The organism is Oerskovia merdavium (genome assembly GCF_014836755.1).
In the GTDB taxonomy this organism is placed as follows: Bacteria; Actinomycetota; Actinomycetes; order Actinomycetales; family Cellulomonadaceae; genus Oerskovia; species Oerskovia merdavium.
Window position 1 is genome coordinate 91,953 of sequence record NZ_JACSQF010000012.1, and the last position, 57,671, is coordinate 149,623.

Sequence of the window (57,671 nt, forward strand, 5' to 3'; positions counted from 1 at the left end):
AGCTTCGTGCGCAGCTCTTCGGTGAGTTCACCCGGATGCCGGTCATAGACGCTCAGCGCGGAGCCGTCATCGAGGAGCAGAACAGGGCCACAGCCGGGCAGGCCCGCGTTCTCGCTGCACTTGCGCGAAACAAGCGCGTACTTGTCTACGGCGGAGCGGGTACCGGAAAATCGTTGGTGCTTGTCGAGGCAGCAAAGCAGGAGGCGGAGCAAGGGAGTTCGGTTCTTGTGACCTTCCGGTCACCGGCGCTCGCGCAGTACTTCGCGCCACATCTCATCGATCGCGCCGTTGACGTCATCCCATTTGGCGATCTCGACGGGATCGGCCGCTACGACGTCGTGCTCGTGGACGAAGCACAGGACATGATGACCGCCGACGCGATGGACCGGCTTGACGCCGTTATCGCCGGTGGCCGAGCGTCGGGACGCTGGCGGATGTTCCTTGACCCCAACAACCAGGCTCACGTCGACGGGGTATACGACGACGAAGTCGCGGACTTGATCACGGACGAGGCGATCACCGTCGACCTGTCGCTCAACGTACGCAACACACGTGCGATCGTCCATGTTGTACAGGAGTACCTCGGTGCCGATGTCGGCGACCCTGGTGTTGTCCACGGTGAGCGAGTGCAATGGCACGTCACCATGGATTCGGTCTCCGTCACCGATGGGCTGAAAGTAGCCGCAGAGCTTGTGGCCGACGGTGTGCGATGCACTGACATCTGGGTGATCGACCCGCGTTCCGTCGAGGCTCCTACTACCTTCAGCAGCGCCGTCGTGACGAGCCCGCGATTCGCGAAGGGGCTCGAGGCAGAGCATGTCATCGTGTGCGGTTTGCCTGAGGCACTCGACGCCGCAGGGACCGCGGCCTTCTACGTCGCGGTAACGCGGGCACGGGTTTCGCTACACGTCGTGCTCTCCAAGAACGACAAGCGCGAACTCCAGCAGTTCGTGCGGCAACGGATGACGAACAAATGACCCTGACCCACGCCCAGCAACTGGTGCTCGACCATCTGAAGTCGGCCTACGTCGGCCCGGACCGCGGGGAGCACGAAGTAGTCCTTAATCCGCCGAACAGGCAGTACGCCGTCGGAATGCTCTTCCCGCTCGACGCCTCACCGGCGCCCGACGACGGCACTGGCGAACCGGAGAGCGACGAGGCCGATGTCGACGGCATGACTGCGTTCATCGGCGAAGTCGAGGAGACGGGTGCTGCCGTACCGATCGCGGAGGACTGGCGACCATCGTCCGCGGCGATCTCGTTCATCACGGACGGAGACGCGGTCATCTGCAACGTCGGGGGGGCGACATACACCGTCGTCGAAGGCGATGGTCCGCCGAGCTGGCGCCGTTCGCCTTTCGCCATCGATGAGCTCGAGCTCACTCCCGAACGTCGCGTCCACGAGCAGACCATCGGCGGCGTCCCGTTCGAGATCGGATCACGCTGGCGCAAGTTCGGTGATGCGCAGCTCGTCACCGTTCACCTGCGTGTGCTCACTACCGCAACCGGCGACGACCGGCTCGATGCGACAAACATGCTGTACCAGGTCTCACTGACCATTTCGCCGACCAAGACCGGGACGATCCGTGAGTACGACACCCGTCGAGCGTTCGACGTCGACGAGGAATCGGCGGAGATCCGCCTGCGCTTCAGGAACCGCAAGGTATATGCCGTCGGACACGGAATGGCAGCGGATTGGACGACTTTGGACGGGAGGTGCACGCAGGTGCGTCTCGAACCGGTCCCGCACTTCGTCGTCCCCGACGTCGAGACGACCGGCTTCAAGGAGGGGACTGCTGAGGCCGACGCGCTGCGTCTTGACCACCTGGCGACACTGGACGCGTACCCCGATGACGTGCTCGCCTCCCTCAGAGCTTTCGTGAGGGCGTTCGGGGCGTGGGTCGCGGAGCAAGTACCCCGGACCGCCACCTTCGAGACGGATCGGGTGGTGGCGCAGCGCATCGTCGAGCGTTCGGAGGTAGCGCTGAAACGCATGGACCATTCGGTTGAGCTGCTTGGCGCAGAGGAGGGTGGCGAGCTGCGGACCGCCTTCTCTCTCGCGATGGCAGCGATGCGACTCCAGATGCGGCAAGCATCGATCAACCGAGGTGGCGAGACCGCGGAACCGAAGTGGCGCCCCTTCCAGCTCGGTTTCCTCCTGGTTTCGCTCGCTTCCACGGTTGACGAATCCCACCAAGAACGAGGACTCGTTGACCTGATCTGGTTCCCGACGGGCGGTGGTAAGACTGAGGCTTACCTCGGCCTCGCTGCCATCGAGATCTTTCGACGTCGACTGACCGACGGACCCACTGGCGGCGGAACGGCGGTCCTGACGCGATACACCCTACGCCTGCTGACCTCCCAGCAGTTCCAGCGTGCCGCGTCGCTGATTTGCGCGATGGAGCTACTGCGCCGAACAGACGGGATCGGTGACCCACGCGCCAGGGATATGGCGCCGTTCTCGATCGGGCTGTGGGTCGGCAACGAGGTGACGCCTGGCACCCGGCGCGATGCCAAGGCTGCGCTCGAACGCCTGCACAAGGCTGCCCGCCCGGATGAAGCGAACCAGTTCCAGATCGAAAGCTGCCCGTGGTGTGCGACGCCGCTCCTACCCGGCATCCGCTCGTCTCTGCTGAGCAAGTACGGCGTCCGGATGGTCGGGCGGGACGTCGTCATCCATTGCGTCAACCTTTCGTGCGATTTTACCCACGAAATTCCCGTGTGTGTCGTCGACGAGGTGCTTTATGAGACTCCGCCTACGGTCCTGCTCGCGACCGTCGACAAATTCGCGCGCCTACAGTTTCGCCCTGAGGCCGGCCGTCTCCTTGGGCTCAACACACCATTCCGCCAGCCGTCGATGATCATCCAGGACGAGCTGCACCTACTTTCAGGGCCCCTTGGGACCACCGTCGCCGTGTTCGACGCCGTTATTCAGATGCTGCTGGCCGCAAATGGGTCGACGCCGAAGATCATCGCGTCCACTGCGACGATCCGTGCGTCGGACGAGCAGGTGCAGGGGCTGTATGGACGACCAGTTGCTCTCTATCCGCCGTCAGGTCTCGACGGCGACAAGACCTTTTTCTCTCGCCCCGTCACAACCGGCGAGGGGCGCCTCTATCTGGGCCTCATGCCACAGGCGTTGTCTCAGATGTCCGCGACGGTGTCCGCGTCGGCACCGCTGATCGAGATTCCGCAGATCCTCCGGAAGCACTCGGACAGCGGGACGAACCTCGATGCCTACTGGACCATGGTCATGTACCACAACAGCCTCCGTGAGTTGGGGCGCACAGGCACCCTCGTGGTAGATGACGTGAATGCGCGCCTCGAACCTCGTGCCGATCGACTCGGCCACGAGCTCCGCACAGTCCGTGCCGGGCGCGTACTGGAGCTGACGAGCAGGCGTGGTCCGGAGGAACTACCTAACGATCTACGCGAGTTGCGCAGAAGTGCCGACGAGTCGGACCAGGCCGTCGATGTCGTGCTCTCGTCAAACATGCTCTCGGTCGGGATCGACATCCCTCGCCTCGCATTGATGCTCATGGTGGGCCAGCCCAAGACCACATCGGAGTACATCCAGGCGACCAGTCGCGTCGGACGAGGCGCGGTGCGCGGCGTCGTGACCACGTTGTTCCGTTCCAACCGAGCGCGCGACCGATCCCACTTCGAGACGTTCCGCGGATACCACGAGGCCCTGTACCGAAGCGTCGAACCGACGAGTGTTACGCCGTGGTCGCTCGCATCCCGCGAGCGATCCCTCGCTGGTGCCCTCGTGGTGCTGGTGCGACACCTTGGAACGGGGCTGGCCGCCAACAACTCCGCCAAGGACCTCGACCTCAACAACCCGATGCAGCGATCCTCGATTGACACACTCGTTGACCGGTTCCTCGAGCTCGTCGACCGGGCTGACGACATCGAAACAACGGATACCCGAGAACGCATCGGAGCCCTGCTCAATCAGTGGGACCGCCGCGCGCGAGACCTCCGAGCTGCTGGCGTGGAGCTGCTGTACGACCGTGTCAAGGCTGACGACATGGCATTGTTCAAGCGGTTCGGGCAGTCCGGGGAAGGCTGGCTTGTCGCCGACTCCATGCGATCGGTCGAACCCAACGTCGTCGTAGATGTCCGCGAACCATTCGAGGAGGGGTCCAGTGCAGCGGATCAAGCATGACTTGCGACTATCGGAGACTGTCTCGCCGTTTGGTGTCGGCGCGGTCGTCGATATCCGTGGCGAGTCGCTGATTGCACCAGACACCTCGTGGTGGGACAAGCGCTACGCGCCAGAGATCCACTGCGAACGGCTCGTCGAACGACTTGGCGCCAGTACGCTCCGTGAAGCACCGACACACTCCGGACGTGCAGGTAAGGAGACTGCGGGCCTGACCTATTGGCGCTTCCCCACGTGGCGGTTCTGCGAGCGCTGCTCGAGACTCTCCCAGCGGACCAGCAAAGACCGGGGTAAATGGACTAACAATTGCGAGTGCGGAGGGATGCTCATCCCAATGCGCTATGTCGCCGTGTGTGAGAAGGGAAGCCATCTCCAGGACATCCCCTGGTTCATGTGGGCACACCGCGGACACGACGCGGGCGTTACTGAGTCAGTACGACTATGTCGGGCGTACAAGGAATTACGCTTCGTACGCTCGGCGAAGCATGGCGAGGGCCTAAAGTCCCTGCGTGTCGAGTGCGGCGGATGCAAGCGGTCCCGCCCGATGTCTGATCTGGTCGCCAAGGAAGCCTTCGGCCGTGACGGAATCCGGTGCAAGGGCTTCCAGCCATGGCAGGAACCCCTCTTGACGAACGTCTGCGAGCATCCGTTGATCGCCGTCCAGCGCGGCGCGACCGGCAACTACATCGCCGAGCGGATCTCTGCGCTCGACATCCCAGAGGAGAAGCCGCAGTCTGTAGCCCTCGCGGACGCGATCCGCGCCCATGGCGACTTCAGCCGTGTCGTGGCCGACAACGGCGGGCCAAAGACGGAGATCATCGCGGGCTGGATTGCCGACGAGCTGGGCGTCACGGTCGAAGAGGTGCTCAGTCTCGCCTTGGCCGAGGGGGAACAGCGCAACGATGTCCTCGCGGATCTCAAAGACGGTGAGTGGGCGGCATTCCTTAAGAAGCTCGCCAAGCCAGGCCGCGACCGAAGCCAAGGCGACTTCATCGTCGATGCCTGGTCCACCGCCGAGGAACCCACTGTCCCGGACGCGCTCTCGGCGCGGCTGACAACTGTCGGAAAAGTTCGACGGGTGCGCGAGGTGCGAGCTCTCAAGGGGTTCCGCAGGTACTCCGCCGACGCGGACATGATTCACGCTGACCTGTCGACAGAAGGACGACGCAAGCCTACGCTCCCCGCCATTGAGATGTACGGGGAGGGGATCTTCCTCCAGTTCGGCGAAAAGTTCCTCGCCGATTGGGAGAACCTTGTCGCGGTCCGGGCGCGCGCTGGAATCCTGGTTGACCGCCGGTCAAAGACAGCGTGGGCCCAGCGGCTTGATGTCCCAGAAGCCCGGTTTGTTGCACTGCACACGCTCGCCCACCTGCTGATCCGGCGTCTGGCGTACGCATCTGGATACTCGTCGGCGTCACTCCAGGAGCGGATCTACGCCCACACAGACCGCACGGACCGTATGGCGGGGGTCCTCATCTACACGGCCGCTGGCGACGCACAGGGCACCCTCGGGGGACTCGTTCGACTCGGAGCCCCCGAGAAGCTAGTTCCACTGCTTCTCGCCGCGCTCGACGACGCCGACGTCTGTTCGAACGATCCCGTCTGCATCGAGAGCGACCGGCAGGGCGCCTCGAGCTTGAACCTCTCCGCATGCCACGGGTGCACACTGGTCAGCGAGACATCGTGTGAGAGCGCCAACAGGCTTCTCGACCGTCAGCTGGTGCTCGGTGGACGCGACGTCCCTGGGCTCATGGAGGGCGTGCTCGAGGAGATCCGAGGTCGGAGCACTTTGTCAAACGGACGATGGGATGATTGAGCAGATTCGGTCGGCTACCGCCTCTGGATGCTGGTGTCCCGGCGTCGCGCCAACCAACAGCATCGAGAGCGCCCAAGACCCGCCATCTCGTTCCATGTTCGCCGGAGCAAGACGACCCACCAGTCCGCGCTAGCTGTACCCGGCCGTGAGGTTGGTGCCAGTTCCGGTTGTCGAAGGGAGGACCTCCGGGCTTAGTGGAGATGTCGAAGTCTTCACAACCCGGAGGTCCTCGTGTCCCACGCTAATGCCCGTCTGACCGTTCGCGGCAGGATGTTGATCGTCGAGCGCCGCAGGGATGGTTGGAAGCAGGCCCACATTGCTGCGGCGATGGGCGTCTCACGCAAGACAGTGCGGCACTGGCTGCACCGATTCGCTACCGAGGGCGAGACCGGCTTGGCTGACCGGTCCTCGCGCCCGCACCACAGTCCGACCAGGACGAGCGCCGAGACAGAGGCCAGGGTCGTGGCCCTGCGCCGGGAGCAGCGGCGTGGGCGGGACCAGATCGCGGCCGAGCTCGGCGTGCCGCCCCGCACGGTCTCTCGGGTCCTGGCGCGCCACCACATGCCGCACCTGGCCGTGCTGGACCCGATGACGGGCGATCGCCTGCGGGCCTCCAAAGCGACCACCGTGCGCTACGAACGTGACCGGCCGGGCGAACTGGTGCACATGGACGTCAAGAAGCTCGGGCGCATCCCGGACGGCGGCGGGTGGCGAGCCCACGGCCGCGGTGCCGAGAACGACAACCGAGACCGCAAGCACGGGACCGGGTATGACTACGTCCACTCACTCGTGGACGACCACTCCAGGCTGGCGTACTCCGAGATCCTCCCCGACGAGAAGGGCACCACCTGCGCAGAATTCCTGACCCGCGCGATCGGCTACTTCGCCACCCGCGGCATCACCCGGATCGAACGCCTCATGACGGACAACGCCTGGGCCTACCGCTGGTCGCTGCGGGATCTGTGCGCCGCCCACGATATCCAGCAGAAGTTCATCAAGCCGCATTGCCCCTGGCAGAACGGGAAGGTCGAAAGACTCAACCGCACCCTGGCCACCGAATGGGCCTACCGACAAGTCTTCACCTCGAACGACGAACGGACCGCAGCCCTGGCACCCTGGCTCGAGTACTACAACACCCGACGTCGCCATCAAGCCCTCGGCGGGCAACCCCCGATCAGCCAGCTGTAACCAACGTCCTGGCCGGGTACACCTAGCGCGCAGGTCACTGCCGCGCTCGGGGCAGCCGTACTAGAAGCACCCCTCGCGGAACACGACGACCTTCGGCCTCGTGAACGCGATCTCGATGCTCGGCGCGCTCGTCCCGGAACGCATCGAAGGCCTCGAGCGCCCAACAGGCGTCGAGTCATGATCGCCGGCCTTGTATCGCGGCCACCGAACTCACACGACGATTCGCCAAGAGGATGGATGCCCCAGGGGCGGGCCCAACGAGAGCCACGACCCCTACGGGGCCAGTCACCGAAGAGACCCGTCGCGCTGCGTCGAGAACAGAGCGGCGTTCGGTGATCTGCGATGTCGTCGCAGGTCAGAGATAGGCCGGCGCACGTTAGGATGGACGGATGACATCCGAGCGGCCCCTTCGCGCGCCCATCACGGTCCTAGACCTGTTCGCTGGCTGCGGGGGACTAACCGAGGGCTTCCACCAGTACCGGCATGCGGAGACAGAGGGGCCGGTGTTCCGAAGCGTCGGCGCCGTAGAGTGGTCGCCCGCCGCCGCGGCCTCGTTCGCGGCGAATTTCGGCCCCTCCTCGAACCGGCAGGGTACGCATGAATCGCCAGAGATCATCTGTCGTGACATCGTCGGATGGGAACCGATGTGGGTTCCTGGTGAGGTCGACGTTGTGGTCGGCGGGCCTCCATGCCAAGGATTCTCCGGACTGAACCGCGAGAAGGTGCGGGCAGACCGAAACACCTTGTGGCAGGAGTTCCTCCGAGTCGTCATTGCTCTTCAGCCCAAGGTCTTCGTCATCGAGAACGTCGACAGGTTCCTTCGTTCTGTGGAGTTCACGGATCTGAAGGTCAGGATCGGGGGTTTGGATCTAACGAACTATCGACTCGTAGACCCAGGCTCGAAGCCCGATGATACCGAGTGGGAGCATGATCGCCGCTACCTCCTGAACGCTGCCGACTACGGGGCGCCGCAGGCCCGGCGGCGCGCAATTGTAGTCGGCGTCCGAACGGATGTCGATCTGCGCATTGACCTAATGCGATACCCACAGCCCACGCACTCGAGGGAAGCGCTTCAACATGAGGCTGCGCTCGACGGCCTCCAGCTTTCATTCTGTCGCGAACGAGCCTGGGAGTCCGTAGATGCCCTGTTCGCAGAGACCGCACATATGGAAATCGCAACGGACCTTCCCGGGGTGCCGCGAGGTCCCGTCGAGGGGATAGACGGCATATTCCCTGGCCCTTTCCTTACGACGGACCTCCACGTCGGGCGCAACCCGGAGGCCATCTCAATATCGCGGTACCGGGCGATCCCACGAAGTGGGAACCGGAAGGACCTCCGGGGTCGGTACGCCTGTCGTTTCGATGGCGGAGGCGAAGTGATCATTCAGAAGGTCGGTAGCCGACGAGACGGCGAAGGTCGGCTCAGCGTCCTGGGTGCGCACGTTGTCGTTGACGCCGGGACTGCAACAACGAGACGGATCGCGGTCCTGTCGGTAGAGGCGCCCGAGACCCCGACCGAGCCACGCAGCCGCCGCAGTAAGTCTGAGTTCTTTCGGGCCGTTGTCAGCGACGGGAAGACCGAGCGCCATGCAGAGCTTGAGTACTTATCGACAGAGGCCTGGGATGCGCACGACGCTGGCGCTGGCGACGTCATGGGCCGAATGAGGATCGGCGAGCCGTCTGTGACGATCCGCACCGAGTTTTTCAAGCCCGAGAAGGGCCGCTACCTTCACCCAACTGAAGATCGCCCGATTACGCATTACGAGGCCGCGCGACTTCAGGGATTCCCTGATAGTTTTCAGTGGTGCGGGTCAAAGATCGAAATCGCCAAGCAGATCGGCAACGCCGTTCCTGTCGCACTTGGACGAGTTATTGCCGGTTCGATCTACTCCTATCTTAGACAGGAGGCCTGATCGCATCGCAACCGGTCAGTTGGCTTCCGGTTTTCCGACGAGCACAGGACTCCGCATCTTAGGTAGCGGTTTCAGTGCACCCATATCAAGAGCGTTTACGGTAATTGAACCCTACGGCTCATGCGCGACGTGGCGCACTATGGCCTCCTCGCTCGGTCTCCGTGGCACCTTGCTGGCGGCAGATCGTGCCAACCTGCAACGGCGTGTCGACCGTGCACCCCGGCCAGGTACACGCTCGATTGTGACGGTCCACCGATTCAGAGGCCAGATCTCTATGGCCCAACGTCCGGCAGGAGTCGACGATCTGCCAAGCTGTGCCGCATGGAGAGCAACTCAGCCCGGCGGGCATGGCTACTCATGGCCGCAGGCGACAACCGCGGACATGGCGGCAACGCTGGATATGACGACCAGTACGACGCCTACTACTCGTGGGACAGCAAGGTTCCGAATCATCGGAACCTTCGCACCGGTGACCCCATCGCTCTCTGGGACAAGGAGCGGCTCCTCGGGGTCTCCGTGATCGAGGAGATCGAGACACGACGCGGCCCGAAGGTCTTGAATCGTTGCCCAGCGTGCCACAAGACTCGCATCCATGAGCGCACGACGGTCGAGCCACGATGGCGATGCTCGAAGTGCTTTCACGAGTTCCCCACTCCTGACGTGACAGTCGTAGAGGTGGACCAGTACGTAGCGCGATACGACGCCGCCTGGACGTCGCTCCACGGTCTCCTGCGGAAGGACGAGATCAGGTCGGTCCAAATGAACGCCATTGACATCAACGCGATGCGCCCACTGGACTGGGCTGCCTTCAGTGAAGTACTCACCGTCAAGGACGCGGCTCGGGCAGTCGAACGTGTAGCTGCACGGATCGAGTTGTCGTGGCTGCCGCCATCTGGTCCACGGGTTGACATGCCTCAGGGCTTCAGCCACACGCTCGTCCGAGTGCGTAGAGGTCAGCAACAGTTCAGAGAGAAGACGCTCGCTGCCCAGGGGAGCGTGTGCGCGTTCACCGGTGCCGCACCTCAGCGTGTCCTAGAGGCTGGACACCTCTACAGTTACGCACAGATAGGAACGCACTTTGAGCATGGTGGCCTGATGCTGCGGCGAGACGTTCACCGCCTTTTCGACGACGGACTGATAGCAGTGGACCCCTCACGCCTTCGAATCGACGTCGGGTCGGAGCTCACCCAGTTCCCGCAGTACGCCAGGCTGCACGACGAACACCTGAACGTGGCACTGAGAGACGAGCAGGTGGACTGGTTGGGCAAGCACTGGGAGGAACACCGGGCCCCCATGGCTCCGGCGCCGATCGAACGTCACCGTTCTCTCACAGCGCCATCGGTCGAGACCCCATGACCCCCGGCCACCTCTTCGTCCTCAACGGCCGCCTCGAGGCTCTCGGCGCGGACGCCGTCGTCATCTCGACGGACTCGCGCTTCAGCATCGGCGATCACTGGCGTCCGGCCGCGGGCCTGGGCGCCCGCGAGGACTGGGCCAGCCTCCGTCCGGACGGCTGGCAGCGCGGCTCCGCGCTCCCGGCGAGCCGCCAGCCTCGGCCCGACCGCCAGGTCTGGTTCCTCGACGCGATCGGCGCGACGCCCGACGAGGTCGGGCGCGCTGCTGCGCGTGCCATCGAGCAGATCGCACGGACGGGCACAGAGCGCCTGCACGCCACCGCCCACGCGGCAGGCCGGGACCTGCCCCTGGTCGCGATCCCGGTCCTCGGCACAGCGGGCGGCGGTCACGACCTCGAACGAGGCCTGGTCATCGACTCCCTCCTCGCCCACCTCACAGCAGCCGCCGGCGAGCACGGGGTCGACGTCGCGCTCGTCGCGTCGAGCCGGTCCGACTACTCGGCGCTCCAGCACCGCCGCAGGGTCGCAGGGCGGCGTGCGCCCCTGACCGAGAAGCTTGAGGCCAGCGCGCGCAAGCTCGGCGACCGCGCAGCCCGCGGCGACCTCGCCCTCTTCTTCGGCGCCGGCGTGAGCATCGCCGCAGGCCTGCCCTCGTGGGGTGCGCTCCTGGAGAAGCTCGTGGAGGCGATGGGTCTCGACATCACGCCCGAGGACCTCAAGGGTCTCGGTTCGCTCGAGCAGGCCGAGCTCCTGCAGGTCACGTTGGCCAAACGGTCGGGTCGGCACGACGAGGCTGCGCGTCGCGACAGCCAGGAGCAGCTGGGCCGCCAGGTCGCGTCGATCCTCGCCAGGGACGACCTCCGCCCGAGCCTTGCCCACTGCCTGCTCGCGGGCATGCGTATCCCCGAGGCGGTGACCACGAACTACGATCACCTCTACGAGGAGGCGGTCGCGGCGTCGTCGGGCCTTCCTGCCGACCAGCACGACCGCGCGATCTCGACGCTCCCCTGGGACCCCACCGACGCCGCGCGCCCGTGGGTCCTCAAGATGCACGGGGACGTCGACCGCCCGGCGACGATCGTGCTCTCCCGCAGCTCGTTCGTCCGCTACGACACCCGCTGGAAGCCCGTCGGCTCGCTCGTGCAGTCGCTCATGATGACCAAGCACCTCCTCGTCGTGGGCGCCTCGATGACGGACGACAACCTGCTCCGCTTCGCCTACGAGGTCGCCGGGCTCCGTGAGGAGCTCGTCGCGGCGGGTGCGCCCGGCGGGCCGGGGAGCGAGATCGGGACGGTCGTCCACCTGGCCGACGACGTGGCCTTCAGCCGGCTCTGGGAGGGTCGTTTCGACGTCGTCGTCGCGTCCCCTCCCCTGCCCGACGACGGCGCTCCCGCCCACGCGACCACCTCACGTGGGGAGAAGGAGGCCGAGGCTGCGCGTCGGCGTCGGGCCGCGCGGGGCCTGACCGTCTTCCTGGACACCGTGGCGATGCACTCCGAGCGGGACGCCCCGCACCTGCTCGACGACCGCTATCTCCCAGCGGACCCCGACGAGGCCGGGCTCGTGCGGCGGCTTCGCGAGGACGCGCACGCCGTGCGGCAGCGTGCGGACGTCGGTGGCGACCGGAGCGCAGGATGGCGCGAGCTCGCGGAGGCGCTGGAGCGGTTCGGGACCGCGACCTAGTACTGGTCCTGCCAACGACCCGACAGATGCGCCGAAGGTCGGGAGCTGGGTCTATGTTGTCGGTCGGGTCCGGTCGCCGGAGCCCTTCAGCACCACAGGAGGTTCGCACCGTGTCCGCAGGTAGTGAGATTGCGCCGCTCGTCCTGACCGAGGTGATTCCCGGCATCGCCGTCGTCACCGGAGACGTGCCTCAGGGACTCGAGCTCATCGACATCGGGCTGATCCCGACAGCGGACCTCGACCGGATCTCGACGGCGGTGGGGGGGGGGGGGGGGGGGGGGGGGGGGGGGGCCCCCCCCCCACGCTCGGTGGGAACCTGGCGAATGCCGTGGCGAGCGTGCAGGGCCTCTTCAGGCTCGGCGAACCCTCCGCCGCACTGCTCCGGGGCGGGGCACAGCTCGTGGCGAAGGACGGCGCGAACCTCGGCACGATCATGCAGGGTGGAAAGTTCGTCGCCCAGGCGCGATTCGTCCCCGTAGCGGTGAACGCGGCCGGGATCGCGGCCGCGGTCGGGCCAGCGGTCGCCATGATCGCGATCCAGATGCAGCTCGGTGAGATCACCCGACTCGTTCGCACGAACATCGCGCTGACGACCCACGTGCTCCAGACGATCCGCACCGAGCAGTGGGCAACGCTCACCGGGCTCGCCAAGGAGATCGAAGGCACGGTCGCACGCGTGCGCGAGATCGGCGGGGTTCCGGCCTCCGCGTGGCAGAAGATCTCGGGCAAGGGAGCTGATCTGGAGACGCAGCTCGACCTGTACCGCCGGAACGTCGCGGGGCACGTCCGTCAGCTCGATGGGCTCACCGCGCACGGACCTCGCCGTGAGTTCCTCGAGGCGAACGCCGAGGCGATCGTCTTCGACGCGTTCGCTCTGCTCACGTCGCTCAAGGCGTGGACCGGCTATCAGTCCGTCCACGCCGGTTGGTCGCGGGCTGCAGGCGTCGACGACGTCCATGAGGCCAAGCAGTTCGACCTCATCGTCGCGGAGGCCCGAGCGGGGTTCGAGGAGTCGCTGACCGAGGCAACGCGTCTCGTCGATGCGCTCACCCGCGAGCTGCACATCATCGCGGAGCTCCCGGGAAGGGCATCCATGCCGCTCACCCGGTCACGCCGCAGCGCCCGGAGCTCCCAGCTCACCTGCGCCCAGATCCTTGACGCGCTGGCACCGCTCACCGAGGTGCTCCACCCCGAGGGCCTCGAGAGCACACCTCCGCACGTCCTCTGCGTCCCGCCCGGGTACGACGACGAGCGGGTGCTGCGCATCCTGCCCTGGTTGCTCGACGACGGCGAGGAGCTGCGCGCTGTCGCCGCCCCGTTCCAGGTGGATGCCGACGACGCCCTCGCCACGCTGGGCCGCAAGGCGCTCCCGCTCGACCGCGTGACCCCAGACATGGTCGTCGCCGTCACGGACCGTCGTGTCCTGGCTGCCAAGAGCAGCGCCCTGCTCAAGCGGGGCGAGATCCGTGACTCCATCCCTCTCGAGGACGTGCGCTACGTGCGCTACGTCCAGGACGCGGACGACGGGGCGCGCACGAGCGTCGACCTCATCACCCGCGACGACAACATCCGTTGGCTCTTCCCCCGCGACGTCGACGAGCCGCAGGTCGGAGCGCTGGCGGCCCTCCTCGCGGAGTCGATGAGCATCCCGGCTGCTGAGCGCGACGCGCTGCTGCAACACCAGGTCGGTCTCACGGAGCTCGATGCGGTCGTCGGCGACGCCCGCGTGGCTGCCGTGTGAAACGGCCCGCAGTAGGGCAGTAGGGAGCTAGTCGCCTACGGCCCAGGTGTGTGGCGAACGGGAACCCTCAGTGACATACCCGAGGCATGGACGACGAGGCTCGGAACGAGGACTTCACCCCCTCGCCCCTCCCCTCCGTGTCACGGCTCCCGCTACGGTGGCAGCGCCACCCGCCGACGAGGAGATCGATGTCCGCCACCAGGGTTCCCTACCCCACTGCTCGCCCGATCTACGAGGCCGCAGCGCGGTGGCGCGATGTCGCACTGCTGGACGACCGGTCACTGTTCTCGGACGGCCCGGGATCGACGCTCGCCGACGGCGAGGCACTCATCAGGGACTTCGTCGAGAGCCCCGACACGGGCTCGGGCACCTTCATGGCCAAGCTGCGTTCTCAGCTCGCCTCGTCGCCGACGAGTGCCGTGCAGCTGGCCGCGGAGATCCTCTACGTCCACCTGCTCATCGCGAGCCCGGAGGCGGTGACGGGGCAGAAGAAGCGCGCGATCGTCCGCGAGATCCTCGAGACCCGGGACGGAACCGCGCCTCTGCCCGACGACCTCGGTCTGACGCTCGACAGCGGCCTCGTCCGCGCGGGGACGGCGTACGGCACCTACCGGTGGAAGCTCTTCGCGTTCCTCGTCGAGGCGTTCGTCGCTCTCAAACGACTTCCGCTCGACGTCCGGCGTCGGGTCCTCGAGTCCCCCGACGAGCTGGTCGCCCTGCTCGACACCCTCGACGACTCCGAGGGCGGCCAGATCCAGAAGTTCGCGCTCGAGCACCTCCTCCTGCCCGACGTCTTCCCGCCGAACACCAGTCGGTCCGCCCGCCAGGCGATCGTCTCGATCTGGGGCACGGACGACGACGGCGCACCTGAGGCCTTGCAGGTCGCACGAATATCTCGGCGTCTGGCCGAGGACGCGGGGGCTCCGGACTCCTTCGTGGACCTGTGGCGCGCCCCCTACCTGTGGCAGTGGTCGGCTCCGACCGACGCGTTCGAGCGTGCTGGTGCCTGGTTCCGGTGGTTCTCTGACCGCGTGGAGCTCGACACCGAGGAGCGGAAGTACAAGCTCGAGGCCGCCGCCGAGATCCAGGACGTGCGCTCAGCGTTGCTCGGCGGAGAGGAGTGGCTCGTCGGGCTCAAACGCCTGGTCCGCCGCACCAATCTCGTCAACTACCGGGCGGCCGAGGACCTCGTCACGTGGGCCGAGGCCGCGCCCGACGACGCGGCGAGGACCCTCCGAGCACTCTGGACCCTCGATCGGGACGGCGCCCTGGACGGGTTCGCGGCATCCCTGCCTCCGGACGTCCTCGATCAGCGCGGGTCACGCCTCAGCGTCTCGTCCTTCCTCCGCATGGCCGTCGACGCCGAGGCCGAGCCGGTCTGGAGGTCTCGGTACGTCGCCGACTTCATCAAGGTCACGGGCTACTACCGCCCGGCCGCGCACGCTCCCGACAGCGAGGTCTTCGACGCTTTCCTGGGCCTGCTCGACCTCGTGACGGAGATCGCCCCGCGCCACGGGGTGGAGCTGCGCGACCGCCTCGACGCCCAGGGACTTCTCTGGGCGACCTTGACGATGGAGCCCACGGAGTCCTGGTCCGACGAAGAGCGGAACGCGGTCGCGGAGTGGCGCAAGACCGGGAAGGGGACTCCGCCAGCTGGGGCACAGCACGCAGTTCCCGCCCTCGAGCCCGCGAGCGCCGAGCTCAGCGCTGACGTCTCGCTCGACGAGCTCGCTGCGTCGCTCTACCTCGAGGCAGGGTTCGTCGAGACGATCCGTGACCTGGTCCTGGACCGACGCCAGGTGATCTTCACCGGCAACCCGGGCACGGGCAAGACCTTCGTGGCGCGCAGGCTCGCGGCATGGATCGCAGGCGACCCCGACAGAGTGCACCTCGTCCAGCTCCACCCGTCCTACTCCTACGAGGACTTCGTCGAGGGCTATCGGCCGTCGGCCGACGGCGGCTTCACGCTCCGAGGCGGCCCCCTGCGGACGGTCGCCGAGCGCGCCGCGGCCGACCCGGATCACACGTACGTCCTGCTCGTCGACGAGCTCAACCGAGGCAACGTGGCGCGCGTGTTCGGCGAGCTGTACTTCCTGCTGGAGTACCGCGAGGACTCGGTGCGACTCATGTACTCGGGCGAGGAGTTCTCCCTCCCGAAGAACCTCCTGCTCATCGGCACCATGAACAGCGCGGACCGTTCGATCGCGCTCCTCGACTCGGCGCTGCGACGCCGCTTCTCCTTCGTCGACTTCGACCCGGTCACGGGCCCGGTCGCCCAGGTCCTGCCCGGCTACCTCGCTGCCCGCCATCCTCGCCTCCAGTGGGTGGCCGACGCGATCGTGCGGGCGAACTCACTCGTCGACGACCCGCTCGCGGCGATCGGGCCGAGCCACTTCCTGCGGGAGGACCTCGACGACCGCCTGGTCGAGCGCATCTGGGCGTACGACGTCCTCCCCACGCTGCGTGAGCACCTCTACGGGCGTCCGGACGTCCTCGCGCGGCTCTCGCTCGATGCGCTCCGACCGGTGGCGGCGTACCTCGAGACCGACCAGGCGGATGACGACGGTGCCGCCTGAGTCCGTCCGCCTGACCGAGTGGACGACCTCGACGGTCGCGTGCGACCTCGCGACCGTCCGACTCCTCCAGGACCGCTTCCGGGCGCAGGTCTCGCCCGCACGTGAGCAGGTCCCCGGTGCGCTACCCCGGTGGGACGTGCGGGCCGGTGGCGTGGTCGGCGTCGTACGCACCGACCGGGGAACGGTCGTCGTCCGGCCCCGGATCCCCGTCGCCAACGTCCTCTACCTCGCCGGCGCCGGCGAGCACCGGTGGGGCGAGAGCGTCGGGCTCGCTATGCAGGACGAGCTGCACACCGCGCTCGCTCGCCTCTTCGTGCTCGTGACCCAGCGCACGCTCGCCGACGGAGTCCTGCGCGGCTACCGGGAGAAGCAGGACGACCTCCCGACCGTCCGGGGCAGGATCGACATCGCCGAGCAGGTCCGCCGACGTCCCGGCGTCGCCCTTCCACTCGCCGTGCGTTACCAGGAGCACGACGAGGACGTCGTCGAGAACAGGACCCTCAAGGCCGCCGCGACGGCCTTGCACCGTCTCGGGATCGACGACCCCGAGGTGCGGCGCGGGCTGCGTCGCATCCAGCTCACCCTTGCTGACGTCGCCCCGCTGGACGCGCCCGGCGCGAGCAACAGGGTCGTCTGGAGCCGCCTCAACGAGCGGTACCGCCCGGCGGTCGCCCTGGCGCAGCTGGTTCTCGACGGATCGGGCATCGACCTGAGCGCCGGATCCACGTCAGCCCTCTCGTTGACGCTGTCGATGCCCGCGGTGTTCGAGGGTTTCCTCGAACGCGTCCTGGGTCCGCGGCTCCGGTCCCGCGGCGGCACCGTCACCGCCCAGGCAACGGCATGGTCGCTCGACGTGGCAGGGAAGGTCCCGCTCAGGCCGGACCTCGTCTGGCACGACGCCGACGTCCCGCGCGCGGTGGTGGACGCGAAGTACCAGTCGACGGGTCCACAGGCGACGCACGGCGACAACGTGTACCAGCTGCTCGCGTACTGCACGGCCCTCGGCCTGAGCGAGGGCCACCTGGTCTACGCACACTCCGTGGGCGAGACCCCATCGCCCGTCCAGGTCGTCCACGACGGACCCGTCATCCACACCCACGCGCTCGACCTGGGGACGACGCCGTCGGAGATCCTTCGACAGGTCGATCACCTGGCTGAGTCGATCGCCGGGCGGGCCAGCCGGGCGGCCCGGCCGGCCTAGACCGCGAGGGACCGCCTACCCCCACTCCTGCGGCGCGAACTGCGACAGCGTCGGCCGCGCTCCCTGCGGGTCGCGCACCACAGCCTCGCGCGTCCACTCGTTCTCGCTCGTCGACAGCACGACCCCACCGGCCCGCTCGGCCGCGGCTGCGCTCTCGTCACGGTCCGCGACGGAGAACGCCACGTCCCACCGAGCCGGCCCGTCGACGGCCGCCACCCCAGCAGCCACATCAGCGAACCCGGGCGGCGCGAACTCCTGCCGTTCGAAGATCCCGGGGTCGATCGTGTGCGCGAGGTGGTCGCCGTACCCCGGGACGCGGAACATCCCGGCGCCGAGCGCGGGGTCGAGCTCCCAGCCGAGCAGCGGTCCGTAGAAGTCGAGGGCCCGGTTCGGGTCCGGCGTGAGGAGGTTGCTGAAGTTCCAGGTGCCCGGCTCGTTGACGCGCTGCGCCCCGAGGCGCGTGCCCGCCTGCCACAGCCGGAACCGCGCACCCTGCGGGTCCTGGACGGAGGCCATGCGTCCGGGCGGGCCGACGGTCTCGGGGCCGGAGAGCAGCACGCCGCCGTCGGCGGCGACCGCCCCGGCGGTGGCGCCGACGTCGTCGACCGCGACGTAGGTGATCCACTCGGGTGTCCCGTCACTGCCGTCGGGCGGGGAGGCGATCGCCGCGACGTCCTGCCCGTCGAGCGAGGCGACGACGTAGCGCCCGGGCGCGTCGGGCGGCATCTTGTCGGTGAACGTCCACCCGAACAGGGCGCCGTAGAACGCGGTGGCGGCGTCGACGTCGGGCTGCTCGGTGTCCACCCAGCACGGCACCCCGTGCGGGTACGTGCGGGGCTGCGTCGGTGAGCTCATCTCTGCCTTCCCGGCCCCGCCGGGTGCGAGGCCTCCCGCGTTCCACCTTCCCAGCCGCCGCCGACACCGGCCTCTGGGGCGGACCGTCCGGTCAGTCGGCGTCGTCGACCTCCTCGAACCGCAGCGTGACCTCGCCACGGACCGTGCCTTCGCTCGCCCGGATCTCGTCGAGGTGCAGCGTCCCGACGCCGTCGAGCTCGAACGCGTCCCCCTCGTCGAGCACGACGACGGCCTCGTCCGAGGGGGTGCGCAGCGCGAGCTGCGCGAGGGGCGTGCCGTCGACGAGGCCGACGCGCATGATCCCGACCCGCAGCACCCCGAAGGTGGGTTGCGAGCCCTGCCGAGCATTCCTGACTGTTGTCACAGGTGGGTCCTATCGGGTGGAGGGGACGGCGTAGACGGTGTCGAAGTTCTCCTTGTACTGCTTCTCCGTGAGCCACATGTCGCCGACCTTGTCAGACCCGTCATTCTGCAGGTGGGCGCCGGGTCCCCACGGGTTGATGACGTGGACCTTGAGCTCGCCGTCCCGCTCCTCGACCTTGTCCACGATGTACGCGTGGTTGGGCACGACCCGGGAGTCGTCGACCTCGTCGCCGAACGGCCACCACGACGGCTCGTCCTCGGTCCCGAGCGCGACCGGGCCGTCGGCGAGACGGTCCTTGAGGTCGGAGAGGTTCCCCTCGCCGGTCTTGGAGGGGGTCGCGCCGGTGATGGCCGCGAACGCATCGCTCGAGTAGCCGCCGTCGATGTCGTCGTAGCTGCCGCCCCAGTACTCGGCGGCCGCCTTCTCGTAGATCGACGCCCAGCTCGGGTTCCCGCTCGGGTCCATGACGCCGTCCTGCGCGACCTCGGGCTCGACCGTGATCTCGACGGGATCGCCGTCCTTGTACATCGTCACGGTCCACGTCCCGTCGGCGTTGAGCCGCATGTGGTCGCGGATGAACTGGGGGTCGTCGCGGGCGACCGCGCCCAGGCCCGCGAGGAGCCAGCAGTCGCCGAGTCCCTGCTGGTTGATCATGTTCGGGTCGAGCGCCGCGTCGTCGAGCGGGATCGTGGGCGGGACGTCGACCCACGGGCCGTGGCCCGAGAGGTCAGGGTTGCCCGGCCGGTCCTTCCCCCCGTCGCCGGAGCGGTCGCCACCACCCCCGGCCCCCGGCCTACCGCCCCGGTCGAGGCCTGGCCCCGCTCCGCCGTCGGCCGCGCTGGTGCGGGCCTGGTCCTCGGCGTTCCGCCGGAGCACCTCGGCGTTGTCGCGGAGCGCACCGAGGCAGGAGGCGAGCGCGGGGGCCAGCCGCCGGGACCAGTCCTGCCGGAACTCCTCGGCGTCGGGCCCCACCCAGCCCGCGGAGGCGACGATCCCGTCGACCTGCCGCCGGGCCGTCTCGAGCGTCTCGGCGCTCTCCACGAAGCTGCTGCCGAGCCCTGCGAGCGCCTCGACGTCGGCGCCGAACATGGTGCGCATGTCCCCCCTCGTGGCTGCGGGACCGCCTTGGTCCCGGGCATCGCCGACCCACGCTATCGACCACGCGGCGGGCAGGCCATGGGCAGCGGTCCCCATGCGACGTCACCCGGTGGGCGCCTCGTCGCTGCTAGGTTCGACGACGCCGCGCACCTGCGCGTCGACCGACCCAGCGAGGGGGCACCGCGTGAGAGACGCCGGATCGTCGAGGAAGCGGCTGCGTGCCGGCGGGGTGCTGCTGCTGGTGGTGGCCGCCGTCGGGCAGCTCGTCGCAGGGTGCAGCAGCTCTCCCGCCGCAGCTCCGACCGCGAGCACGCCGGGTGCGAGCCCTGCCGAGGCGCTCGACACGTACACCGTGGTGCGCGACGACGTCCTCGCGGCGCTGTCGTCCCTCGACCCGGCCACGCCGTGGGAGTCGAGCGGGACGGCCGCCCTCTCCGAGGAGGGCTCGGCGTGCACCCTGGTCCTGCCGGCCGCTGGCTCGGCTCAGTACCTGTACGTCGAGGGTGACGACTTCGCGGCGGTCCGCGCAGCCCTGGACCCCGTCCTCGCGCAGCACGGGTTCGCCGCCCTGGGGCAGACCGTGTTCGCGGACGGCGGGGCGGTCGAGGTGTCGTCGACCGACGACGCAGGGGCCGAGCTCGTCGTCTCGTCCGAGCAGACGTCCGTCGTCCGCCTGAACGCGCCGGTGCTGTCGGAGACGTGCGACGACGCGGAGCTCGAGCGGTCCTAGAACCCTGCGGGTCAGGTCGCCGCCGCCATCACCCGGCCACCTCCCACCTCACCGCCTTCCCCAGCCTCCGCCGCACCGCTTCACCGCCGACCTGTTCGATCCACTCGCGCGGCCCGACGACTACGAGCAGCGACCGTGCCCGGGACAGCCCGGTGTAGAGCATCTCGCGCGCCCGGGCGACGTCGCGGACGCCGTTGACGGCGAGCACGACGACGGGGCGCTCGAGTCCCTTGAACCCGAGCACGTGCCCGTAGAAGACGTCCTCCTCGGCGAAGAACGTGTCCCAGTAGGCGGCGTGCCCGCCGAGCGCGACCTCGTTGACCTGGGCGGGGTGCCGGCGCCCGGTCGCGAGGAGCGTGACGGACCCAGGGGCCCAGCCTTCGTCGAGCAGGGCGTCGACGGCGTCGTCGGCGGCACCGACAGCCTGCTCCGCGGGGACGTCGACCAGGCGCACGGGTGGTCCGTCCATGCCGCGGGGACGGAGCAGGTCCTCGGACAGGGCGCCGAAGACCTGGGCGATCTGCTTGGTCGAGCGCAGGTTCTCGTCGAGGGTGACCTGGACCAGCTCGATCGGCACGTGCCCCTCGCGGGGGAAGACGCGTTGGGCGTCGTCCATGAAGACGTAGAGGCCGCTCGTGTCGGGGTCACGCAGGCACCTCATGAGCGAGGGCCACCAGAGGTCGCCGAAGTCCTGGGCCTCGTCGACGACGACCGCGTCGAACAGGTCGGCCGGTGACCGCTGGGCCGCGAGCTCTCCGAGGGCGAGCGGGAGGTGCCGTTCCCAGTAGTCGCCGTCGTCGTCCGCGCCTGCTGCGGCGCCCCAGGCGCGCGGCAGGTCGTGGAAGAGACCCACGTAGGTGGGGCGTTCGCGCACGGGCCAGGTCGCGACGACCCGTTCGAAGTACCGTCCGAGCCCGCGCGAGTAGCACAGGAGGGCGACGGACTCCCCGGCGCGCGCCCGCCGTCGGGCCTGTTCGAGCGCGAGCCACGTCTTGCCGGAACCCGCTCCGCCCACGACGCGCAGCCGCCGGGCCTCGCGCAGAAGGTCGAGGATGCGGCCCTGGTCGCGCGTCATCTGCTCGAGCCTGTCCTCGTGCGCTGCGGCCGCGGCGAGGTGCTCCGCCTGGCTGGGGAAGCCGCCCGCGAGCGCCTCGACGACCTCCTCGAGATCGGCGTCGGCGAGCGGCCCGTGCCCTTGGCCGTGCCGGGTGATCGCGTTGCGCACCCGTTCGGCGAGCCCATGCCCGCGTTCGAGGTCCCCTCGGTCGACGATCATGTCGCGGGGCAGATCGAGCGTCGCCCAGTCGGGTCCGACGTACTGGTGCGGGAACGCGACGAGGTGCGCGGTCCGGGACTCGGCGGCGAGCAGGCCGCGGTGCCGCAGCAGCGCCTGGAGTGCGTGCCGCGCCCCCTGCACCTGCCCGACCGGATCGATGCGGTGCCGCTGGTCCCCGTTCCCCTGGCACCAGGTGCCGTCACGCCGTTCGATGTGCCCGCCCTTGACCTCGATCGCGGCGATCCCGAACCCCGGCCAGGCGACGAGAAGGTCGATCTCGTACTCCTGCTCCTCCTCCTGGAGGCGCAGGCCGTGGAAGACCACGGCGTCGTCGGGCAGCTGCGCCAGGAGCGCTTCGTGGAGGGTGCGCTCGGCGCCCCCGTCGGGCGGGTAGGCGGGTTCGGTCGGGAAGGTGCGGGGCGGCATGGCTCTGGTGTACCGGACCTGCCCGACGGCGTCACGCCCCGCGGGCGGACACGTCGCCCTGGTCACGGCTTTTCACCCGGGGCGACGGCCACCGGGCTGTCACCGATCGACCTTGCTCTCATCTCCCCGACACAGCGATCGATGATCGTGCGAGCCTCGCGAAACTCCATGAGGAAGAACTCCCGATCATCTCTCAGGCGATATGGGCCCAGCAGTGCGTGGACCGTGGCCTCGACTGCCCTCGGGTTCTTGACGATCCACAGCTTGCGGACGCCGAACGGCACGGCGACTCCGGTTGCCCGGTTGATCTCCGCCACCCGATCCGCGATCGGCCGTCGGGTGTAGCCGATCTTGAGGAGGTGCGGCTGTTCTCGCGTCGACAGCACGTAGACGAAGCCGGTCTCGTCCCCCAGGAGCGGTTTCCGCTCTCCGAGGTATGCCTTGAGGTGGTGTACCAGACCCGAGCGAGCTCCGCGCAGAACTGCTCCACCTGCCGCTTCCGGATCTCTGTCGCTCAATGCACGCCGAAGAGCTCCCAAAGTCTCGGCGGACTGCCGTGCATTGCGCGGTACAGGTCTTCCCAGTTGCTGCCAGACAACCGCCCAGTCCCACTGATCCTGTTTCCAGCTCCGCGAGAAGAGCCCCTTGACCTCCGAGATCTGGTCCAGGAGTCCTGCTGGCGGGGTCGTCGAAATGGGCTCGGCCGCGACGAAAAGACCATGCACAGCCCCGACAGCATGCTGCCTCCGGGCGAGGACTTCCTGCTTGACGGGGGACATTCCAAAACCCCACTTCTGGGTGACCTGTCTCACGTCTCGGGACCGACGAAGTGTCATGGCTGGCTGCTCGATCTCAGCGGACACCGGGAGCCCCGTCCGTCGTGTCGGGCTCACGGACAAGACCGATGTCGATACCCGGCCGTCTGGCGACGTAGCCGAACGCATCCCGGGCGAGCTCCGGCCGGTATTCGACGACCACGTCCTCTCGGAGCAAGCGATCCCGCCATGCATCGTTCTGCGCGAGGTGCACCTCGTCCATCTCGAGCCCCGCGCGTCGCCAAGCTTCGAGTCGGAGCATCTGGATCGGTTCATCCCACCGGTGTCTCTCGAGGACTCGCCACGGGATGAGTGCCTCGTTGCGCACGTTACGTCGAACGAGCCCCATGTCGATGATCCAGGACTCCCAGAAGCGGTGTGAGATCTCCATGTTGTGGCGTCGTTCGTACTCCTCAAGCACCCACGTGGGGTGGCGGCCCTCGTAGAACCATCGGCGTGCCTCTGGTACATCGACGATCTCGGCAGGTCGCCGTCGCCAAGCGCGGCCGAGTCCCTCAGTGAGACCGCTCAAGTCGTCCGGGACGACCACAGGTGTCGAGTCCACCCCGTCGGGGGTGGGAGACGGGTTGATCAACGGTTCGGTCATGCTTCTTCCTTCGTCGAGGAAGGGGGCCGACCAGCACCGAAGTCCGGGCTGGTCGACGACCCTGCGCTTCCCGCGACCGATCGGCAGCGGGCGGGTCTTCCTCCTGGAGCACCGTGCGCAGAGAGCGCGGTTGCCGGACCGGCACGCGGAGGGCGTTTCGCCGGTCACTCTTGACCTGGGGCATTTGTACTAGAACCCCGTGGTTGTGCGCAAATCGGGCGACGGTGGCCCGCACCGGGGGCGGACCGTCCGTCCCCCGACACTGCGCCCCTCAGCCGCCTACGGTGAGCAGCGCCAGGCTGGGGTGCTCGCGCAGCGCACGTTCACCGTGGGTCCGGTAGAGCGTCATGACGGCCACGAAGGGTGCATGATCTCCGGTGAGCAGGAGCGGTTCCGCCTCGGAGAACTGGCAGACGAGCCCCCAGCTCGTGGGTTCCGGGAAGACGGCTGTCATCGACGCGTAGTCGAACGAGAGCCACCGGCCTCGCGTCTGCACGAGAAGTCGGTGATTGCTCACGACGAGCCTGCTGATGCACTGCTCACGCCATTGCTGCCGAGCCTTGTTCCGGGCGGCGGTGCGCTGAGCGCCGTTGGAGAGCGCGGTCACGGCCAGGCCTGCGGCGACGAACAAGGGTCGACCGTAGAAGAAGCCCGATGTCTGCGAGTAGCTGACGTCCTTGCCGTAGTACCGGGCATAGCCGATGGGGACGTCGCAGAAGAACTCCTCGTTTGCGTACGGGACGACGTCCCAGACGGCCAGGGTCGCAGGTACTTCTCCCGCGAGGAGCTGCTGGCGCAGCGCCTGGGCGTCCCGCCACCCGCGCGCGGACGCGTCGCGCCGTCGGATGTCGATGAGCTCGGCCGCGCGGAACCGTCCCGTGCTGCGCCGGTGATCGCGATACGTCGCGGAGGCCTTGACGACCGCAAGGACGACGAGGGAGATCGGCGCGACGACGGCGCCCAGGAGGAGCAGGAGCATGACGAGCAAGGTCGAGCTGTCCGTCTGTTCTCCCCGGTCGAGGGCAGCGATGCCCGCCATGCAGCCGACGTAGGCGATCGGTGCGAGCACGAGCGGCACGGCCCAGCGAACGTGCCGCCTGACCGCCCCAGCTTTCGGTGCCGTCCGCGGATCCTCCATCGAAGCCCCCTGCCTCGTCGACGGGCGTGATGGTCTTCAGCCCGAACGATCGGGAAGACTACCCGACGAGGTCGGCCGTGACCTGCCACGGACGTCGCTCACCGCCGCAACACCGCACCGTCACCTCACAGCCGCCCCTCCCCCGCCTGCGCGGCCGTGAGGTAGCAGTACCAGCCGGGGGTCCGGGCGCCGTCGGGCTGGAACGTGATCTTGTTGACGACCCCGTTCCGGTTCGTGATGGCCGACCACACGAGCGGGCCCCGCGCCGCGTGCGCGAGGAGCTGCTCGACCGCGCCGCGCGACGTGTCGGCGTTGAGGAACACGTCGTGGCCCGCGACCTGGGCGTCGATGAGCTTGCGGCCACCGTAGGTCGCGCGGTCGCCGATGCTCGTGGCCGACGTGGTGTCGCGCCACTGCGTGAGCCACGCGACGAGCTCGCTCTCGGTGAGCCGTGCGGTCGGCACCGCGGGCGGTGCGGCCGGGCGCGCCACCGCGGGCGCCGGCCGGGCCGTGCGCACACGCCCGGCGGGCGAGCCGTTCCCCGCAGCCAGGTCGCGCTCGGCGGCCGTGAACCCCGCGAACGTGTCGCGGGCCACGGCCGGCGCGGCGCCGTCGGCGACCCCGGTGCGCAGGCGGGCCATGCTCGCCGACGCGGCCCCGTACGCGGCCCCTGCCGAGACGCCCTCGTAGGTCAGCGACCGCTCGCGGGCGACACCGATCGACTCTCCGACCTCGATCGCGTCCTGGTTGGCCCCCATGTAGAGGAACGTCCAGCCGAACACGGTCTCGCGCTCGGTCACGAGCGCCTTGATCGCGGCGTGCGTGTACTCCTTCGAGGCGTTCTCGTGGCCGTCGGTCATGATCCCGACGATCACGGTCGCAGGCCGCTGGTCCTCGGGCAGCTGCGCGATCCGCACGCTCGTCGAGTGGACGAGGCGCGCGATCGAGTCGAGCAGAGCCGTCGTGCCACGGGGCTGGAGGTCGAGCGACGGGACGGTGGCGACGTCCCGGTCGGCGTAGACCTCCTCGTACTCGCTGTCGAACTGCGCGAGCGTCACGGTGCAGCGCCCCGTGACACCGCGCTGCTCGAGCATGAACTCGTCGAAGCCCGCGATCGTCGCGGCCTTGATCGACTGCATGGAGCCCGACCGGTCGAGGAGCATCGACAGGTGGGTGGAGGTGGCGTCGGCCATGGGGTACTCCTCGGGTCGTGGGGCGGTGCGGCTGATGGTGCGCGGGAGGGAGCGGATCAGGTGCGGCGGCGGAAGCGGAGCGGCGTGGTCGCCTCGGGAGCGGCACTCACGTGCTTGCCCTGCTCGACGTCGTAGCGCGCCCTGGTCACTCCTTCTGCGGTCACGCGGTCGTCGGGTCCGCGGTAGGAGCCGAGCGCCGCGGTGCGGGCGACGCGGGGCGGGACGGTGTTGGGCGCGACTCCCGCGTCCGCTGCGACCGAGCGGAGCGAGTGGCCGGCGAGCAGGGCCTGAGCCATCGCCTCGTCGAGCGCGGCGTCGAGCTGGACGCGCGCCTCGGCGAGAGCCGCGACGGCCTCCTCGGGAGCGAGTCCGGCCGCGGCCTCGAGGGCGGCGCGGGCCGAGGCCAGGCTCGGCAGCCCGTCGGTGCGGTGCGGTGCGTTCTTGTCGGAGGCCATGACACGAACGTAGTGCACCAAGTGCACATGTGCAATAGATGCACACAGGCAGTTTCTGCACGCCGAGAACACGTCGCCGCGCCTGCAGGGTGCGACTACCCAGAGGGGTGTTTTCTGCGCAGCCACCACAATTGTGGTGGCTACACAGAAAACACCCCCGCCCCCAGACACCCGAGCGCGTCCGGTCCGCACCCCTGCTCCCGGACCGGGACGCTCAGCCCAGCCACGCCACGCCACGCCACGCCACGACCGGCCCCTCACCTACGTAGTACCCCCTACGTGCGTTGACCATCGGACAAATCCCCCGCCAGGCTCGCAGTCGTCCCCTGTCATCGACGAGAGGTACGAACATGCGCACCGCGCACACGATCCGACGGCCAGCGACGACGCTGGCCCTGCTCGCCCTGCTCCTCACGACGGCCCTCGCGGCGCTGTCGGTCACCGCCACGGTCCTCGCCCCCCGCGCCTCCGCGGCCGAGCCCTGCGCCGCACCGTGGAGCGCGTCCGCGGTCTACACGGGCGGCGCGGTCGTCTCGACCGGCGGCCACAACTGGAAGGCGGGCTGGTGGACGCAGGGCGAGACGCCCGGCACCACGGGCCAGTGGGGCGTCTGGCGCGACCAGGGCACGTGCGGCGGCTCGACCGGCGGCGGCACGGGAGAGACCGGCGGCACCACGGGTGGTGACAACGGCGGCGGCAACCAGACCGGCTTCGTCGTGACCGAGGCCCAGTTCAACCAGATGTTCCCCAACCGGAACCCGTTCTACACCTACCAGGGCCTGGTCAACGCCCTGAGCGCGTACCCGCAGTTCGCCACGTCGGGCGGCACCGAGGTCGCCAAGCGCGAGGCTGCGGCCTTCCTCGCCAACGTGAACCACGAGACGGGCGCCCTGGTCTACGTCAAGGAGATCAACACCGCGAACTACCCGCACTACTGCGACCCGAGCCAGTCCTACGGCTGCCCCGCGGGCCAGTCCGCGTACTACGGCAAGGGCCCCATCCAGCTCTCGTGGAACTACAACTACAAGGCCGCCGGTGACGCCCTGGGCATCGACCTGCTGAACAACCCGTACCTGGTCGAGACCGACCCGGCCGTGGCCTGGAAGACCGGCCTCTGGTACTGGAACACGCAGTCGGGCCCCGGCACCATGTCGGGCCACCAGGCCATCGTCAACGGCGCGGGCTTCGGCGAGACGATCCGCTCGATCAACGGCACGCTCGAGTGCAACGGCGGCAACCCCGCGCAGGTGCAGAGCCGCATCGCGGCGTTCCAGCGCTTCGCGCAGATCCTCGGCACGACCACGGGGTCCAACCTCACCTGCTGAGCCCCCCCGCCCAGCTGCCCGACGGCGGAGCCCACCTTCCGCAGGAAGGCGGGCTCCGGCGTCGGGCGCGGGGACGAGCGCCTCAGCGCCTCACCGCGAACGTCGCGAGCGAGAGCGCGAGGACGTCCTCCGCGACCGCCGCGGGCCAGTCCGGGCCCTTCCCGACCCACGCGGCCCGCCACGCCGCCCCGCCCCAGGTCCCGGCCGCGCCTCCCGCCGCCCCCAGGAGCACGGGCAGGAGCACACCGGCCTCGGCTCGGCGGGCGAGCACGAGGGCCCCGATCGCACCGGAGGTCATGCGGATCGCGGGCCCTGGCGGTTCGAGGCGCGACCCGGCGCCCGGCAGCTTGTCGCCCAGGACCTCACCGACGATCCCGAGCCCCGCGACCACCTTGGCCACGGTGATCCCTCGACCGGTCGCCGACGAGGTGAGCAGGGCGGGCGCGACGCCCAGCGAGGCGCGGCTGCCGGCCGCGGTGCCGATCGCCAGGGAGCGCACGAGGAGGTCGACCGGGAAGCGGGAGATACCGCGCTCAGGATGCATGTCTCCCACGATCCGGGCGGGCAGCTCGACCGGCAACCGCAAGGGCCATCTGCGTCCGTTACCCTCGCGGGATGCCGATGACGTCACGCCGAGAACCTGCCGTCCTCGCCGCCGGGCTCCTCACGTCGGTCCTGTGGGTCGGGAGCGCGCTGCTGAGCCGCTCGGCGGACGCACCGTTCGAGGGGCAGACGGTCCTCGCGGGGCTGCTCGCCGGCGCGGTGGTCGTCGCGGTGACCTATCTCGCGACGCGACGCCTTCCTCGCGGCACCGGCACGTGGGCCCTGCTCCTCGGGACCTGGTTCGGGGTCGTCGTGGGCGGGGCCGCGGGCGCGGTCGCCGACGTCGTCGCGGACGTCACGTTCCCCTCCCCCGACAACCCCGCGTTCCTCCTGCTCACGGCGTCGTTCGACGGCAGCTCGTGGGGGCTGAGCGCGGGGTGGCTCGTCGGGCTCGTCGTCGTCGGCACACTGAGCCTGACGAGCCGGCGCGACGCGTCCGCGCTCCCGGCCACGCGACGCGCGCGCAAGCCGTTGCGAGCCCGTACGTACCCGACGGCGCTCGTCGCGGGCGGCGTGGGGGCGCTCGTCTGGGCGGGCGTCGGCGCCGCGGGGTCGTGGCTCGTGTGGCACCGCAGCGCTCGCGGCCCGGTCGACCTGCTGGCCGAGGTTACCTCGGGCGCGATGGCCTGGCGCTTCACGACGGGCAGGCCCGTGGTCGAGCCGCTCGAGATGGGTCTGGGGGTGCTCGTGGGGCTCGTCGTCGCAGGGGGCACGTGGCTCGCGACCCGGCGGCTGCCTCCGCGTGCGAGCCGCTGGAGCCTGGTGCTCGCGGTCTGGTTCGTCGCGATCGCGGGGGGCGCGGGGGCCCCCCCCGCGACTCGTTCGGTCATGGCCTTCGCGGTGGGCGAGCTGCGCTCGACGACGGTCAACCTGGCACTGTCCTCGGTCCAGGCGAGCCTCTTCTGGCCGCTCGTCCTCGGCTGGTCAGCAGGGCTCCTCGCGGCTCTCGTCTACCGCGCGACGGGCGGAGAGCCGGCCGCGGACGCGGGCAGCACCACACCGGACGACCTCTCCCGGAGCGCTCTGCACACCGATGCCGAGGAGCCCGTGACCGTCCCCTAGGGTGACCGCTGAACGCCGACCGGCCGTCGACCGCTCGTCGTCGAGCCTCGACCCAGCGGCCCGTCGGGACCGGTGACGAGAGGGTGGCTCATGGCTGAGACAGGTTCGACGAGCGGCATCGCGACGGGCTTCGTGGTGACCGAGGCGCAGTTCGAGGAGATGTTCCCGGACCGCAACCCGTTCTACACCTACGAGGGTCTGGTCGCGGCGACCGCGGCGTACCCGGAGTTCGCGACGTCGGGCGGGCCGGTGATCGCAGCGCGCGAGGCTGCGGCGTTCCTCGCGAACGTGAGCCACGAGAGCACGGGGCTGCTGCACGTGAGCGAGCTCGACACGGCCGTGTACTCGCACTACTGCGACCTGTCGCAGCCGTACGGCTGCCCCGCGGGACAGGACGCGTACTACGGCAAGGGCCCCATCCAGCTCTCGTGGAACTTCAACTACAAGGCGGCAGGTGACGCCCTGGGCATCGACCTGCTGAACGACCCGTTCCTGGTCGAGACCGACGCGACCGTGGCCTGGAAGACGGCCCTCTGGTACTGGAACACGCAGCGGGGCCAGGGCACCATGACGTGCCACGAGGCGATCGTCGGTGACCACGGCTTCCGCGAGACGATCCGGGCGATCAACGGACCGCTCGAGTGCGAGGGCGGCAACCCGCGCCAGGTCGCGAACCGGGTCGCGCTGTTCCGCCGCTTCGCGGAGCTCCTGGGCACCACGACGGGCGAGAACCTGACCTGCTGAGGTCCGTCGCCCGACGGCGGGGCTCACCCTCCGCCGTCGGGTGCGGCGAGGCTCGGCTCAGCGCGGGCAGGTGCGGAGCGGGCTGGGCTCGGCCGCGGGGATGCGCGGCGGCGGTGCCTGCCCGCCAGCAGTCAGTCGGGGAGGACGACGAGGGGGAGGTGCTCGTGCACGGGTGGCCCGAGCACCTGTTCGGCGTCGTGCGCCCACCGTTCGAGGGCCCCGGGGCGGTCGCGCTCGGCGTCGAGCCACGCGATCGTGCGGAGGTGGACGTCCACGTCGTTGCCGGTCCAGGTTCCTGCGTCGCGACGCAGCTGGTCGGCGAGCTCGTGGGCGATCCACGTCGGGAAGTCGTCGGGGACCACGACGAGGAGGTCCAGGTCGTCGGCCGCGGTGCCGTCGCCGCGAGCGGCGGACCCGACGACCGCGACGCCGACCGACCGACGGAGACCGTCGTCCCGGACGACCTCATGAAGCAGCTCGTCGATGCGTCGGCGCAGCTCGCACCAGGGGTGCAGCGCGTCGAAGAGCGCCTCGATCCCGGGCCAGCACAGGTGGTCACGGTTGACCCGGTAGTAGTTCGTCGACCCGACGGCCCGCCGCTGGACGATCCCTTGCCGCTCGAGCCGCGCGAGGGCGCGGCGGACGCCTTCCAACGATCCGGTGTGCGCGACGCGATGCACCTGCCCACCCGTGAGCTCGCCCTGACGGTTCCAGAGCGCACGCAGGACCGGCCCTTCGAGCCCGGGCACGACCGCCGAGACGGGACTGCTCCAGTCCATCCGCTTCCCCTCGTGTGTCGCTGATCCGCGGGGCCCGGCCACCCTCACGGGCCTCCGGGGGCGGGTGTGTTTTATCTATAGCCACCACAATTGTTGGGGCTACGGAAAGAACACACTCTCCCCTCCCCCCGGTTCGGCTTCGCCGCCCACCGTCCGCCGACCGCTCCCACGCGCAGGCGCAACGCCTCCAGGCGATGCCCCTGTCTCGACGGCCGACCGAATGCCACGAGTCGGAGCGCCCCCTGGTCCGAATGCCTCACGGACAGGATGGCGGCTCAGGACGGCACGCGGAGCGAAGGCCAGGGATCTGTGGACAACACGCTCACGACAGGCAGTCGGCGACCTGAGCTGCCGATCTCAGACCGCGGAACCACGGACCCGCGCTGCGCACAGGCGAGGGTGGCTCAGGCGGCGAAGGGGACGGGGCGACCCGGCGCAGCGGGGCAGCGGGGCAGCGGGGCAGCGGGGCAGCGGGCGCAGCGGGCGCAGCGGGCGCAGCGGGCGCAGCGGCAGCCTCAGGGCAAGGGTCGAGGCCACGACGAACGTGACCTCGACCTCGCACTTCCCGAAGGCCCGGATACCGGGTCGGGCGGGTCTTCCTCAGAGGCACCGTGCGCGGGAACGCGGTTGCCGGACCGGCACGCGGAGGGCGTATCACCGGTCGCTCGTGACCGGTGCCCACCCTGCCAGACAGGACACACAAGGACAAATCACCCGGCACCCCGACCTCGGAACTCGCCTAGGCCGAGTCCCGCACCACGAGCGACGTCGGCAGCGTGATCGCCGCAGGCTCCTGGCCCTCGACGACCTCGAGCAGCAGCCGCACCATCTCGGCGCTGATGCGCTCGAACGGCTGTCGCATGGTCGTCAGCGCCGGGTGGAGCGAAGCCGCGACCCCGGAGTCGTCGAACCCGCCCACGGCCACGTCCCCCGGGACGCTCCGCCCCGAGGCCTGGAGCGCGACGAGCGCCCCCGCAGCCATGAGGTCGGACGCCACGAAGACCGCGTCGAGGTCGGGGCGCCGTTCGAGCAGCTCGGCCATCGCGAGCCGACCCCGCTCGCGCGAGTAGTCGCCGTGCGCGACGAGCGACTCGTCGAACCGGTCGCCCAGCGCGTCGCGGTACCCGTCGAGCCGCAGCGTCCCACCGGGGGTGTCGAGCGGCCCGGTGATCGTCGCGATCCGAGTGCGCCCCGAGTCGATCAGGTGCTGCGTCATGGTGCGCGCCCCGGCGCGGTCGTCCGCCGCCACGTACCCGACGCGCCCCTCGTACCCGAGCGGCACACCGCAGGCGACCGTCGGGACCTTCTGCTTGAGCAGCTCGGCCAGCATCGGGTTGCCCTGGTGCGAGCTGATGAGCAGGACGCCGTCGACGTGCCCCGCCGCGACGTACCCGCCGATGCGGCGACGCTCCTCGGGAGTTCCCGCGACCATGAGCAGCAGCGGCATCTCGCGCTTCGCGAGCTCCTCGGCCGCGCCACGCAGCAGGATCGAGAAGTTGGGGTCCTCGAACAGCAGGTGCTGCGGCTCGGTGAGCAGGAACGCGATCGAGTTCGACCGCCCCGTCACGAGGCTGCGCGCGTGCTGGTTCGCGGCGTACCCCGTGGTGCGGATCGCCTCGTTGACCGCCGCGAGCGCGTCGGGAGAGACCCAGTGCCCGCCGTTGATCACGCGCGACACGGTGCCGCGCGAGACGCCCGCGACCTCGGCGACGTCGCGGATCGTGGGGCGACGCTTCGCCCCGTTGCCCGACGGCGCCGCTCGCCTCTCGCGTGCAGGCTGCGGGCCGTCCTCGCGCACGGCGTCGACGGGCTGGGGTACGACGTCGTTCCCGGACTGCTCCACGACACGTGAGTCTAGGGACATCCTCAGGCCTTGACCGCGCCGGCGGCGAGGTCGACCTGCCAGTAGCGCTGCAGCAGGAGGAACAGGGCCACGAGCGGGACGATCGACAGCAGCGCGCCCGTGATCACGAGCGTGTACAGCGCGGGCTGCGACGCACCCTGGTTCAGCAGACCCGACAGGCCCACCGTGAGCGGGAAGAGCTTGTCGTCGCCGAGCATGATGTACGGCAGCATGAAGTTGTTCCAGATCGCGACGAACTGGAAGAGGAACACCGTCACCAGGCCGGGCGCCATCATGGGCATCGCGACCTGCGCGAACGTCCGGAGCTCACCGGCGCCGTCGGTCCGCGCGGCCTCGACGATCTCGTCGGGGATCGACGCCCCCGCGTAGATGCGTGCGAGGTAGATCCCGTACGGGCTGATGATGCTCGGCAGGAGCACGGCCCAGTACGTGTTCGTCAGGCCGGCCTGGGCCAGGAGCAGGTACTGCGGGATCGCGAGCACCACACCGGGCACGAGCACGCCGGCGAGCAGCATGTTGAAGACCGCCGTCTTCCCGCGGAAGCGGTACTTCGCGAGCGCGTAGCCCGCCATCGCGGAGACGACGACCGAGAGCAGCCCGCCGATGCCCGCGTAGAGGGCCGTGTTGGCCATCCACCGCCAGAACAGCCCGCCCCGGTAGGCGTTGAGGTCCGACACGTTGTCCAGGAAGTGCGACGAGGGCGCGAAGGTGAACGTCGAGAACAGCTCGCTGCCCGACTTGGTCGAGGCCACGACGACCCACAGCACGGGGAGCAGGCAGTACAGCGCCCCCACGAGCAGGATCGCTGTCGCCGCCCCGCTGGGGCGGTCGCCCGCTGAGCGGTGCCCCGTCCGCGGGGCCTTGCGCGACTTCTTGACGACCGCCCCGGGGCGCGAGTCGAAGGTCTCGGCGACCAGGGCGGTCTCTGCGGCGTCGGTAGTCATGGTCACTTCTCCTGACCGAAGGCACGGCTCTGCACCAGGCGCAGGAACCCGAACGAGAGGACGAACGTCGCGACGGCGATGATGACCGAGGTCGCGGCGGCCGAGTACAGGTCACCGCGGATGAAGGCGTCGCGGTACACCTTCATGAGCGGGGTCCACGTGCTGGAGATCGTGTTGCTCAGGGGCTTGAGGGTCGTCGGCTCGGCGAACACCTGCAGGGTCGCGATCATCGAGAAGACGAACGTCATGATGATCGACGGGACGACGATGGGGATCTTGATCCGCCAGGCCATCCCGATCTGGTTGCAGCCGTCGAGCTCGGCGGCCTCGTACAGCTCCGACGGGATCGCCCGGAGCGAGGTGTAGATGACGACCATGTTGAAGCCGACGCCGCCCCACACCGCGATGTTCGCGACCGCGAAGATCACGAGGTCCGAGGAGAACAGGGACGGGACGTCCCAGCCGAGCCGGTCGAACACGTAGTAGAAGGGGCTCACGCCCGGGAGGTAGAGGAAGCCCCAGAGGAGCGACGAGATGACCGCGGGCACGGCGTAGGGCAGGAAGATCGAGATCCTCGAGAACTTGGTGGCCCGCGACCGGCGCGAGTCGAGCAGCAGCGCGAAGAGCAGTGCGAGCCCGAGCATGGTCGGCACGACGATCACGCCGTAGAGCGCGACGCGCCCCACGGACGCGAGGAACTCGGGGTCGGCGAGCGACGCCGCGTAGTTCGCGAACCCGTTCCACACCTCGGTCCGCGCGCCGGACCCGAGCCCGAGCCCGCTGACCTTCTCGGTCCGGAAGCTCAGGTAGACCGCGTACGCGATGGGCAGCGCGAGGAAGAGGACGAACAGCACGATCGCCGGGGCGAGGAAGCCCCAGGGGGCTGCCTGGCGCCGGGACGCGCCCGGTCGGCGGCGTCGCGCCGCGGGCGGCGCGCTCGGCCGCACTGGCGTGGTCGTGGTCACGATCTCTCCTCAGGAGGTCTCCGCCGGTCGAGAGCAGGCGGGTGCCGAAGCACGGGTGCAACAGGTGGGGTGCGGGCGCCCGTCGCCGGGCTCCGCGGGGGTCGCCGCTCGGGTGAGCGACGGGCGGGCGGCCGCCCGGACGAACCGGGCGACCGCCGTCGGGCCTATTCCTTGACGTTGAAGCCGGAGCTCTTCAGGTCCTCGAGCGTGACCTTCTGCATGGCCTCGACCGCGGCCGTGAAGGCGGCCTGCGACTTCGCCTCGGTGGCCTTGCCGAACTCGTCGTTGTACGCCGAGTAGGTGACGTTGACGTTCGGGCCGTACGTGAAGCTGCCCGCGGTCTTGGCCGTCTGGGCCGCGATCTCGTAGAAGTCGGGCTGGTTCGCGAAGAACGTCGGCGGCTCGGAGAGCGCCTCGGCCGACGCCGGGATGTTCGCGGGGTAGATCCCGGTCTGCTCGACGAGGAGGTCGACGCCCTCCTGCGAGGCGTTGAGCCACTCGATGAACTGCGCGGCCTCGGCGGGGTGCTTCGACTGGCTCGTCACGGCCGTCGCGGAACCGCCCCAGTTGCCCGTCGCGGGCTTGGCGGCGTCCCACTGCGGCATGGGGGCCATCTTCCACAGGCCCGCGGTGTCGGGGGCGTTGCCCTCGAGGACGCCCGGCGCCCAGATGGCCGAGAGCCAGCCGATCTGCGTGCCGTTGTTGAGCGCGGCGTTCCACTCGGGGGTGTACATGGGCTTGTTGTCGATCACGCCGGACTCGACGAGACCGCCCCAGTAGTCCGCGACCTTGAGCGTCGCCTCGTCGTCGACCGCGACGGTCCACGAGTCGCCGTCGATGCCCCACCACGAGGCGCCGGCCTGCTGCGAGAGGCCCGTGAACCAGCCCGCGTCGGTCGCGGAGAACGTGCCGAGGTACTTGGTCGGGTCGGCGGCCTGCAGGGCGGCGGCGGTCGCGGCGTACTCGTCCCACGTCGTGGGGACGGTCAGACCGAGCTGCTCGAAGATGTCCGCGCGGTAGTAGAACTGCATGGGGCCCGAGTCCTGCGGCACGGCGTAGACCGCGTCGGAACCGAGCGTCACGTCGTTCCAGACGCCCTCGGGGAACTGGTCCGCCAGGTCCGCGACCTCGCCCGAGATGTCGGCGAGCGCGTCGGCGGAGACCAGCGTGGGGATCTTCTGGTACTCGGTCTGCATGATGTCCGGCGCACCGCTGCCGGCCTTGACCGCGGTCAGCAGCTTGGTGATGGCGGGGTCGCCACCGTCCTGCTTGTTGACCGTGACATGGATGTCCGGGTTCGCGGCGTTCCAGGTCTCGACGACCTTGTCGACGTTCGGCGCCCAGGTCCAGAAGGTCAGCTCGACGGGCCCGTCGGCGGCCGGAGCGTCCGACCCGCCACCCGAGCTGCAAGCGGTCATCAGTAGTGCGGCGGAGGCGATGATCGCCGCTGCCTTCGTGCCTGTGGACAGGCGCATGAGGTCCTCCTCGTCAAGGAACCATCGCGCTTCTCGCCAGGGCTTGGGCCAGGGCGACTCACGACAGTGTGGGGCTGTGCACGGTCACAGTACTCACGCCCTGCATGGTCTTGTCAACATCATGTTTCATGCTGTTACCTAGGTGTTGCACGGTCGATCACACCTGTGATCGTGCACAGCGACGTGTTTCGAGGAGAGCGCATGACTTCCGCCAAGCCCCGCCCGGTCGGCCCCGTCTACGACGGCTGGCTGCCTGGCGTCGACGCGATCTGCTACGGCGGTGACTACAACCCCGAGCAGTGGCCGGAGGAGGTCTGGGAGCAGGACGTCACCCTGATGCGCGAGGCCGGGGTGAACCTCGTGAGCATCGGGATGTTCAGCTGGGCGCTCATGGAGCCGCGCGAAGGAGAGTTCGACCTCGCCTGGCTCGACCGCCTGTTCGACCTGCTCCACGCGCACGGCATCCGCGTCGACCTCGGCACGCCCACCGCGTCCCCGCCCGCGTGGTTCTTCCACGCCTACCCCGAGTCGCGCGTCGTGACCCGCGACGGGACGGTCCTGGGGTTCGGCTCGCGCGGCATGGTCTCGCCCAGCTCGCCCGACTACCGCCGCGCGTGCGTCCGCATCACGACCGAGCTCGCGAAGCGCTACGCCTCGCACCCCGCGCTCGCCCTGTGGCACGTGCACAACGAGTACGGCGCGCCCGTCTCGGACGACTACTCGCCCGCGAGCGCCGCCGCCTTCCGCGAGTGGCTGCGCGAGCGCTACGGCGACCTCGACGGCCTGAACGCCGCGTGGGGCACCCGGTTCTGGGGCCAGGTCTACGGCGAGTGGGAGCACGTCGGCGTGCCGGCCGTCGCGGCCTCGGTCGTCAACCCCGCGCAGCGCCTGGACTTCGCGCGCTTCACGAACGACGCCCTGCTGGCGTGCTTCGTCGCCGAGCGCGACGCGATCCGCGCCCACTCGTCGGTGCCCGTGACGACCAACTTCATGGCGGGCGAGTGCCCGTCGACCGACCTGTGGGCCTGGGCGCGCGAGGTCGACATCGTCTCGAACGACCACTACCTGCGGGCGAGCGACCCGCGCAACGAGGTGGGGCTCGCGCTCGCCGCGGACCTGACGCGCTCGGTCGCGGGCGGCAAGCCGTGGATGCTGCTCGAGCACTCGACGTCGGGCGTGAACTGGCAGCCGCGCAACGTCGCCAAGCGACCGGGCGAGATGGCGCGCAACGCGTTCTCGCACCTGGGTCGCGGCGCCGACGCGATCATGTTCTTCCAGTGGCGGGCCTCGCGCTCGGGCGCCGAGAAGTTCCACTCGGCGATGCTGCCGCACGCGGGCACGGGGAGCCGGGTCTGGCGCGAGGTCGTCGCGCTGGGTGCCGAGCTCGGTGCGGTCGGCGAGGTGCGCGGGTCGCGCGTGCACGCCGACGTCGCGATCCTGTGGGACCCCGAGTCGTTCTGGGCGCAGGACCTCGAGTGGCGCCCGAGCGTGGACGCGCAGCACCGTGAGCGCATCGACGCCTTCTACGACCGGTTCTGGCGCGACGGTGTCCAGGTGGACTTCGCGCACCCGGGGCAGGACCTGTCGGGGTACCGCCTGGTCGTCGCGCCCGCGTCGTACCTGCTGACCGAGGACTCGGCCGAGAACCTCACGCGCTACGTCGAGGGCGGCGGCACGCTCCTGGTCTCGTACTTCTCGGCCGCGGTCGACGAGCACGACGCCGTGCACCCGGGCGGCTTCGTGGCCCCGCTGCGCCGCGCGCTCGGGCTCACGGTCGAGGAGTTCCTCCCCCTGCGGGAGGGCGAGTCCCTGAGCGTCGCGCTCGACGGCGGCGAGGTCGCACCGGCGTTGACCGGCACGCTCCCCGGCGACGTGTGGGCCGACGACATCGTGCTCGAGGGCGCGCAGGTCGTGGGCACGTACGTCGCCGGCCCGGCCCCGGGCGCCCCCGCGATCACGCGGCACACGCTGGGCGAGGGGACGGGCTGGTACGTCTCGACGCGCCTCGACGTCGCCGCGCTGGGCACGCTCCTGGGCGCCGTCTACGCGGACGCGGGCCTGACGCCGTCGGGCCTGCCCGAGGGCTTCGAGGTGGTGTGCCGCCGCGGCGAGGACGCCGAGTACGTCGTCGCGATCAACCACACCGCGCACGAGGTCCAGCTCCCCTCGCTCACCGACGGGACCACGGACCTCGTGACGGGCGAGGCCACGCCGGGAGCCGCGCCCGTGGCCCCGGGGGCCGTGCGCGTGCTGCGGGCTCCCCTGGCCTGACCGGCACCCGCTCTCCTGCGGGTGGTCCGGCGCCCACGCCCCTGGTCGCCCGACCACCCGCAGGGTCTTGCACCACCTGCTCCCCCCATCAAGGCACCACGTCAAGGAGGACGGATGAGATCGACGAGGAAGAGCACCCTGGGGGTCCTGGTGACCGCGCTCGCGCTCGCGGGCGTCACGCCTGCGGTCGCCGCACCCGCAGCGGCGGGCACGCTGGTGAACCCCGGCTTCGAGGCCGGGCTCACGGGCTGGACGGTCACGAGCGCCTCGGGGCACGACGGCGGGGCGAAGGTCGAGGACGCGGGGCACGGCTCGTCGTCGGGCCGGTTGACGCACTGGGCCGGTGACGCCTACGACGTCACGACGGCCCAGACCGTCGAGGGCCTCGCCACGGGCTGGTGGACCGCGAGCGCCTGGGTGAAGTCGGGCGGCGCGCTCGACGCGACGCGGCTCGAGCTCACGGGCTGCGGGGTCGACGACGCGACCACGACCCCGGTCACCGAGCAGGACGACCAGTGGGTCCGCCTGTCGGTCTCGGCCTACGTGACGGGCGGCGACTGCATGGTCGCGGTCGTGACCGACGGCCCGGGAGGCGCGTGGGCGTCGGTCGACGACGTGACGCTCGAGCGCGGGCGCGTGACGCGCGACGTGCGCGGCGGCGACCTGTCGGGCGTCGCGAAGAACGAGGCCTTCGGCGCGACCTACGCGAGCACCGACGGCACGCCGGGCGACCCGGTCGAGATCCTCGCGGACGCGGGCATGAACCTGGGCCGCCTCAAGGTGTGGGTCGACCCGGCCGACGGGTACAACGAGATCACGCACGTCGTCGAGAGCGCCCGGCGCATCGAGGCTGCGGGCATGGACGTCATGATCGACTTCCACTACTCGGACCGCTGGACCGACCCGGGCGCGCAGGGCACCCCGTCCGCGTGGGTCGGCGGGACGACCGACGAGCTGGCGCAGGACGTCTACGACCACACGCACGACGTCCTGGTCGCGCTGCGGGACGCGGGCGTGACCACGGACTACGTGCAGGTCGGCAACGAGATCAACCCCGGCATGATGTGGCCCTCCGGGCAGACGTGGGACGTGGTCCCGGGCGACGGGTACGACACCGCGCAGTGGGACTCGCTCGCGGCCTTCCTGAGCGCGGGCTCCCGGGCGGTGCGCGACGTGACCCCCGAGGCGCAGGTGATCCTGCACCTGACGAACATCAACGACGGGATCGGCGGCCTCACCTGGTGGTTCGACGAGGTCACCTCGCGCGGGGTCGACTTCGACGTGATCGGTCTGAGCTACTACGGCTACTGGCACGGCAGCCTGGGCGACCTGCAGAACGCGGTCGGGACGCTGTCCGACCGCTACGACCGTGACGTCATGGTCGTCGAGACGGCCTACCCGTTCACGCTCGAGGACGGATCGCCCGCGTGGGAGAACGTCATCGCGACCGAGGACGACCTGGTCCCCGGCTACCCCGCGACCCCGGCGGGACAGGCCGCGGCGCTGCGCGCCGTCCAGGACGTCGTCGCCTCGGCCCCGGGCGGCCGCGGCCTGGGCGTCGTGTACTGGGAGCCGGCATGGACGTCGGTCGAGGGCAACGGCTGGGACCCGGCCGACGCGTCGTCGGGCAACGCGTGGGAGAACCAGGCGATGTTCGACCTCGACGGCCGCCTCCTGGCGCCCGTCGCGGCCGAGCTCGCGCCGGACGCGGCCACGTCGGCATGGACCGCGTCGGCCGTCTACACGGCGGGTGACGTCGTCCTGCACGACGGCGCCGCGTACGTCGCGTCGTGGTGGACCTCGGGTCAGGAGCCGGGCGCCTCGACGTACGGGCCGTGGCAGGAGGCCTCCTCGGCAGACGAGGCGGGCACGAGCCCGTGGGCCGCGACGCGCGTCTACGTCGCGGGCGAGCGCGCGACGTTCGAGGGCGCGACCTACGAGGCACGCTGGTGGACCAGGAGCCAGCAGCCCGACGGCTCCGCGTGGGGCCCGTGGGAGCGCGTCGGCTGACGTTCCCCGCCTGACCGCACGCCCGACGGCGCCGCTCACCTCGGAGATGAGCGGCGCCGTCGGGCAGGTGGCCGGGCAGGCCACGGCGATGCGCCCCCTGACGCACCGCCCGAGTGTCAGCTCGCCGAACAGGTCACGGCGGGCGCCGCCGTCGGAGCCGCGCCCGACCCCGTGAAGCCGAACGTCACCGTGCCGCCCGCGGCCACGCTGCCGTTCCACGACTCGTTGGTCACGGTCGCGGTCGAGCCCGACGTCGAGACGATGCCGTGCCACGCCTGGCTTACGCCACCCCCGGCCGGCAGGGCCCAGGAGGCCTGCCACGACGTGACCGCCTCGTCACCCACGCGGACCGTGACCTGACCCTGGTAGCCGCTGGTCCACGCCTGCTCGACCACGAGGGTCGCCGTGCAGGACCCGTCCGTCGGATCGGTCGGGTCCGTCGGATCGGTCGGGTCCGTCGGATCCGTCCCGTCGCCGAAGACGCTCGCCTCCTGAGAAGTCTGGCGGATGCCATCCTGGCCGTCGATCAAGCGCTGGCCCCACGCCGTGGGCCGCGAGGCGTCGAAGTCGTGCACGATGTCGAGGTACTCGACGCCCTCGCCGTTGCCGCTCCAGGACCAGCCGAGGTAGCCCAGCCCGAGGCGGCGGGTCTCGGACAGGATGGCCGCCTCGGCGACGTCACCGTCCGAGTGGGTGTCCCCGAACTCCCCCACGACGATCGGCAGACCCGCGGCCACGAAGTGCTCGAGATAGCTCGTGACGGTCGACGCCTGGCCGTAGACGCCGTACATGTGGACGGAGAACACGGTGTTGCGGTCGGGGTCTGCGGCGAAGACCGTCCCTGCCTGGTCGCGCATGATGTGCTGCCAGTCCTGGCCCCAGTTGGGAGCATCGACGACGATCGTGTTCTCGTAGCCGATCTGGCGCAGCCGCTGGATCGCGGCCGAGGTGTCGGATGCCCAGCGGGCGTTGGTCGCCGCGTCGTTGCCGAACGGCTCGTTGCCGATGTTGACCAGGACGCGGTCCTCGGATCCCGCGAGCGTCGGGTACAGCGTCTCCCAGTAGTCGACCGCACGGTCGAGGGTGATCGAGCCCGGCGCGTACTGGGGCTCGCCGTAGCCGGTGGTGTCGTGGACCTCGAGCATGCACACGAGCCGGTTCGTGGTGCAGCTGTCGACGATCGAGCCGACCTCGGACGGCGACGTCCGCGTCCATCGGTCTCCGCTCGACAGGACGACACGGGCCGAGTTGGCTCCGGTCGCCTTGATGCCGGCCAGGGCCTGGGTCTGCTGCGGGTACCAGGTGTGCGCATGGTTGATGCCGCGCAGCACCAGGTCGCTCCCGTCGCCCTCGACGAGCCGGCCGTCGACGACGTGGATACCGTCCTCCGCCGTGGCCGCGACCGCGACCGGGACCGTGCTGACGGCCGTCACCAGGACTGTCGCTGCTGCGGCCGCAGCGGCCACGAACCTCCTGCGAAGCGCTCTCATGAACTTCCTCGTTCTCTCGGGGCTGCCGCGTCTTCGCGACGCGTCGACCTTACGGACAACCGGTCCAGGTGCGCAACCTTAAGCGCTTCATTTTCTCGAAACCGAGCATTGAATTCTTCACAGCCGGCACAACCCCTTCCCGTCTCGCAGGCATTTCGCCGGGAGAGACAGGCGCCCGGAGATCTTGGCGATCATCACTCAGGGGGGCGCCTCGGGAAGATCTTCGGGTCACGCGACGCAAACGATTACCAAAGCGCTTCACCTATGTACGAAATGAACGCACCTCTACCGAATCCCTCGCCTCGATCGTCGGCACCTCGACCATGCCCGCCCGGCACGCCGATGACCTCCAGGACGAAATCACCCTGGAGGTCTTCGGACGACCGTGACGCCGTGCTCTCAGACCTGCCGCATCCGCTGGTAGGCGACGGTCACGACCTTCGCACCGGGCTTGCCGTGCATGCAGTAGTCGTCGTCCAGCGCTGCCCCCTCCGCTGGGTAGAGCTCGGCCGGCCAGTCCCAGAGGAAGAACCCCGAGACCCACGGGCGCCGTGAGCAGGCCTCGAACATCTCCTCGAGGTAGGCGGCCTGCTCGTCGCCCGAGGGCGCCCCTGCGAGCGTCCAGTCGTTGGGGCGGGCAGCCGATCCCTCACGGCTCGGGCAGCCGGCCTCGAGGAACACGAACGGCTTGTCCTCCCGGGCGACCACGCGCTCGATGCGGTCGAGGTGCCGCTCCCACGTACCTGTCGGGTAGTAGCCCGACGAGCTGATGACGTCGACCGCGTCCCACCAGGTCAGGCGGTCCTCCTGGTACTTGTCACAGTTGTACGTCACCAGGCCGGGGTACACCTCACGCACCTGTCGCACGAGCTCGCGCCACTGCTCCTCGCGAGCGTCCGCGCGGACCATCTCGCAGCCCACGCAGAACATCTCGGCCTCCACCTCGGCCGCGATCCGCGCGTGGTGCACGACGAAGGCCGTGTAGGACGTGAACCACTCGTCCCACGTCGGTTCGCCCGGCACGTCCTGGTCGAAGAACCCGATGTGGCCGCGCCAGGTCCCGTCGGCACTGTTGACCACGGGCTTGAGGCAGACCTTCCAGCCGCGCCGCTGCGCCTCACGCACGGCATGGCGGACCTCGTCGTCGGTGACCGTGGGCTCCTCGCCGAACGGGATGTCCGTCGACTGTGCGGTCGCCTGCTCGGCCGCGTAGGTGACGGCGACCCAGGTCACGGCGTCGAGCGCCTCGAGCTCGTCCATGGACCGCTGAGCCTCGGGGCCGTCCCACGTCCCCCGGACACCGGTCCAGCCCCAGGTCATGCCTGCGACCGGTGCGCCGTCGAACGAGGCCGGGAGGACCGGGCCCATGACCTCGGCGAGCTCGGCGCGCGTGGGCGGGTTCGCCCCCGGCCTCGAGACCGTGACCGAGGCCGCCACCGCCGCGCGCCGGGCGGCCCAGCGCAGCGCGGCGTCGGACAGGCCACGCAGCCTGTTCCGGCCCTCGGCCCCGTGGACCCCCATGTCTGCGAGAGCGTCGAGCAACGCGCCCGTGAAGGTGTCGCCCGCACCGACCGTGTCGACCACGGTCACCGACCTGCCCGGAACGTCCTGTCGACGACCGTCGGGCCGGACGAGCATGCAGCCGTCCCCGCCGCGGGTCACGACCACGAGCCCGGGACCCCAGGTCGCCCAGCGCGCGGCAACGTCTGCCGGGTCCTCGTCGGGGAAGAACCAGCGCAGGTCCTCGTCGCTCGCCTTGACGACGTCGCTCAGCGCGACGAGCTCCTCGACCCTGTCGCGCGCGGCCGGCATGTCCGCGACGAGCGCGGGGCGCGCGTTCGGGTCGAGCGAGACGACGGCGTGACCACGCGCCCGGCGTACGGCGTCACGCACGACATCGGCACCAGGAGGCAGGACGGTCGCGACCGACCCCACGTGCACCACGTCGGCTCCGGCGACGTCGACCTCCTGCAGGTCCCACGCGAGGTCGAACGCGTACGACGGGACCCCGTCGGGGTCCAGCGTGACCCGCGCCGTCGAGGTGCGGCCCGAGGCGGTAGTCTCCGCCCGCACGACCACGTCGCTGTCCGCGAGCCAGCGACTCACCGTGACGCCTCGCGTGTCCTGGGCGAGCGTCGTCGCGAGCGTGACGGCGCGACCGAGACGCCCGAGCGTGATCGCGACGTTCGCCGGGCTCCCCCCGGGGAGATCGCGAGGCCGTCCCGCGGCGTCGGGCACGACGTCGACGAGCGCCTCGCCGACGATCAGCACCTGGGGCGCGGTGCGCGTCGTCGGGGTCATGCGACGACCAGCCCGTCGCGCGCGGCACGGGCCAGGCTCGGCCCCAGCGGTACGCGCGGGAGCAGCGTCGCCTGGACCGCGTGGTAGAGGTCGGGCTTGCCCGGCCACACACCGTCGGCCGGTGAGTTGAACTCGTCGAGCTGGTGCCGCCACGAGCCACGGTCGACGTCCATGAGGTACGTCGCGACGTAGTCCCACCACGCGGCGTACAGGTCGGCGAAGCGGGCCTCGCCCGTGCGCCGGTGGAGCGCGTCGGCCGCGCCGACCGCCTCGGCGGCGACCCAGTGCATGCGGTCGCGGACCACGGGGCTGCCGTCCCAGTCGGTCGTGTAGACGAACCCGGGAGCACCGTCCCTGGCCCAGCCGTCCTCGACCGCGCGGTCGAACAGGATCGAGGCGGTGGTCGCCAGGCTCGACGACGCCCGCTCGCCGAGCGACGCCTCGGTCTGCAGCAGGAGCCGGGCCCACTCGAGCCCGTGCCCGATCGTCGCGCCGTACGGCTTGAACGGGTCGTCCGGGCGGTCGCGGTTCAGCTCGGGCTGCGGGATCCAGTCGGCGTCGAAGTGCTCGGGCAGACGGCCGTCGTTCTCCTCGGCCAGCACGACCACGAGCTCGCAGATCCGTGCCGCCCGGTCCCGCCAGGCCTCGTCGTCGAGGCAGTCGGCGACCGCGAGCATCGCCTCGACCGCGTGCATGTTCGCGTTGAGGCCGCGATAAGGGTCCACGACGGACCACGACGTGTCCCACTCGTCGACGCAGCGTCCGGCCTTGTCGTCCCAGAAACGTTCGAGGAAGACACCCGTCGCCTCGTCGAGCAGGTCACGCGCACCCGGGATCCCCGCGAGGGTCGCGCTCGACGCCGCGAGGAGGACGAACGCGTGGTCGTAGCAGCTCTTGCCCGCCGCGACGTCCGGGGCGCCCTGCGCCGTGAGGGCGTGGTGCCAACCGCCCGACTCCGCGTCGCGCAGCCCTCCGGTCAGTCCCGCGAGAGCGCCGGCCGCGATCTCGGTCGAGCCCGGCACCCCCAGGAGGGCACCCAGGCTGTACACGTGGACGGTCCGCGCCGTGATCCAGGTCTGGACGCCGCGCGAGAGGTCGGGGACCCCGTCGTCGTCCAGGTACGCGGCGCCGCCGTCGGCGAGGGCCGCGTGCCGACCGAACCCGAGGAGCCGGCGGCACTCGCCGTCGAGCCAGGTCCGGTGCGTGGGGAGCGTCTGCCAGGGCCTCATCGGGCCACCTCCGTGACGAGCTGGTTGGTGTGCCGCAGGACGCGCGAGTCGGCGAGCGCGGCGAGATCGAGCTCTTCGCGGCACGTGACCTCGAAGGTCACGGACTCGCCGGGGAGCAGGGTGACGAGCATGTCGTCGACGACGGCGTCCGGGTGGACCTTGTCGGCGAGGAGCGCGAGGTCCTGGACGAGGACGTCGGTCGTGACCCGCACGCGCGCTCCGGTCGCAGTACGGACCGGCTCGACGGCCAGCGTGGGTGTCTCGAGCGCGCTGTCACGGGGCTCGACGAAGAACCACGTCGCCCGCTCGACGCCGAGGGTCGCGACGAGGACCTCGTCCCCGGACCGCGCGGGCACGGCGACGTCGGTGGGGACGGGCACCGTCGTGGTCGACCGCGCCGCGAGCGCGACCGGGACCTTGACGCCCTGGAGCTCGACGCCGTCGAACCGGAGCCGGCGGACCACGAGGTCGCCCGACCACGCCTCCGACGAGTCGTTGACGACTGCCACGACGAGCGGTGCGCCGGACTCGCCGGCACGCGGCTGGATCGTCACGAGCCGGTCGGCGTACGCGTGCTTGAGGGCGTACAGCAGCGGCTTGGCGTGCCCGTCGCCGTCGACCGCGGCCCACGACGTGACGGGCCAGCAGTCGTTGAGCTGCCAGACCACCGATCCCATGCAGACCGGGCTCCAGGAACGCAGGTGCTCGACCGCGACACGCACCGCGCTCGCCTGGTTGAGCGACATGGCCCAGTGCCAGTCCTCCATGTCGTCGGGCAGCGGCAGGTGCGCGACGAGCCCGTCGATGAGCTTGTCGTTACCCTGCATCGCCTTCTGGTGCACGAGCATCCCGGGCGACTCCGGGGTCAACGGGTCGTCGCTGATCGCTCGCGTGAGCGTGGACCAGGTGGGCGGCCCCTGCCACCCGAACTCGGCGAGGAAGCGGGGCACGACGTCGCGGTAGTGCGGGTAGTCATCGCGGTTCCACAGCTCCCACGAGTGCATCGACCCGTGCGCGGGGTCGTTCGGGTAGACGTCCAGGCTCCCGGACCATGGGCTCGACGGCGTGTAGTCGCGCGCCGGGTCGAGCTCGGCCAGGATCCGGGGCAGCAGCTCGGTGTAGTAGCCCAGGCCCCAGGTCCGGCCGTCCAGCCGCTTCTCCCAGCCCCAGTCCTGATAGCCCCAGATGTTCTCGTTGCTGCCGTTCCACACCACGAGCGAGGCGTGGTGCGCGAGCCGCACGACGTTGTCGCGCACCTCGGCCTCGACCTCGCCGCGCAGCGGCTCCTCCTCGGCATAGGCCGCGCACGCGAACAGGAAGTCCTGCCACGTGAGGATGCCGCGCTCGTCGCACAGGTCGTAGAAGTCGTCGGCCTCGTAGATCCCGCCGCCCCAGACGCGCAGCAGGTTGATGTTCGCGGTCTGTGCCTGGGCGATGCGTGCGGCGTACCGCTCGCGCGTCACACGGTGGGGGAACGCGTCGTCGGGGATCCAGTTGGCCCCTCGCACGAAGACGGGCTGCCCGTTGACGACGAACCGGAAGGACGTGCCGTGCTCGTCAGGCTCCATCTCGAGGCGGACCGTGCGGAAGCCGACCCGGCGCCTCGCCGAGCCGAGCAGGTCGAGGTCTTGCGACAGGAGCACGTCGACGTCGTGGAGCGGCTGGTCGCCGTAGCCCCGCGGCCACCACAGGTCGACCGACGTGACCTCGAGGTCGATCGTCGCGGACGTCGAGCCCGGCGCGACCTCGACCACGCGCTCGACCCCCGCGACACTCACCGCGACGTGGAGCGCCGTCGACTGCGCGACGGTCCGCTCGATCTCGACGTGGACGCGGACCCGCCCGGGGTCGTCGTCGACGGCCCCGTCGGCCACCGACGCCTCGACGCGGACCGCGGACAGGCGAGCGGCGGTCCAGGACTCGAGCCGCACAGGTCGCCAGATGCCCGACGTCGCGGTGTCGAGCCCCCAGTCCCACCCGAAGCTGCAGGCCATCTTCCGGATCGCGTTGAACGGGTGCTTGTTGACCTGCGGCCTGTACCCCAGCGCGAGGCTCTGGCGGTCTGCGTAGCGCACGGGCGACGCGAAGCGGACCAGGAGGTCGTTGTCGCCCACGTGCAGAGAGTTCGAGACGTCGAACCGGTACGTCCGGTGCATGTTCACGGTCGAGCCCAGGACCTGACCGTTGAGCCGCACCTCGGCCACGGTGTCGAGCCCGTCGAAGACCAGGTCGTGGCGCTCGTGCGCGGCGGCCTCCTCGACGGTCCACGTGAGCGTCGTGCGGTACTCCCAGTCGCTCCGGCCGACCCACCCGAGCAGAGCTTCGTTGTCGTCGAGGTACGGGTCGGGGATCAGACCCGCCGCAAGGAGGTCGGTGTGGACGCTGCCGGGCACGGTGGCCGGGATGCCGACGAGGCTCGCCGACTGCGGGGCTGAGCCCCTTACCCCCTGCGGGGCTGAGCCCCCCGCGACGGAGAGGGTCCACCCCTCGTGCACCTCCCGGGCGACGAGGGTCCGGTGGGCCTGGTGGTCTGTCACTTGGTAGCTCCTGAGGTGAGTCCGCTGTAGATGTGCCGCTGGAGCAGGAGGAACGCGACGAGGGTCGGCACGATCACGAGGATCGTGCCGGCCGCGATGACCTCCCACTGCGAGCCGTACGGGCCCTTGAAACGGAACAGCGAGGTCGAGATGACGCCGAGGTCCCGCGAGGGCATGTAGAGGAAGGGGATGTAGAACTCGTTGTAGATCGCGAGACCCTTGATGATGACGACCGTGGCGATCGCGGGGCGCAACAACGGGAAGATGATGCGCGAGTAGATCGTCATCCGGTTCGCGCCGTCGAGCATCGCGGCCTCGTCGAGCGAGCGCGGGATCGACCGCATGAACTGCAGGAAGATGTAGATCGCGATGATGTCGGTGCCCATGAAGAGCACGATCGCCGCGCCGCGCGTGTTGAACAGCCCCAGGCCGTTGATGATCTGGAAGGTCGCGACCTGCGTCGTGACTGCGGGGACCAGCGTCGCGAGCAGGAACAGGCCCATGACGAGACGACGTCCGCGGAAGTCGAACCGGTCCACGGCGTAGGCGGTCATGGTGCCGATGAGGATCGTCCCGACGAGCGAGACCACGAGGATGATCGTCGTGTTGACGAAGCCCTCGAGCATCTTTCCGCTCACGAACGCGGTCGCGAAGTTCTCGAGGTTGAACCAGTTCGACGGCGGGTCGAGCGGCCCGCTCGTCGCGTACTCCTCGCGCGACTTGAAGGCCGCCATGAAGATCGTGACCAGGGGGATGATCGCCGCGGCGCACGCGATCACGAGCGAGACGTACTTGAGGGTCGTCCCCAGAGGGCCCAGGATCGGGCTGAGCGACCTCGTCCGTCGTGCGAACCCCTGTCGCATCCTCTCGGTCGCGCTGGGCTCGACGGTCCGGGTGGGACGAGTGGTGGTGACGTGCTGCTGGCTCATGCCAGGTCTCCCTTCTCCTCCGGGAAGAACCGACGCTGGACCCAGCTCACGAGGAGCACGAGGAGCAGCAGGACGACGGCCATTGCCGACGCGAGGCCAACCTTGGAGAACTTGAACGCTGTGTTGATCGTCTGGATGACGAAGGTCTCGGAGCCGTTCGCGCCGCCCGTCATGATGAACGGGATCTCGAAGACCGAGAGCGCCCCCGAGACCGCCAGGATGAGCGAGAGTCCGACGATCTGGCTGATGCTCGGGAGGATGATGAAGCGGAACTTCTGCCACGACGTGGCCCCGTCGAGCTCGGCGGCCTCGTACTGCTCGTTCGGGATCGACTGGATCGCGCCGAGGAAGAGCACGAAGTTGAGGCCCATGTACCGCCACACCGACGTCGCGGCGAGCGAGATGTTGACGAGCGACGGGTCACCGAGCCACAGAGGCGCCTCCTGGACACCGACGAGCCCCAGGAGCGCGTCGAGCGTCCCGCCGGGCCGGAAGAAGAAGAGGAAGACGAGGCCGATCGCGACACCGTTGAGCAGGTAGGGGAAGAAGATGATCCCTTTGAACCAGTTCCGGAACCGGGTGCTGAAGCTGAGCACCGTGGCGAAGTACATCGCCAGCACGAGCTGCAGGAACGCACCGACCAGGTAGTAGAGGCTCACCAGGAAGACCCGGAAGATCTCGGGTCGGGTGAAGATCTCGACGTAGTTCTTGAAGCCGACGGGCTCCTTGACGGCGTCGAAGCCGTCCCACGACGTGAAGCTGTACCAGACCATGTTCGCCACGGGGACGTAGGTGAACAGGATCAGCAGGCCCAGGGGGACGGCCAGGAAGAGCCAGGGCGTGACCTTCCAGCCTCTGCGGGTCGGTCGCCGACTGCCCGGGCTGCGGGAGTCCGCAGCGCGAGCGGGCGCGGTGGTTCCACTCATGACGGCCATGACGTGCTCATTTCTCAGGGGGAGCGGCGAGGGCGGGGCCCACGACGGGGGTCGCGGGCCCCACGCTGCGGTGCGGAGCGGCTGCGATCAGCCGTTGTTGGCGACTCGTGCCGCGTTCCAGCGCGAGTTGAGGTCCTCGAAGAACGAGAGACGGTCACCCGAGGCAGCGCCGCGCGCGACGTCGATCAGGTTGCGTCGGTACTGGTCGCCGAAGAGGTCGATCTCGGCCTCGTTGTAGATGTCGGAGTCGAGCGACTCCTCTCCGGCCGGGGCCGGAGCGAGCTCGACCTGCTCGACGCCGAAGGCCTCGAAGTCCTTGAGCGTGTCCGGGGACTCGGCACCGACGACGGGCGAGATCCCGCCCTGGTCGACCGCGAAGGTCGAGTCGGTCACGAACCAGTCGAGCCACGCTCGCGCCGCGTCCTTGTTGTCGGAGTGCTTGGAGATCCCGAGCTTGTAGTCGCCACCCACCCGCGAGTGGAACGCACCGTCGGTCTGCCACGGCATGGGCCAGATCGAGATGTCCTCAGGGGCGCCGCCCACGGTCTCGGTGGCTCCCTGGATCTGCGGGACCGCCCACGAGCCGAGCACCATGGCGGAGACCTCACCCGAGGCGAGCAGGTTCTTGGACTCCTCCCAGTTGGTCGTCGTCGGGTCCTTCTCGGACAGTCCGCCGGCCACGACGTCGAAGAGCAGGCCGTCGATCGCGTACTGCTCGTTGCCGTCGGACCACGGAGCAGCCTGGGTGTCCCGGATCTGGACCGCTTCCGCTCCCGCGAAGCTGCCCTGGTTGTTCTGCCACTGCGACAGCGGCCAGCCGTCGGCGTAGTTCGTGTAGTACGGGATGGCCTCGGTCTTGTCCCCCACGGCCTGGAGCGCGTCGAGGAACTCCTGCTGGGTCTTCGGCGGCTCGGTGATCCCGGCCTCGGCCCAGACCTTCTTGTTGAGCACGTACCCGTTGGCCGTGCCGAAGGTCGCGATGCCGTAGACCTGGTCCTCGAAGGCCTGCTCGTCGATGAACCGGTACTTCGAGGACAGTGCCTCGACCGTGTCGAGCGGCTCGAAGAACTGGGGCAGCTGGTCCTTGGTGACCGAGTTGGGGATGAGCAGGACATCGCCGTACTCCTGGGAGTTGAGGCGGATCGAGACGTCCCCCTCGTAGTCCGTGATGGCCTCGAACTCGACGTTGACGTCGGGGTAGACCTTCTGGAACTCGGTGACGTAGTCCTGGAGCTCGGTGTCGACGATGTCGGTGCGGTTCGTGAGGACCGTGATGTCCCCGGAGACACCCCCCTCGCTCGATCCGCCGGTGTCCTCGCCTGCCGAGCAAGCGGTCAATGTCAGCGCTGTCATCACTGCCAGAGCAGCCGCTGCGTGCTTCCTTGCCATGGTGTTCTTCCCATCTCGCTGTCGTCATTGACGCGCGCCGGTCAGCAGCGCTGCAGATCCTCGTCCGACGAGGCGCTCCGCAGCCTTCTCTGGCGCAACAAGGTCAAGTGAAGCGCTTAAGTTTCGTTAAGTCAAAGGCCTCAGGTCACGATCACGCAACGGAGGAGCGTCAGGCGTCGTGAGCGCGGGCTGTGGTCCCTCGAGGGCGCAGCGCGGGAGTCGAGTCCAGGAACGAGGCCGGCTCCGCGCCGTCCATGCGGTCGAACAGCCGGCGCGCGACGTGCGCGCCGTAGCGGGTCACGTCGTGGCTGAGCGCGGAGAGCCGGGGATAGGTGGCCTCGCACAACGGGGAGTCGTCCCACGCGATGATCGAGAGATCTTGTGGGACGGCAGCGCCCATCTCCGTCGCGACACCGAGCCCGGACAGGGCCATGACGTCGTTGTCGTAGATGATCGCCGAGGGCGGTTCCTCGGACGTCAGGAGAGCACGCGTCCCCGCCGCACCCTCGACGGCCGTGTAGTCCGTCCGCACGACGACGCCCTCGACACCCAGGCGTGCCGTCTCGTGCGCGAACGCGTCGTCACGGATGTGGGTGTGCCCGAAGCTCTCGACGCCCGCGACCCGGGCGATCCTGCGGTGTCCCATCATGTGCAGGTACCGCACGCTCTCGCGCATCGCTGCTGCGTCGTCGGTCCAGACGTTGGTCAGCCCCCCGGCCAGCGACGAATCGCCGACGACGACCGCCGGCAGGGCGTCAGCCGCCTGCAGCAGCTCGATCCGCGGGTCCTCGACGCGAGGGTCGACCATGATGACCCCGTCGACACGCCGCGCCGCGCGCCACTGACGATAGGTCCGCACCTCGCTCTCGAGGTCCGGCACCACCTGGAGCAGGAGCGCGTAGCCCCGCTTGGACAGCTCGGACTCGATCCCGGCCAGGAACTGCATGTAGAAAGACTCCACGCCCAGCATGCTCGGGTCCCGGGCCAGCACCAGACCGATCGTCTCGGTCTTCGCGCCGGACAAGGACCTCGCCGCGGAGCTGGGCGCCCAGCCCATGTCGGTGGCGACCTTGAGGATGCGGGCGCGCGTGTCGTCGGAGACGCCGGGCCGGTTGTTGAGCGCGTAGGACACCGCGCCGGTCGACACCCCGGCCTTCTGCGCGATGTCGGCGATCGTGATCCGAGCCACCATCCTCCTCCTTGCCTGGGACGGCGGCCGAGGCCGCCCTCGTCGCCGTCGCCGGCGAGCGCGTGCCACGTCGTCGGTCCCCCACGCGGCGTCGAGCGTCACGCCGGGGACGGGTGGGTCAAGTCTGCCACCGCCGTGCCGGTGCCCCCCCCCCAGGCCCGGGGTCTCACCGCCCCGAGCCGTACCTCTCGAGCAGGTACTGCCCGTACGTCCCGGTCCCGTAGGGCTTGCCGGGGACCAGGTGGTACCCGGCAGCGAAGGCCGCGAACGTCCTGCCGGGCACCCGCACGCGCACGACCTCGCGCCGGCTCCCGGTCGCCCTCGCCCAGGCACGCGCGGCCTCCCGACCCGTGATGCGCTCGGGTCCGCCGATGTCGGCGACCCTGCCCGAGGGCCCGGCGGCGACGATCTCCACGAGCCGCGCGGCGACGTCGGGCACCGCGATCGGCTGGACCTGGAGAGCGGGCGTGAGGAGGACGGGCGAGAAACGCTGCGCCGTGTAGAGCCCGACGACGAGCTGCGGGAACTGCGTGGCCCGCAGGACCGTGTGCGGCAGCCCTGACCCGGCGAGCATCGACTCCACCTCGACCTTGGCCCGGTAGTAGCCGAGCGGGATGCGGTCGACGCCCACGATCGACTGGAACACGACGTGCCCCACGCTCGCCTCACGAGCCGCGGTCACGACGTGATGACCCATCTCGACGTCGGCCCGCGGCCCACGGGTCGCGAGGTGCAGGACGACCTCGATGCCGTCGAACGCCTCGCGCAGGCCCGCGCCCGTGGTCAGGTCGCCCGTCACGAGGCCCGGGACGGTCGAGCGGTCGGTCGAGCGGCTGAGGACCCGGACGTCGTGCCCGGCGGCCCGCAGGAGGGACACGGTGGGGGTGCCGAGGGTACCGGTGCCGCCCGTCACGAGCACGGTGGTCGCACGCACTGCGTTCATCGAGCGTTCCTCTCGTCGGCTGCTCTGCCGGGCACGTTCACGCGGGAGGCTGCGGTCACGCAGACGACCGCGTCCTGGATCCGGCGAGACGTCCAGGATCCCGGGACGGTCTCCCGTTCATTCTGCGGGCTCGGGGGTCATCCACAAGCCCCGGCTCACCGGGACCGTCCACAGGAGGCCGTCTCGCCGCTGCACGCGCGGGTCGTGCTGCAGCACGCTGCCCGCATGACCCAGAGCACCCGGTCCTCGCACCCCCGACGCCGAGCCACGCCCCCGCACCCCGTCTCGCCGCCGGGCCCGCGCACCCTGCGCGCTGCCTGGGGACGTCAGGCCGACGTGGCCAACGGCCCGGACGGCTTCCACCACGTCCACGGACCTCACACGCACGGCTGGCTGCTCGACGACGCGGTCCCCGAGCTCCTCGAAGGGATCGTCCAGGTGGACGACGACCCGCTCGAGCCGTCCTTCTTCGCGCACCTCGACGCACCGGTCGCGGAGGCCTTGCTGGCCCGCCTCGCCGCACCCCGGCTCGCCGACCGGTCCAACGGCTCGCCCACGCTCGGGACCATGCTGCGCGCGGCGGTCGAGCACCCGGGCGAGCTCACGGTCCACGGGTTCGTGCTGGGTCCCGGACGCTGCGACGAACGACTCGTCGCGGAGGGCGTGATCGTGCGCCTCGAGGCCGACCTGCTCGTGACGGAGCACCACGCCCCGGGCTGCGAGTGCGAGCTGCTGTGGGCGTACGTGGTCGACGAGATCGGGCTCACCGGCTCCGTCCACGCACCGCACCGGATCCGCCGCGTCCAGCGCGCCGACGCTCCGGACGAGACGTGGTGGCAGCTGCTGTGGGCATGAGCGGTGAGCGCTCCGAGCAGGCGCGGCCGGTCCCGGCGCGGTGCCCGTCAGGACCGTTCGAGGAACCCCTCGCTCGCCTGCTCGAACCGGCGCATGAGCCCGGCGAAGGCCAGCCGGTCCTGCGGGTCCCACCCGTCGAGCAGCTCGTCGACGAGCCGGTCCCCTGCCGTGACGAACGTCCTCGCGACCCGCGCCCCTGCCGCGGTGAGGTGGACGCGTGCGGCCCGTGCGTCGTCGGGGTCCTCGCGACGCTCGGTGAGGCCCGCCGCGTCGAGGCGTCGCACGATCTTGCTGACGTTCGACGGCCCGGTGGACAGGTGCTCCGCGAGCGCCGACGGGCGCCGCGGCCCCTGCCGCCACACGATCGTGAGGACCACGATCGCCGGGGAGTCCAGGTCGATCCCCTCGCGCGCCGCGACCGCGGCGAGGAAGTCCCCGCTCGTCCACAGGCCCATGACGCGGACCAGGGAGTCGAGCAGGTCGGACCGGTAGCCGGGCACGCGGGCGTCGCCCTGCGCGGGCCCGGGGCTCCCCGCGGCGGGGCCGCAACCCGGCCCCGCCCCGAGGGAGGCCCCTGTCGCGGGGCGTGGTGCGTCGGTCACGCGACCTGCGTGCCGCCGTCGACGGGCAGGACGACGCCCGTGATGAAGCTCGCCTGGTCGGAGAGCAGGAACGCGACCGCGTCGGCGATCTCGGACGGCTGCCCCAGCCTCTTCATGGGGACGTCGGCCGCGTACCCGGCACGAGCCTCCTCGGGCAGCGACGCGAGCGCCGCCGTCTCGATCGCACCCGGCGCGACCGCGTTGATGCGGATGCCGTCGGTCACGTACTCGACCGCGGTGCCGCGCGTGAGCGAGACGACGCCGGCCTTGGCGGCCGAGTACGGCGAGAGGCCCGGTGACGCCTTGAGCCCGGCGATCGAGGCGATGTTGACGATGCTGCCGCCGCCGTGGACGAGCATCTGGGCGATCTCGGCCTTCATCGACAGGAAGGTCCCGCGCAGGGTGATGTCGAGCGTGCGGTCCCAGCCGTCCTGCGGCATCTGGTCGAGGCGGAACGGGCGCGTGCCGACCCCTGCGTTGTTGACCGCGAGGTGCAGCCCCCCGAACGTCTCCACCGCGAACGCGACCAGGGCGGTGACGTCGGCAGGCTCGGCGACGTTCGCGCGGCGGTACGACGCGCGGCCGCCCGCGGCCTCGATCTCGGCGACCACGCGGGCGCCGGCCTCGTCGTTCACGTCGGAGACGACGACGGCCGCTCCCTGCGCGGCGAGCCGCTTCGCGACGGCTTCGCCGATGCCCGCGCCGGAGGCCGTGACGAGCGCGACCTTGTTGCTGAACTGCATGAGTAATCCTCCAGATTTTTCTGTCTTCGCGACAGCATATGCCCGCAGAGCGGCAGCTCGCCTCCACCCGACAACCCTCGCGAACCAGCACAACCGTGCTTCTTACACACAGGCAATGCCCAGGAAACAGGCCCCACATAGCGTCCGAGCCCTGACGTCCCCCTGACCGAAAGGCTCTCGTGAGATCCCTGACACTGACCCTGTCCGGCCGCGCCCTCGCGGCCGGCGTCGCGCTCCTCCTCGCCCTGGTCTCGCTCGTCTCCGTCGTCGCCTACTCGATCGCCGAGTCCCGCACCACGGCCGCTGCGCAGGGGCAGCAGCCGTTGGTCCTCGCCTCCGGCACGACCCCGCTGGGCATCACGTCCACCAGCTACCAGGCCGTGACCGCCGCGGCCACGACGTCCAAGCCCAAGGTCGTGGTCGTCGCGACGGGCGGCACCATGGCCGGCAAGGCCGGCACGCGCGACGGCTTCACGAGCTACCGCGCGGGCACCTACCTCATGTCCGACATGCTCGACACGCTCCGCCCCGAGATCGACCAGATCGCCGACGTGACCGCGGTCCAGTTCGGCAACGCCGGATCCTCCGGCTACACCATGGAGCAGTTCCACGCCCTCACGCTCGAGGTCGAGAAGCAGCTCGAGACCGCGGACGCCGTGGTCGTCACGACCGGCACCGACACCCAGGAGGAGTTCGCGTACTGGCTCGACCTCACGGTCCAGTCGCGCAAGCCCGTCATCACCTCGGGCTCCATGCGCCCGTGGGGCGCGGGCGACACCCCGGCCGACAAGGCGGTCTTCGGGTCCGACGCGCCCGCGAACCTCTACAACGCCGTGCGCCTCGCGGCGAGCCAGCAGACCTACTGCTTCGGGACCGTCCTCATGCTCAACGACGAGATCCAGGCGGCCCGCGAGGTCACCAAGACCAACGCCTACCGCACCGACACGTTCCAGACGCGCGAGTACGGCGTCCTGGGCTGGATCGACGGCGCCAACATCACGCTGGGTCGGGCACCGGCCCGCGTCATGAGCTGCGACCAGGAGTCGTGGTTCACGCCGTTCGACGTCTCGAAGGTCGACCCCAAGGCGCTGCCGCGCGTCGAGATCGTCATGTCCTACCAGCAGGCCGGCGGCGAGGCCGTCAAGGCATTCGCCGACGCCGGGGTCAAGGGCATGGTCACGGCGGGCACCGGGGCGGGAGGCATCTCGGGTGCCATGAGCTCGGAGCGCAGCAAGGCCGTCTCCAAGGGGGTCTGGTTCGTCAGCACGACGCGGACCGGGTCCGGGTCGAGCTACGGGGGCAGCAACGGGGTCCTCGCGGGTGAGGACCTGACGGCGGTCAAGGCCCGCCTGCTGCTGGTCCTGTCCCGGGCCTTCACCGAGGACTTCAACCAGGCCAAGGACTGGTTCGCGACGTTCGGCACGCCGACGTTCGAGCAGTCCGGCGCGGCATCGACCATCCCGGCCGAACCGGGCGGCACCTCGGTCCTGCTCACGTCGACCGCGACGGCCGCGTGCAACGGTCGGACCGCGAGCATCCACGTCACGGTCACCAACACGGACAGCGTGCCGATCGACGTCCGGGTCACCTCGGCCGCGGGCGAGCACAAGTTCAGCAAGATCCCCGTGGGCAGCACGGTCGAGCACACCCTGACCCGGGGTGCGTCGCTCGACGCCGGGGAGGCCAAGCTCGTGGCCTACAAGAACGTGGACGGCGCGGGCGTGCAGAGCACGAGCACTGCAGCGCACGCGGCGGTCACCTGCCGGTAGCACCACCGGCCCGACGCCGGCACCCACCCTCCGGGGTGGGCGCCGCTCCTGCGCGGGTCACCTTCTGCGTCGAGGCGACTACGTCGCCGAGGGGGCGGGCCGCGCGCGGCGCACCGCGAAGAA

45 protein-coding genes and 2 riboswitches (2 of these 47 cut by a window edge) are annotated in these 57,671 nt (G+C 69.9%); of the genes, 18 read left to right on the top strand and 27 right to left on the bottom strand.

Translation table 11 applies throughout. The features are described 5' to 3' along the window. The 10 genes from H9641_RS12660 to H9641_RS12705 all read left to right on the top strand — a co-directional run. Positions 1 to 977, top strand: partial view of a nuclease-related domain-containing DEAD/DEAH box helicase gene (locus tag H9641_RS12660; protein WP_191804291.1) — the 3' portion only. Its footprint begins 541 nt before the window's first position; only the last 977 of its 1,518 coding nucleotides appear in the window; its start codon lies beyond the left edge, outside the window; its stop codon occupies positions 975 to 977. Beyond that, complete coding sequence (locus H9641_RS12665) at positions 974 to 4,168, top strand: helicase-related protein (RefSeq protein ID WP_191804293.1); 3,195 nt, start codon at positions 974 to 976, stop codon at positions 4,166 to 4,168. The genes H9641_RS12660 and H9641_RS12665 overlap by 4 nt, the downstream gene beginning before the upstream one ends. Then, on the top strand, positions 4,119 to 5,981 hold the full coding sequence (gene drmB / locus H9641_RS12670) for a DUF1998 domain-containing protein (protein WP_225220415.1): 1,863 nt from the start codon (positions 4,119 to 4,121) through the stop codon (positions 5,979 to 5,981). Before H9641_RS12665 ends, drmB begins: the two co-directional genes overlap by 50 nt. Positions 5,982 to 6,212: 231 nt before the next feature. Continuing rightward, a complete protein-coding gene (locus H9641_RS12675; protein WP_191804297.1) occupies positions 6,213 to 7,169 on the top strand; it encodes an IS481 family transposase in 957 nt (318 codons plus the stop codon). Positions 7,170 to 7,558: 389 nt separating this feature from the next. Then, positions 7,559 to 9,082, top strand: coding sequence for a DNA cytosine methyltransferase (locus H9641_RS12680; RefSeq protein WP_191804298.1), 1,524 nt, complete (start codon positions 7,559 to 7,561; stop codon positions 9,080 to 9,082). Between the two features lie 321 nt (positions 9,083 to 9,403). Further along, entirely contained in the window at positions 9,404 to 10,438 is a 1,035-nt protein-coding gene (locus tag H9641_RS12685; protein ID WP_191804300.1) for an HNH endonuclease signature motif containing protein, read from the top strand. After that, positions 10,435 to 12,120 (top strand): SIR2 family protein, encoded by a 1,686-nt coding sequence (locus tag H9641_RS12690; RefSeq protein ID WP_191804302.1) that lies wholly within the window; start codon positions 10,435 to 10,437, stop codon positions 12,118 to 12,120. Before H9641_RS12685 ends, H9641_RS12690 begins: the two co-directional genes overlap by 4 nt. Positions 12,121 to 12,457: 337 nt before the next feature. Continuing rightward, on the top strand, positions 12,458 to 13,861 hold the full coding sequence (locus tag H9641_RS12695) for a hypothetical protein (RefSeq protein ID WP_225220416.1): 1,404 nt from the start codon (positions 12,458 to 12,460) through the stop codon (positions 13,859 to 13,861). A gap of 188 nt (positions 13,862 to 14,049) precedes the next feature. Further along, a complete protein-coding gene (locus H9641_RS12700) occupies positions 14,050 to 16,437 on the top strand; it encodes an McrB family protein (protein WP_191804306.1) in 2,388 nt (795 codons plus the stop codon). After that, complete coding sequence (locus H9641_RS12705; RefSeq protein ID WP_191804308.1) at positions 16,427 to 17,638, top strand: McrC family protein; 1,212 nt, start codon at positions 16,427 to 16,429, stop codon at positions 17,636 to 17,638. The genes H9641_RS12700 and H9641_RS12705 overlap by 11 nt, the downstream gene beginning before the upstream one ends. 15 nt (positions 17,639 to 17,653) lie before the next feature. Here the strand turns inward: H9641_RS12705 and H9641_RS12710 are convergent, their stop codons facing one another. The 3 genes from H9641_RS12710 to H9641_RS12720 all read right to left on the bottom strand — a co-directional run bounded on the left by H9641_RS12710 (position 17,654) and on the right by H9641_RS12720 (position 19,955). Beyond that, positions 17,654 to 18,493 carry a VOC family protein gene (locus H9641_RS12710; protein ID WP_191804310.1) on the bottom strand — a complete coding sequence of 280 codons (840 nt, stop codon included), beginning with the start codon at positions 18,491 to 18,493 and terminating at the stop codon, positions 17,654 to 17,656. Positions 18,494 to 18,584: 91 nt separating this feature from the next. Continuing rightward, positions 18,585 to 18,857: a hypothetical protein gene (locus H9641_RS12715; RefSeq protein ID WP_191804317.1), complete on the bottom strand. Its 273-nt coding sequence runs from the start codon at positions 18,855 to 18,857 to the stop codon at positions 18,585 to 18,587. A 9-nt stretch (positions 18,858 to 18,866) separates the two neighbouring features. Further along, positions 18,867 to 19,955 (bottom strand): C2 family cysteine protease, encoded by a 1,089-nt coding sequence (locus tag H9641_RS12720; protein ID WP_191804319.1) that lies wholly within the window; start codon positions 19,953 to 19,955, stop codon positions 18,867 to 18,869. A 184-nt stretch (positions 19,956 to 20,139) separates the two neighbouring features. Here H9641_RS12720 and H9641_RS12725 point away from each other — a divergent pair, with 184 nt between their 5' ends. Next, positions 20,140 to 20,685, top strand: coding sequence for a hypothetical protein (locus H9641_RS12725; protein WP_191804321.1), 546 nt, complete (start codon positions 20,140 to 20,142; stop codon positions 20,683 to 20,685). 28 nt (positions 20,686 to 20,713) lie between these two features. Here the strand turns inward: H9641_RS12725 and H9641_RS12730 are convergent, their stop codons facing one another. The 6 genes from H9641_RS12730 to H9641_RS12755 all read right to left on the bottom strand — a co-directional run bounded on the left by H9641_RS12730 (position 20,714) and on the right by H9641_RS12755 (position 26,595). Then, positions 20,714 to 22,387: a nuclease-related domain-containing DEAD/DEAH box helicase gene (locus H9641_RS12730; RefSeq protein WP_191804323.1), complete on the bottom strand. Its 1,674-nt coding sequence runs from the start codon at positions 22,385 to 22,387 to the stop codon at positions 20,714 to 20,716. Between the two features lie 62 nt (positions 22,388 to 22,449). After that, positions 22,450 to 23,250, bottom strand: coding sequence for a GIY-YIG nuclease family protein (locus tag H9641_RS12735; protein WP_318244558.1), 801 nt, complete (start codon positions 23,248 to 23,250; stop codon positions 22,450 to 22,452). Further along, the gene (locus H9641_RS12740) at positions 23,240 to 23,809 is read right to left on the bottom strand and encodes a hypothetical protein (protein WP_191804325.1); all 570 of its coding nucleotides are present in this window, start codon (positions 23,807 to 23,809) and stop codon (positions 23,240 to 23,242) included. Before H9641_RS12740 ends, H9641_RS12735 begins: the two co-directional genes overlap by 11 nt. A 58-nt stretch (positions 23,810 to 23,867) precedes the next feature. Beyond that, a riboswitch (SAM riboswitch) is annotated at positions 23,868 to 23,985 on the bottom strand. A 95-nt stretch (positions 23,986 to 24,080) separates the two neighbouring features. Next, positions 24,081 to 24,878 (bottom strand): hypothetical protein, encoded by a 798-nt coding sequence (locus H9641_RS12745; protein ID WP_191804327.1) that lies wholly within the window; start codon positions 24,876 to 24,878, stop codon positions 24,081 to 24,083. 194 nt (positions 24,879 to 25,072) lie between these two features. Then, a complete protein-coding gene (locus tag H9641_RS12750) occupies positions 25,073 to 26,140 on the bottom strand; it encodes a VWA domain-containing protein (protein ID WP_191804329.1) in 1,068 nt (355 codons plus the stop codon). 56 nt (positions 26,141 to 26,196) lie between these two features. Continuing rightward, complete coding sequence (locus H9641_RS12755) at positions 26,197 to 26,595, bottom strand: hypothetical protein (protein WP_068709938.1); 399 nt, start codon at positions 26,593 to 26,595, stop codon at positions 26,197 to 26,199. Between the two features lie 350 nt (positions 26,596 to 26,945). On the opposite strand from H9641_RS12755, the gene H9641_RS12760 reads away from it, so the two are divergent. Continuing rightward, entirely contained in the window at positions 26,946 to 27,920 is a 975-nt protein-coding gene (locus tag H9641_RS12760; RefSeq protein ID WP_191804331.1) for a glycoside hydrolase family 19 protein, read from the top strand. A gap of 82 nt (positions 27,921 to 28,002) precedes the next feature. Here H9641_RS12760 and H9641_RS12765 read toward each other — a convergent pair whose 3' ends face one another. Next, positions 28,003 to 28,464, bottom strand: a complete 462-nt coding sequence (locus tag H9641_RS12765) for a hypothetical protein (RefSeq protein WP_191804332.1) — start codon at positions 28,462 to 28,464, stop codon at positions 28,003 to 28,005. A 71-nt stretch (positions 28,465 to 28,535) separates the two neighbouring features. On the opposite strand from H9641_RS12765, the gene H9641_RS12770 reads away from it, so the two are divergent. Together H9641_RS12770 and H9641_RS12775 are read left to right on the top strand one after the other, a co-directional pair. Next, entirely contained in the window at positions 28,536 to 29,585 is a 1,050-nt protein-coding gene (locus H9641_RS12770) for a hypothetical protein (RefSeq protein ID WP_191804335.1), read from the top strand. A 90-nt stretch (positions 29,586 to 29,675) separates the two neighbouring features. Further along, positions 29,676 to 30,329 carry a chitinase gene (locus H9641_RS12775; protein ID WP_191804336.1) on the top strand — a complete coding sequence of 218 codons (654 nt, stop codon included), beginning with the start codon at positions 29,676 to 29,678 and terminating at the stop codon, positions 30,327 to 30,329. A 131-nt stretch (positions 30,330 to 30,460) separates the two neighbouring features. Here the strand turns inward: H9641_RS12775 and H9641_RS12780 are convergent, their stop codons facing one another. From H9641_RS12780 to H9641_RS12800, 5 genes are all read right to left on the bottom strand, one after another. Then, on the bottom strand, positions 30,461 to 31,108 hold the full coding sequence (locus tag H9641_RS12780) for a nucleotidyltransferase domain-containing protein (RefSeq protein ID WP_191804338.1): 648 nt from the start codon (positions 31,106 to 31,108) through the stop codon (positions 30,461 to 30,463). A gap of 553 nt (positions 31,109 to 31,661) precedes the next feature. Beyond that, positions 31,662 to 31,781, bottom strand: a riboswitch (SAM riboswitch). A 66-nt stretch (positions 31,782 to 31,847) separates the two neighbouring features. After that, a complete protein-coding gene (locus tag H9641_RS12785; protein WP_318244563.1) occupies positions 31,848 to 32,828 on the bottom strand; it encodes a LacI family DNA-binding transcriptional regulator in 981 nt (326 codons plus the stop codon). A gap of 146 nt (positions 32,829 to 32,974) precedes the next feature. Continuing rightward, positions 32,975 to 33,916, bottom strand: a complete 942-nt coding sequence (locus H9641_RS12790) for a carbohydrate ABC transporter permease (protein ID WP_191804342.1) — start codon at positions 33,914 to 33,916, stop codon at positions 32,975 to 32,977. A gap of 2 nt (positions 33,917 to 33,918) precedes the next feature. Further along, positions 33,919 to 34,881 (bottom strand): carbohydrate ABC transporter permease, encoded by a 963-nt coding sequence (locus H9641_RS12795; protein WP_082609058.1) that lies wholly within the window; start codon positions 34,879 to 34,881, stop codon positions 33,919 to 33,921. A gap of 164 nt (positions 34,882 to 35,045) precedes the next feature. Next, on the bottom strand, positions 35,046 to 36,356 hold the full coding sequence (locus H9641_RS12800; protein ID WP_191804344.1) for an ABC transporter substrate-binding protein: 1,311 nt from the start codon (positions 36,354 to 36,356) through the stop codon (positions 35,046 to 35,048). A gap of 201 nt (positions 36,357 to 36,557) precedes the next feature. Between H9641_RS12800 and H9641_RS12805 the strand changes: the two genes are divergently transcribed. Together H9641_RS12805 and H9641_RS12810 are read left to right on the top strand one after the other, a co-directional pair. Further along, on the top strand, positions 36,558 to 38,627 hold the full coding sequence (locus tag H9641_RS12805; protein WP_191804346.1) for a beta-galactosidase: 2,070 nt from the start codon (positions 36,558 to 36,560) through the stop codon (positions 38,625 to 38,627). A gap of 114 nt (positions 38,628 to 38,741) precedes the next feature. Continuing rightward, the gene (locus H9641_RS12810) at positions 38,742 to 40,637 is read left to right on the top strand and encodes a glycosyl hydrolase 53 family protein (RefSeq protein WP_191804348.1); all 1,896 of its coding nucleotides are present in this window, start codon (positions 38,742 to 38,744) and stop codon (positions 40,635 to 40,637) included. Between the two features lie 116 nt (positions 40,638 to 40,753). Here H9641_RS12810 and H9641_RS12815 read toward each other — a convergent pair whose 3' ends face one another. From H9641_RS12815 to H9641_RS12855, 9 genes are all read right to left on the bottom strand, one after another. Next, positions 40,754 to 42,127: a cellulase family glycosylhydrolase gene (locus H9641_RS12815; protein ID WP_191804350.1), complete on the bottom strand. Its 1,374-nt coding sequence runs from the start codon at positions 42,125 to 42,127 to the stop codon at positions 40,754 to 40,756. Between the two features lie 399 nt (positions 42,128 to 42,526). Further along, entirely contained in the window at positions 42,527 to 44,428 is a 1,902-nt protein-coding gene (locus H9641_RS20760; protein ID WP_191804352.1) for a PfkB family carbohydrate kinase, read from the bottom strand. Next, the gene (locus tag H9641_RS12825) at positions 44,425 to 45,657 is read right to left on the bottom strand and encodes an AGE family epimerase/isomerase (protein ID WP_191804354.1); all 1,233 of its coding nucleotides are present in this window, start codon (positions 45,655 to 45,657) and stop codon (positions 44,425 to 44,427) included. The genes H9641_RS20760 and H9641_RS12825 overlap by 4 nt, the downstream gene beginning before the upstream one ends. Beyond that, a complete protein-coding gene (locus H9641_RS12830) occupies positions 45,654 to 48,194 on the bottom strand; it encodes a glycoside hydrolase family 2 protein (protein WP_191804356.1) in 2,541 nt (846 codons plus the stop codon). Before H9641_RS12830 ends, H9641_RS12825 begins: the two co-directional genes overlap by 4 nt. Then, the gene (locus H9641_RS12835; RefSeq protein WP_404821946.1) at positions 48,191 to 49,057 is read right to left on the bottom strand and encodes a carbohydrate ABC transporter permease; all 867 of its coding nucleotides are present in this window, start codon (positions 49,055 to 49,057) and stop codon (positions 48,191 to 48,193) included. The genes H9641_RS12830 and H9641_RS12835 overlap by 4 nt, the downstream gene beginning before the upstream one ends. A gap of 62 nt (positions 49,058 to 49,119) precedes the next feature. Then, complete coding sequence (locus tag H9641_RS12840; RefSeq protein WP_191804360.1) at positions 49,120 to 50,049, bottom strand: carbohydrate ABC transporter permease; 930 nt, start codon at positions 50,047 to 50,049, stop codon at positions 49,120 to 49,122. Between the two features lie 96 nt (positions 50,050 to 50,145). After that, complete coding sequence (locus H9641_RS12845; protein ID WP_225220418.1) at positions 50,146 to 51,411, bottom strand: extracellular solute-binding protein; 1,266 nt, start codon at positions 51,409 to 51,411, stop codon at positions 50,146 to 50,148. A 205-nt stretch (positions 51,412 to 51,616) separates the two neighbouring features. Further along, on the bottom strand, positions 51,617 to 52,636 hold the full coding sequence (locus tag H9641_RS12850; protein WP_191804364.1) for a LacI family DNA-binding transcriptional regulator: 1,020 nt from the start codon (positions 52,634 to 52,636) through the stop codon (positions 51,617 to 51,619). 166 nt (positions 52,637 to 52,802) lie between these two features. Next, positions 52,803 to 53,579 carry an SDR family oxidoreductase gene (locus H9641_RS12855; RefSeq protein ID WP_191804366.1) on the bottom strand — a complete coding sequence of 259 codons (777 nt, stop codon included), beginning with the start codon at positions 53,577 to 53,579 and terminating at the stop codon, positions 52,803 to 52,805. Between the two features lie 225 nt (positions 53,580 to 53,804). Here H9641_RS12855 and H9641_RS12860 point away from each other — a divergent pair, with 225 nt between their 5' ends. Continuing rightward, the gene (locus H9641_RS12860; protein WP_191804368.1) at positions 53,805 to 54,434 is read left to right on the top strand and encodes a hypothetical protein; all 630 of its coding nucleotides are present in this window, start codon (positions 53,805 to 53,807) and stop codon (positions 54,432 to 54,434) included. 47 nt (positions 54,435 to 54,481) lie between these two features. Here H9641_RS12860 and H9641_RS12865 read toward each other — a convergent pair whose 3' ends face one another. After that, a complete protein-coding gene (locus H9641_RS12865) occupies positions 54,482 to 55,036 on the bottom strand; it encodes a MarR family winged helix-turn-helix transcriptional regulator (protein ID WP_191804370.1) in 555 nt (184 codons plus the stop codon). Further along, positions 55,033 to 55,779: an SDR family NAD(P)-dependent oxidoreductase gene (locus H9641_RS12870; RefSeq protein WP_191804373.1), complete on the bottom strand. Its 747-nt coding sequence runs from the start codon at positions 55,777 to 55,779 to the stop codon at positions 55,033 to 55,035. The genes H9641_RS12865 and H9641_RS12870 overlap by 4 nt, the downstream gene beginning before the upstream one ends. A 179-nt stretch (positions 55,780 to 55,958) precedes the next feature. On the opposite strand from H9641_RS12870, the gene H9641_RS12875 reads away from it, so the two are divergent. Continuing rightward, positions 55,959 to 57,548, top strand: a complete 1,590-nt coding sequence (locus tag H9641_RS12875; protein ID WP_191804375.1) for an asparaginase — start codon at positions 55,959 to 55,961, stop codon at positions 57,546 to 57,548. Positions 57,549 to 57,626: 78 nt separating this feature from the next. Here H9641_RS12875 and H9641_RS12880 read toward each other — a convergent pair whose 3' ends face one another. Continuing rightward, positions 57,627 to 57,671, bottom strand: the end of a protein-coding gene (locus H9641_RS12880) for a VanZ family protein (protein ID WP_191804377.1). 420 nt of this gene lie beyond the right edge of the window; 45 of the gene's 465 nt are visible here — the last part of the coding sequence; its start codon lies off the right edge, out of view; the stop codon is at positions 57,627 to 57,629.

Excerpts from the sequence above, each read along its gene's own strand:
- H9641_RS12855 (WP_191804366.1), bottom strand. The coding sequence starts at position 53,579 with ATGAACGCAGTGCGTGCGACCACCGTGCTCGTGACGGGCGGCACCGGT.
- H9641_RS12810 (WP_191804348.1), top strand. The coding sequence starts at position 38,742 with ATGAGATCGACGAGGAAGAGCACCCTGGGGGTCCTGGTGACCGCGCTC.
- H9641_RS12750 (WP_191804329.1), bottom strand. The coding sequence starts at position 26,140 with ATGGCCGACGCCACCTCCACCCACCTGTCGATGCTCCTCGACCGGTCG.
- H9641_RS12700 (WP_191804306.1), top strand. The coding sequence starts at position 14,050 with ATGTCCGCCACCAGGGTTCCCTACCCCACTGCTCGCCCGATCTACGAG.
- H9641_RS12730 (WP_191804323.1), bottom strand. The coding sequence starts at position 22,387 with ATGCCGCCCCGCACCTTCCCGACCGAACCCGCCTACCCGCCCGACGGG.
- H9641_RS12800 (WP_191804344.1), bottom strand. The coding sequence starts at position 36,356 with ATGCGCCTGTCCACAGGCACGAAGGCAGCGGCGATCATCGCCTCCGCC.
- H9641_RS12765 (WP_191804332.1), bottom strand. The coding sequence starts at position 28,464 with ATGCATCCTGAGCGCGGTATCTCCCGCTTCCCGGTCGACCTCCTCGTG.
- H9641_RS12755 (WP_068709938.1), bottom strand. The coding sequence starts at position 26,595 with ATGGCCTCCGACAAGAACGCACCGCACCGCACCGACGGGCTGCCGAGC.
- H9641_RS12720 (WP_191804319.1), bottom strand. The coding sequence starts at position 19,955 with ATGCGCACCATGTTCGGCGCCGACGTCGAGGCGCTCGCAGGGCTCGGC.
- H9641_RS12825 (WP_191804354.1), bottom strand. The coding sequence starts at position 45,657 with ATGAGGCCCTGGCAGACGCTCCCCACGCACCGGACCTGGCTCGACGGC.
- H9641_RS12665 (WP_191804293.1), top strand. The coding sequence starts at position 974 with ATGACCCTGACCCACGCCCAGCAACTGGTGCTCGACCATCTGAAGTCG.
- H9641_RS12870 (WP_191804373.1), bottom strand. The coding sequence starts at position 55,779 with ATGCAGTTCAGCAACAAGGTCGCGCTCGTCACGGCCTCCGGCGCGGGC.
- H9641_RS12790 (WP_191804342.1), bottom strand. The coding sequence starts at position 33,916 with ATGACTACCGACGCCGCAGAGACCGCCCTGGTCGCCGAGACCTTCGAC.
- H9641_RS12805 (WP_191804346.1), top strand. The coding sequence starts at position 36,558 with ATGACTTCCGCCAAGCCCCGCCCGGTCGGCCCCGTCTACGACGGCTGG.
- H9641_RS12760 (WP_191804331.1), top strand. The coding sequence starts at position 26,946 with ATGCGCACCGCGCACACGATCCGACGGCCAGCGACGACGCTGGCCCTG.
- H9641_RS12780 (WP_191804338.1), bottom strand. The coding sequence starts at position 31,108 with ATGGACTGGAGCAGTCCCGTCTCGGCGGTCGTGCCCGGGCTCGAAGGG.
- H9641_RS12775 (WP_191804336.1), top strand. The coding sequence starts at position 29,676 with ATGGCTGAGACAGGTTCGACGAGCGGCATCGCGACGGGCTTCGTGGTG.
- H9641_RS12835 (WP_404821946.1), bottom strand. The coding sequence starts at position 49,057 with ATGCGACAGGGGTTCGCACGACGGACGAGGTCGCTCAGCCCGATCCTG.
- H9641_RS12770 (WP_191804335.1), top strand. The coding sequence starts at position 28,536 with ATGCCGATGACGTCACGCCGAGAACCTGCCGTCCTCGCCGCCGGGCTC.
- H9641_RS12680 (WP_191804298.1), top strand. The coding sequence starts at position 7,559 with ATGACATCCGAGCGGCCCCTTCGCGCGCCCATCACGGTCCTAGACCTG.
- drmB (WP_225220415.1), top strand. The coding sequence starts at position 4,119 with ATGTCCGCGAACCATTCGAGGAGGGGTCCAGTGCAGCGGATCAAGCAT.
- H9641_RS12685 (WP_191804300.1), top strand. The coding sequence starts at position 9,404 with ATGGAGAGCAACTCAGCCCGGCGGGCATGGCTACTCATGGCCGCAGGC.
- H9641_RS12845 (WP_225220418.1), bottom strand. The coding sequence starts at position 51,411 with ATGACAGCGCTGACATTGACCGCTTGCTCGGCAGGCGAGGACACCGGC.
- H9641_RS12840 (WP_191804360.1), bottom strand. The coding sequence starts at position 50,049 with ATGAGTGGAACCACCGCGCCCGCTCGCGCTGCGGACTCCCGCAGCCCG.
- H9641_RS20760 (WP_191804352.1), bottom strand. The coding sequence starts at position 44,428 with ATGACCCCGACGACGCGCACCGCGCCCCAGGTGCTGATCGTCGGCGAG.
- H9641_RS12710 (WP_191804310.1), bottom strand. The coding sequence starts at position 18,493 with ATGAGCTCACCGACGCAGCCCCGCACGTACCCGCACGGGGTGCCGTGC.
- H9641_RS12860 (WP_191804368.1), top strand. The coding sequence starts at position 53,805 with ATGACCCAGAGCACCCGGTCCTCGCACCCCCGACGCCGAGCCACGCCC.
- H9641_RS12815 (WP_191804350.1), bottom strand. The coding sequence starts at position 42,127 with ATGAGAGCGCTTCGCAGGAGGTTCGTGGCCGCTGCGGCCGCAGCAGCG.
- H9641_RS12740 (WP_191804325.1), bottom strand. The coding sequence starts at position 23,809 with ATGACCGAACCGTTGATCAACCCGTCTCCCACCCCCGACGGGGTGGAC.
- H9641_RS12690 (WP_191804302.1), top strand. The coding sequence starts at position 10,435 with ATGACCCCCGGCCACCTCTTCGTCCTCAACGGCCGCCTCGAGGCTCTC.